This is a genomic window from Streptomyces sp. NPDC045287 (assembly GCF_056432325.1).
Genome location: NZ_JBWKJG010000003.1, coordinates 454776 through 506429 on the forward strand (window position 1 = coordinate 454776; position 51654 = coordinate 506429).

Annotated in this window: 47 protein-coding genes (1 of these 47 cut by a window edge); 29 read left to right on the forward strand and 18 right to left on the reverse strand. The window is 73.7% G+C overall.

Annotated features, from left to right (window positions below; genetic code table 11):
* The 3 genes in view from AC07D6_RS07930 to AC07D6_RS07940 are tightly spaced (each overlapping or abutting the next) and all read left to right on the forward strand, a layout consistent with a single transcriptional unit that may run on beyond the window.
* Positions 1-40, forward strand: the 3' end of a protein-coding gene (locus AC07D6_RS07930) for a sugar kinase (RefSeq protein WP_479042978.1). The gene continues 962 nt to the left of window position 1, outside the view; only the last 40 of its 1002 coding nucleotides appear in the window; its start codon lies off the left edge, out of view; it ends in the stop codon at positions 38-40.
* The gene (locus AC07D6_RS07935) at positions 37-798 is read left to right on the forward strand and encodes an IclR family transcriptional regulator (protein WP_479042893.1); all 762 of its coding nucleotides are present in this window, start codon (positions 37-39) and stop codon (positions 796-798) included. The genes AC07D6_RS07930 and AC07D6_RS07935 overlap by 4 nt, the downstream gene beginning before the upstream one ends.
* Positions 795-1196, forward strand: a complete 402-nt coding sequence (locus AC07D6_RS07940) for a RidA family protein (RefSeq protein WP_315879772.1) — start codon at positions 795-797, stop codon at positions 1194-1196. Before AC07D6_RS07935 ends, AC07D6_RS07940 begins: the two co-directional genes overlap by 4 nt.
* Before the next feature lie 7 nt (positions 1197-1203).
* Here AC07D6_RS07940 and AC07D6_RS07945 read toward each other — a convergent pair whose 3' ends face one another.
* Together AC07D6_RS07945 and AC07D6_RS07950 are read right to left on the reverse strand one after the other, a co-directional pair.
* On the reverse strand, positions 1204-3063 hold the full coding sequence (locus tag AC07D6_RS07945) for a serine/threonine-protein kinase (RefSeq protein WP_479042896.1): 1860 nt from the start codon (positions 3061-3063) through the stop codon (positions 1204-1206).
* Between the two features lie 142 nt (positions 3064-3205).
* Positions 3206-4552: a M14 family metallopeptidase gene (locus AC07D6_RS07950; protein WP_479042898.1), complete on the reverse strand. Its 1347-nt coding sequence runs from the start codon at positions 4550-4552 to the stop codon at positions 3206-3208.
* 191 nt (positions 4553-4743) lie between these two features.
* Between AC07D6_RS07950 and AC07D6_RS07955 the strand changes: the two genes are divergently transcribed.
* Positions 4744-6075, forward strand: a complete 1332-nt coding sequence (locus AC07D6_RS07955; protein WP_391653887.1) for an Nramp family divalent metal transporter — start codon at positions 4744-4746, stop codon at positions 6073-6075.
* 43 nt (positions 6076-6118) lie between these two features.
* Here the strand turns inward: AC07D6_RS07955 and AC07D6_RS07960 are convergent, their stop codons facing one another.
* Positions 6119-7807, reverse strand: coding sequence for a chitinase (locus AC07D6_RS07960; protein WP_315879769.1), 1689 nt, complete (start codon positions 7805-7807; stop codon positions 6119-6121).
* 366 nt (positions 7808-8173) lie between these two features.
* On the opposite strand from AC07D6_RS07960, the gene AC07D6_RS07965 reads away from it, so the two are divergent.
* The 13 genes from AC07D6_RS07965 to AC07D6_RS08025 all read left to right on the forward strand — a co-directional run bounded on the left by AC07D6_RS07965 (position 8174) and on the right by AC07D6_RS08025 (position 19337).
* Positions 8174-9073: a hypothetical protein gene (locus tag AC07D6_RS07965; RefSeq protein WP_315879768.1), complete on the forward strand. Its 900-nt coding sequence runs from the start codon at positions 8174-8176 to the stop codon at positions 9071-9073.
* Between the two features lie 70 nt (positions 9074-9143).
* Positions 9144-9869, forward strand: coding sequence for a Flp pilus assembly protein CpaB (cpaB, locus tag AC07D6_RS07970; protein ID WP_315879767.1), 726 nt, complete (start codon positions 9144-9146; stop codon positions 9867-9869).
* A 16-nt stretch (positions 9870-9885) separates the two neighbouring features.
* Complete coding sequence (locus tag AC07D6_RS07975) at positions 9886-11115, forward strand: CpaE/TadZ family protein (protein ID WP_315879766.1); 1230 nt, start codon at positions 9886-9888, stop codon at positions 11113-11115.
* Between the two features lie 21 nt (positions 11116-11136).
* Positions 11137-11520, forward strand: coding sequence for a TadE/TadG family type IV pilus assembly protein (locus tag AC07D6_RS07980; protein WP_315879765.1), 384 nt, complete (start codon positions 11137-11139; stop codon positions 11518-11520).
* A 5-nt stretch (positions 11521-11525) separates the two neighbouring features.
* Positions 11526-11924 (forward strand): TadE/TadG family type IV pilus assembly protein, encoded by a 399-nt coding sequence (locus AC07D6_RS07985; RefSeq protein WP_315879764.1) that lies wholly within the window; start codon positions 11526-11528, stop codon positions 11922-11924.
* Positions 11921-13264, forward strand: a complete 1344-nt coding sequence (locus AC07D6_RS07990) for a CpaF family protein (RefSeq protein WP_479042904.1) — start codon at positions 11921-11923, stop codon at positions 13262-13264. Before AC07D6_RS07985 ends, AC07D6_RS07990 begins: the two co-directional genes overlap by 4 nt.
* A gap of 43 nt (positions 13265-13307) precedes the next feature.
* A complete protein-coding gene (locus AC07D6_RS07995) occupies positions 13308-14246 on the forward strand; it encodes a type II secretion system F family protein (RefSeq protein ID WP_315879762.1) in 939 nt (312 codons plus the stop codon).
* A 34-nt stretch (positions 14247-14280) separates the two neighbouring features.
* Complete coding sequence (locus AC07D6_RS08000) at positions 14281-15171, forward strand: DUF5936 domain-containing protein (protein WP_479042906.1); 891 nt, start codon at positions 14281-14283, stop codon at positions 15169-15171.
* A gap of 403 nt (positions 15172-15574) precedes the next feature.
* Positions 15575-15808 (forward strand): hypothetical protein, encoded by a 234-nt coding sequence (locus tag AC07D6_RS08005; RefSeq protein WP_255139295.1) that lies wholly within the window; start codon positions 15575-15577, stop codon positions 15806-15808.
* Complete coding sequence (locus tag AC07D6_RS08010; RefSeq protein WP_479042979.1) at positions 15805-16476, forward strand: pilus assembly protein TadG-related protein; 672 nt, start codon at positions 15805-15807, stop codon at positions 16474-16476. Before AC07D6_RS08005 ends, AC07D6_RS08010 begins: the two co-directional genes overlap by 4 nt.
* Positions 16477-16505: 29 nt before the next feature.
* Positions 16506-17108, forward strand: a complete 603-nt coding sequence (locus AC07D6_RS08015; protein WP_479042908.1) for a hypothetical protein — start codon at positions 16506-16508, stop codon at positions 17106-17108.
* Positions 17108-17740, forward strand: a complete 633-nt coding sequence (locus tag AC07D6_RS08020) for an OmpA family protein (protein WP_479042981.1) — start codon at positions 17108-17110, stop codon at positions 17738-17740. Before AC07D6_RS08015 ends, AC07D6_RS08020 begins: the two co-directional genes overlap by 1 nt.
* A 397-nt stretch (positions 17741-18137) precedes the next feature.
* The gene (locus AC07D6_RS08025; RefSeq protein WP_479042910.1) at positions 18138-19337 is read left to right on the forward strand and encodes a hypothetical protein; all 1200 of its coding nucleotides are present in this window, start codon (positions 18138-18140) and stop codon (positions 19335-19337) included.
* Here AC07D6_RS08025 and AC07D6_RS08030 read toward each other — a convergent pair.
* Positions 19309-19689 (reverse strand): DUF192 domain-containing protein, encoded by a 381-nt coding sequence (locus AC07D6_RS08030; protein WP_479042912.1) that lies wholly within the window; start codon positions 19687-19689, stop codon positions 19309-19311. The genes AC07D6_RS08025 and AC07D6_RS08030 overlap by 29 nt on opposite strands.
* 489 nt (positions 19690-20178) lie before the next feature.
* Here AC07D6_RS08030 and AC07D6_RS08035 point away from each other — a divergent pair, with 489 nt between their 5' ends.
* Complete coding sequence (locus tag AC07D6_RS08035) at positions 20179-20976, forward strand: prepilin peptidase (RefSeq protein ID WP_315879758.1); 798 nt, start codon at positions 20179-20181, stop codon at positions 20974-20976.
* Between the two features lie 333 nt (positions 20977-21309).
* On the opposite strand, the gene mgrA is transcribed toward AC07D6_RS08035, so the two are convergent.
* Positions 21310-22347, reverse strand: coding sequence for an L-glyceraldehyde 3-phosphate reductase (gene mgrA / locus AC07D6_RS08040; protein ID WP_479042915.1), 1038 nt, complete (start codon positions 22345-22347; stop codon positions 21310-21312).
* A gap of 116 nt (positions 22348-22463) precedes the next feature.
* Between mgrA and AC07D6_RS08045 the strand changes: the two genes are divergently transcribed.
* The 5 genes from AC07D6_RS08045 to AC07D6_RS08065 all read left to right on the forward strand — a co-directional run bounded on the left by AC07D6_RS08045 (position 22464) and on the right by AC07D6_RS08065 (position 28350).
* Positions 22464-23225, forward strand: a complete 762-nt coding sequence (locus AC07D6_RS08045) for an isoprenyl transferase (protein WP_315879756.1) — start codon at positions 22464-22466, stop codon at positions 23223-23225.
* A gap of 343 nt (positions 23226-23568) precedes the next feature.
* On the forward strand, positions 23569-24891 hold the full coding sequence (locus AC07D6_RS08050) for a PhoH family protein (protein ID WP_315879755.1): 1323 nt from the start codon (positions 23569-23571) through the stop codon (positions 24889-24891).
* 454 nt (positions 24892-25345) lie between these two features.
* Complete coding sequence (locus AC07D6_RS08055; protein ID WP_315879754.1) at positions 25346-26065, forward strand: aggregation-promoting factor C-terminal-like domain-containing protein; 720 nt, start codon at positions 25346-25348, stop codon at positions 26063-26065.
* A gap of 99 nt (positions 26066-26164) precedes the next feature.
* Entirely contained in the window at positions 26165-27559 is a 1395-nt protein-coding gene (locus AC07D6_RS08060; RefSeq protein WP_479042919.1) for an AI-2E family transporter, read from the forward strand.
* Positions 27556-28350, forward strand: a complete 795-nt coding sequence (locus AC07D6_RS08065; RefSeq protein ID WP_479042921.1) for a hypothetical protein — start codon at positions 27556-27558, stop codon at positions 28348-28350. The genes AC07D6_RS08060 and AC07D6_RS08065 overlap by 4 nt, the downstream gene beginning before the upstream one ends.
* A gap of 283 nt (positions 28351-28633) precedes the next feature.
* Here AC07D6_RS08065 and AC07D6_RS08070 read toward each other — a convergent pair whose 3' ends face one another.
* Positions 28634-29173, reverse strand: coding sequence for an alkyl hydroperoxide reductase (locus AC07D6_RS08070; RefSeq protein ID WP_315879751.1), 540 nt, complete (start codon positions 29171-29173; stop codon positions 28634-28636).
* 23 nt (positions 29174-29196) lie between these two features.
* Complete coding sequence (locus AC07D6_RS08075; RefSeq protein ID WP_479042924.1) at positions 29197-29751, reverse strand: peroxiredoxin; 555 nt, start codon at positions 29749-29751, stop codon at positions 29197-29199.
* 130 nt (positions 29752-29881) lie between these two features.
* On the opposite strand from AC07D6_RS08075, the gene AC07D6_RS08080 reads away from it, so the two are divergent.
* Positions 29882-30850 carry a hydrogen peroxide-inducible genes activator gene (locus AC07D6_RS08080; protein ID WP_391653880.1) on the forward strand — a complete coding sequence of 323 codons (969 nt, stop codon included), beginning with the start codon at positions 29882-29884 and terminating at the stop codon, positions 30848-30850.
* A 160-nt stretch (positions 30851-31010) separates the two neighbouring features.
* Here the strand turns inward: AC07D6_RS08080 and AC07D6_RS08085 are convergent, their stop codons facing one another.
* The 6 genes from AC07D6_RS08085 to AC07D6_RS08110 all read right to left on the reverse strand — a co-directional run bounded on the left by AC07D6_RS08085 (position 31011) and on the right by AC07D6_RS08110 (position 37434).
* Positions 31011-33362 carry an FtsX-like permease family protein gene (locus tag AC07D6_RS08085; protein WP_479042926.1) on the reverse strand — a complete coding sequence of 784 codons (2352 nt, stop codon included), beginning with the start codon at positions 33360-33362 and terminating at the stop codon, positions 31011-31013.
* Positions 33363-33544: 182 nt separating this feature from the next.
* Positions 33545-34261, reverse strand: a complete 717-nt coding sequence (locus AC07D6_RS08090) for an ABC transporter ATP-binding protein (RefSeq protein ID WP_479042928.1) — start codon at positions 34259-34261, stop codon at positions 33545-33547.
* Positions 34258-34791: a PadR family transcriptional regulator gene (locus AC07D6_RS08095; RefSeq protein ID WP_315879747.1), complete on the reverse strand. Its 534-nt coding sequence runs from the start codon at positions 34789-34791 to the stop codon at positions 34258-34260. The genes AC07D6_RS08090 and AC07D6_RS08095 overlap by 4 nt, the downstream gene beginning before the upstream one ends.
* An 85-nt stretch (positions 34792-34876) precedes the next feature.
* On the reverse strand, positions 34877-35839 hold the full coding sequence (locus tag AC07D6_RS08100) for an endonuclease/exonuclease/phosphatase family protein (RefSeq protein ID WP_479042982.1): 963 nt from the start codon (positions 35837-35839) through the stop codon (positions 34877-34879).
* A 279-nt stretch (positions 35840-36118) separates the two neighbouring features.
* Complete coding sequence (locus tag AC07D6_RS08105; RefSeq protein WP_479042929.1) at positions 36119-36472, reverse strand: type II toxin-antitoxin system antitoxin; 354 nt, start codon at positions 36470-36472, stop codon at positions 36119-36121.
* Positions 36469-37434, reverse strand: a complete 966-nt coding sequence (locus AC07D6_RS08110; RefSeq protein ID WP_479042931.1) for an SPFH domain-containing protein — start codon at positions 37432-37434, stop codon at positions 36469-36471. The genes AC07D6_RS08105 and AC07D6_RS08110 overlap by 4 nt, the downstream gene beginning before the upstream one ends.
* A gap of 239 nt (positions 37435-37673) precedes the next feature.
* Between AC07D6_RS08110 and AC07D6_RS08115 the strand changes: the two genes are divergently transcribed.
* Positions 37674-39926: a transglycosylase domain-containing protein gene (locus AC07D6_RS08115; protein ID WP_479042932.1), complete on the forward strand. Its 2253-nt coding sequence runs from the start codon at positions 37674-37676 to the stop codon at positions 39924-39926.
* A gap of 77 nt (positions 39927-40003) precedes the next feature.
* On the opposite strand, the gene AC07D6_RS08120 is transcribed toward AC07D6_RS08115, so the two are convergent.
* The 3 genes from AC07D6_RS08120 to AC07D6_RS08130 form a co-directional block, all read right to left on the reverse strand.
* Positions 40004-42259 carry a SpoIIE family protein phosphatase gene (locus AC07D6_RS08120; protein ID WP_479042934.1) on the reverse strand — a complete coding sequence of 752 codons (2256 nt, stop codon included), beginning with the start codon at positions 42257-42259 and terminating at the stop codon, positions 40004-40006.
* Between the two features lie 246 nt (positions 42260-42505).
* The gene (gene fomD, locus AC07D6_RS08125; protein WP_479042935.1) at positions 42506-43249 is read right to left on the reverse strand and encodes a cytidylyl-2-hydroxypropylphosphonate hydrolase; all 744 of its coding nucleotides are present in this window, start codon (positions 43247-43249) and stop codon (positions 42506-42508) included.
* Between the two features lie 127 nt (positions 43250-43376).
* On the reverse strand, positions 43377-44813 hold the full coding sequence (locus tag AC07D6_RS08130; RefSeq protein WP_479042936.1) for a class II fumarate hydratase: 1437 nt from the start codon (positions 44811-44813) through the stop codon (positions 43377-43379).
* Between the two features lie 105 nt (positions 44814-44918).
* On the opposite strand from AC07D6_RS08130, the gene AC07D6_RS08135 reads away from it, so the two are divergent.
* Positions 44919-46451 carry a ricin-type beta-trefoil lectin domain protein gene (locus AC07D6_RS08135; protein WP_479042937.1) on the forward strand — a complete coding sequence of 511 codons (1533 nt, stop codon included), beginning with the start codon at positions 44919-44921 and terminating at the stop codon, positions 46449-46451.
* A gap of 131 nt (positions 46452-46582) precedes the next feature.
* Here the strand turns inward: AC07D6_RS08135 and AC07D6_RS08140 are convergent, their stop codons facing one another.
* Positions 46583-48247: a fumarate hydratase gene (locus AC07D6_RS08140; RefSeq protein WP_315879740.1), complete on the reverse strand. Its 1665-nt coding sequence runs from the start codon at positions 48245-48247 to the stop codon at positions 46583-46585.
* Positions 48248-48385: 138 nt separating this feature from the next.
* Between AC07D6_RS08140 and AC07D6_RS08145 the strand changes: the two genes are divergently transcribed.
* Both AC07D6_RS08145 and AC07D6_RS08150 read left to right on the forward strand, forming a co-directional pair.
* Positions 48386-49063, forward strand: coding sequence for a DUF1707 SHOCT-like domain-containing protein (locus tag AC07D6_RS08145; RefSeq protein ID WP_315879739.1), 678 nt, complete (start codon positions 48386-48388; stop codon positions 49061-49063).
* Between the two features lie 162 nt (positions 49064-49225).
* The gene (locus AC07D6_RS08150) at positions 49226-49600 is read left to right on the forward strand and encodes a WhiB family transcriptional regulator (protein ID WP_315879738.1); all 375 of its coding nucleotides are present in this window, start codon (positions 49226-49228) and stop codon (positions 49598-49600) included.
* Positions 49601-49796: 196 nt separating this feature from the next.
* Here AC07D6_RS08150 and glpX read toward each other — a convergent pair whose 3' ends face one another.
* Positions 49797-50828, reverse strand: a complete 1032-nt coding sequence (gene glpX / locus AC07D6_RS08155; protein WP_315879737.1) for a class II fructose-bisphosphatase — start codon at positions 50826-50828, stop codon at positions 49797-49799.
* 135 nt (positions 50829-50963) lie between these two features.
* Between glpX and AC07D6_RS08160 the strand changes: the two genes are divergently transcribed.
* The gene (locus AC07D6_RS08160; protein ID WP_315879782.1) at positions 50964-51479 is read left to right on the forward strand and encodes a DUF4245 domain-containing protein; all 516 of its coding nucleotides are present in this window, start codon (positions 50964-50966) and stop codon (positions 51477-51479) included.
* The last annotated feature ends 175 nt before the right edge of the window (positions 51480-51654 follow it).

A 51654-nucleotide genomic window follows, 5' to 3' on the forward strand; every position in this document is an offset into this window, starting at 1 on the left:
GCCGGGGCCGGACGACGACGAGGAGGTACGCACGCGATGAGCCAGACCGTCGACCGGGCGCTCAGCATCCTGCCGCTGCTCGCCCAGGGCCCCGCCGACCTGGGGCAGGTCGCCGAGCGGCTCGGTGTCCACAAGTCGACCGCCCTGCGCCTGCTGCGCACCCTGCACGAGCACGGCCTCGTCCACCGGCAGCGGGACCAGCGCTACCGGCTCGGTGCCCGTCTCTTCGCGCTCGCCCAGGAGGCCGCCGAGAACCTCGACGTGCGGGAGATCGCCCACCCCCACCTCGTCCGCCTCAACGAGGAGACCGGTCACACCGTGCACCTCGCCGTCCGCGAGGGCGACGAGGTGCTGTACGTCGACAAGGTCGACAGCCGCTACCCGGTGCGGATGTACTCGCGGGTCGGCCGTCCCGTCGCCGTCACCGTCGCCGCCGTCGCGAAGGTCCTCCTCGCCGACCTGCCCGAGGCGGAGCGCCACGCGCTGACCGCCCGCCTCGACTACCCCCCGTACACGCCCCGTTCGACGCCGAATGCCGCCGCCTTCCGCACGGAGCTGGCGGCCGTGCGCGAACAGGGCTGGGCCGCCGATCTCGGCGGTCACGAGGAGTCCATCAACTGCGTCGCCGCCCCGGTGCGCGGCGCGGACGGCCGCGTGGCCGCCGCCCTGTCGGTGTCCGCGCCCAACGTCGTCGTCACCGCCGACGAACTCCTCGCCCTGCTCCCGCTGGTCCGCCGCACCGCGCGGGCCGTCAGCGACGACTACTCCGGCACCACCCCACCGAAGGACACGCCATGAGCGAGAAGACCGCCGTCACGCCGCCCACCCACGCGGCCCCGCCCGCCCGGTTCTCCCACGGCGTGCGCAAGGGGAACGTCCTCCAGGTCGCCGGGCAGGTCGGCTTCCTCCCCGCCGTGCCGGGGCAGCCGCCCGTCGTGGCCGGGCCGACCCTGCGCGAGCAGGTCCTGCAGACCCTCGCCAACGTCGAGTCGGTCCTCACGGAGGCGGGCGCGGGCTGGGACGACGTGGTGATGACGCGCGTGTACCTGACGGACGTGGCCCACTTCGCCGAGATGAACGCCCTCTACGACGCGCACCTGAAGGACGTGGCCGTGCCGCCCGCGCGCACCACCGTGTACGTCGGGCTGCCGGCGGGGCTGCTCGTCGAGATCGACGCGCTGGCGGTGCTGGACTGACGCGCGGTCAGGCGACGCGGGTGCAGACGTAGCCGCGGCCCTCGTTCACCTTCCAGGTCCAGTAGCGGTTGTTCTCGTCGGGGCAGCGGGTCCGCCCGTCCGACGGCATCCGGTAGTAGCCGGTGATCTGGAGGATGTGCGTCTGGCCCTTCGGCACCCGGTCGGAGGCGCAGTTCCAGATCTCCATCAGGTTGGCGGAGGCGTCGCCGTCGCCGTCGATCTTCGCGGTGAAGCACTGGCCGGTGCGGAACTGGCGGGAGAGGCACAGCACGGTCCGCATCCCGTCGTCCGCGTGGTTCGACCACTGGTCCCGGCCCGGTCCCGAGTCGCACGGGCCGGCCGGGCCGACGCGGGTGACGTGGACGTACGCGCTCGCCGAGTCGCAGTCCACGCGGACCGGGGCGGGCTTGCTCCACTCGCCGTACCCCGTGTCGTACACGTCGAGGCAGTTTCCGGCGCGTACGGCGCGGAACGCCAGGTCCTGGAGGCTGGGCGTCGGCTTGCGGGGCGTGTACGCGTACCCGGGCGTCGGGCGGGTGAGCGAGCCGCCGCTCCCGGCCGTCGAGGACGAGGTGGTCCGGGCGGCGTCGTCGAAGTACCAGGCGGCGAAGAGGAGGGCCAGGACGACGAGCAGGGCCGTGGAGCACCCGCCGGACGACTTCTTCTCCTCCGGGGGCGGCGACGGGGCCGGCAGCGGGACCGGTGCCGGCCTTCTCGCCCGCGCGCCCGCCGACGTGCGGGCGCGCGCCCGGGACGCCACCCGCTGCCGGGCCCGTTCGTGCTCGCGTTCCCGCTCCTGTTCGCGCGCCCGCGCCCGTTCGCGCTCCTGTTCGCGGGCGCGGGCGCGGGCCCGTTCCCGCTCCTCGGTGTACATCCGCGTCGGGTCGGGCGGCGGTACGGCGCGGGTGCGGTCGTCGACCGTGAGGGCCTCCGGGTCGACGGGCGCCGGCCGCCTCCACTCCTCGCCCTGCCGCTCGTACGCGCGGATCAGCTCCGTCCAGCGCGGCGGCAGCCAGCGGCTCCCGTCGGCGGTGGCCGGCAGCCCGCGCATCTCCTCCAGGAACCGGTCGAGCACGTCCGCGGGGCGCGGCCGGTCGGCGGGCTCCACGGCCAGGCAGGGGCGGACCAGCGGGACGAGTTCCTTCGGCAGCCCCGCCAGGTCCAGGTCGCCCCGCGACACGCGGGCCAGCAGCCGCAGGGTGTCCTCGCCCTCCGGGTAGGGGGGCCGGCCCACGGCCAGGTGGAACAGGGTGGCGCCCAGCGAGTACACGTCGGACCGCTCCGTGGACGGCTCGCCGCGCGCCTGTTCGGGGGAGGTGAACGCGATCGTGCCGAGCGTGAGCGTCGTCCGGGTGATGTCCTGGGCGTGCGAGATGCCGAAGTCGATCAGCCGGGGTCCGTCCAGCGGCAGCAGGACGTTCTGCGGCTTCACGTCGCGGTGGACGATGCCCTGCCCGTGCAGGGCGAGCAGCGCCTGTGCCGTGCCCGCGGCGATCCAGCGGATGGCGGACGCCGGCAGCCGCCCCGCGGTGCGGACGAGTTCGGCGAGGGACGGAGCGGCGATGTACTCGATCGCCATCCACGGTGTCGGCGCTTCCGGGTCCGTGTCGAGCACGCGCGCCGTGTACCGGTTGTCGACGCGCCGCGCGAGCGTCACCTCGCGGGTGAAGCGGCGCCGGTCGTGGGCGCTGACCTCGCCCTCGGCGAGGAGCGTCTTCACGGCGACGAGCGGCCCGTCCGGCCCCGTCCGCGCCAGGTAGATCCGCCCCATGCCGCCCGAACCGAGCCGCCCCAGCAGCCGGTACGGGCCGAGCGCGCCCGGATCGTCCCCGCCCAGCGGCAGCAGCCGCGTTCCGGCCCCCGTCATCCCCCGCTCCCTCCTGCGGTGCCCCCGCCAGCAGGGTAGCCGCCAACTCCCCCCGCAGCAGCCGCCCTTGGACGTCCGCGCGGTGGCACGGGTCCCGTGCCACCGCGGGGGGTCCGGCTCCCCGCCGGGGGCGCCCGGTGCCTCAGGAGGTCGCGCAGTACTGCTGCTGCTTGCCGATCGACCGGTACATGCAGTCGGCGTTCTCCAGCAGCTGGAGCACCGCGTCGCGGTTGCGGGCGGTCTCGCGCTCGATCACCTCGTCGGGCGGGTAGAAGCCGCCGCCGGAGGAGCCGCTCGGGTACATCTCGAAGGTGTAGCCGAAGATGCGCTGGTCGCCCCAGAGCCAGTCGTCGATCGACCCGTCGGTGACGTAGAGGTCACTGGACTGCTCGGCGGTGTAGCCGTTGCTGGCGGCCATCTTGCGGCCGACCGCGGCGAAGGCGTCCCGGTCGTCCTGGGTCATGCCGGGGGCGGTGTCGGCGTAGGTCCAGCCGAACGGCCAGAGGACCAGCTCGCTGTAGGTGTGGAAGTCGATGGCCGCCCTGATCTGCTGCTTCCCGCCGACGACCCGGGAGCGGACGAAGTCGGCGACGACCTTCACCTCGGGGGCGGACTCGGGCGCCGAGCCGCGGTAGGTCTCGGAGCCCGCGGAGCCGGAGGAGCCGCCGCAGCAGCCCCACTTGTAGTTCCAGTTGCGGTTCATGTCGGTGCCGACGGCGGTGGAGCCGGAGTTGGGCTGCCGGTTCTTGCGCCAGCTGCGGTACGTGCCGGAGGCGATGTCGTACTCGCCGCCGTCCGGGTTGAGGTCGGGCACGATCCATATCTCGCGGCCGTTGACGGCGTTGGTGACGCGGGTGTCGGAGCCGTAGCCGGCGCCGAGTTCGCGCAGCAGGTACAGGGCCATCTCGACGGTGAGGTGCTCGCGGGCGTGCTGGTGGTGGGTGAACAGCACCTCGGGCTCGTTCTCGTCCGTCGCCACGTTGTCGCTGATCTTGATGGCGATGATGTCGCGGCCCTGGTAGGACTTGCCGATCACGCGCTTGCTCATGATGTTCGGGTACTGCTGGAGCCGCTGGTTGATCTCCGCCGTCATCTCCGCGTAGGTGTGGTAGCGGGAGTCGGCGGAGGGGAAGTCCATCGGCGTGACGACGCCGCCGGTACGGTCCGGGGGCCCGGGCAGCGGTTCCAGCCGGTGGCCCAGCGCGCGCAGGAGGCGGGCCTGCCCGGCGTCGGCGCTGACGACGACCGTGTGGCCGTCCACCTCGTCGACGGAGACGCCGGTGGCGGTGAGGGCGGCGCGTTCGGCGGGGGTGGACGGGCCGTGGATCTCGTACTGGCGGGTGGCCTCGTCGGCGGTGGCCGCCGGGGCGGGGGAGGGGGCGGAGGGCGCGCCGGGGGTGCTCGCGGCGGCGGTGAGCGGCGCCGCGACGGCGAGGGCGAGGGCGGCCGCGAGGGTGGCGGACCGTCCGCCGGTGATGCGTAGTCGCATGCTGACTCCTGGATGGGGGTCGGGGTGTGTCCCCGTGCGACGCAGGATGGAGTCATGGCATGAGCGCGTCAAGAAGGAGCTTCGGATCACGGCCGGAAAGGCTCGTTCCGCCGTGTGCCCTTGCGCGCCCGCCCGCCGGGCGCTTGGGTGACGTGCGCACCCCTGGAGAGACGAGGAAAGGCGGACGGCTCATGGCGGACACCGCGGACACCGCTCACGGCACGGCACACGACGGGGGCGGACCGCGCACCCCCGCGATGCGCAGGGCGAGCTGGCGGCACGTCGGACCCGGCATCGTGGTCGCCGCGACCGGCGTCGGCGCCGGCGACCTGGTCGCCACGCTCGTCGCCGGCGGCAAGTACGGCTACACGCTGCTCTGGGCGGCCGTCCTGGGCTGTCTGATCAAGATCTCCCTCGCCGAGGCCGCCGGCCGCTGGCACCTCGCCACCGGCCGCACCCTGCTCGACGGCTGGCGCTCCCTGGGCCCGTGGACGACGGTCTACTTCACCGGGTACGTCGCCGTGTGGGGCTTCGTCTACGGCGCCGCCGCGATGTCCTCCACCGCGCTGCCGCTGGCCGCGCTGTTCCCCGGCGTCATGGGGCTGAAGTGGTGGGCGGTCCTGTGCGGGGTGGGCGGGCTGCTGTTCGTCTGGTTCAACCGGTACGCCGTCTTCGAGAAGGTCATGACGGCCCTCGTCGGCGTGATGTTCCTGGTCACCGTCTACCTGGCCGTGCGGGTCGTCCCGGACCTCGGCGGCCTCCTCGCCGGCCTCGTCCCGGTCCTCCCGGACGGCTCGCTCCTCTACACCCTGGGCCTGGTCGGCGGCGTCGGCGGCACGATCACCCTCGCCGCGTACGGCTACTGGGTGAACGCCAAGGGCTGGCGGGACACGGGGTGGATGCGGGTGATGCGCCTGGACAACCGGGTCGCGTACCTGACGACCGGCGTCTTCGTGGTGGCCATGCTGATCGTGGGCGCCGAGCTGCTGCACTCCTCGGGCATCGCCATCGCCAAGGGCGACAAGGGCCTCGTCGACCTCGGCGGGGTCCTGGAAGAGAAGTACGGGGTGGCCACGGCGAAGCTGTTCCTCGTCGGGTTCTTCGCCACGTCCGTCACCTCGCTGATCGGCGTGTGGCAGGGCGTGAGCCTGCTGTTCGCGGACTTCGTGGCCCGCCTCCGCGGGCGGGGCGCCGACTCCGCGGGGCCGCAGGCGGCGCCGGGGCCGGAGGCGGGCGGGGTGCCGGTGGAGCGGTCGGTGCCGTTCCGCGCGTACCTGCTGTGGTTGACCTTCCCGCCGATGGCGCTGCTCTTCCTGGACCAGCCGTTCGTGCTGGTCGTCGTCTACGGGGTGATCGGCGCCTTCTTCATGCCGTTCCTCGCCCTGACGCTGCTGTGGCTGCTCAACTCCTCCCGCACGCCCGGGGAGTGGCGCAACGGGTGGCTCAGCAACACGGTGCTGGGCGCGGCGGGGCTGCTGTTCCTGGTGCTGTGCGTCGAGCAGGTGCGCGACCTGCCGTGGTGAGGAGGGGGCGCCGCGCCCCGGCGCGGCGCCCCTCGCACACCGCCTACGGCAGGTTGTGGACGTGCGGGCCGACCGCGTTCGACCAGGCGTTGCCCGCCGTGGCGTCCCAGTTCGTCGACCAGGTCATCGCGCCGCGCAGCGACGGCCACGTCTTGGACGGCTTGAACGAGCCGCAGCCCGTGCCCCGCGTCAGGCAGTCCAGGGCGTTCTTCACCACGGACGGGTCGACGTAGCCGCTGCCCGCGCCGCGCGGCGAGGCCGGCACGCCGAGGCCGACCTGCGACGGGTCGAGGCCGCCCTCCAACTGGATGCAGGCGAGCGCGGTGAGGAAGTCCACCGATCCCTGCGAGTAGACCTTGCCGTCGCAGCCCAGCATGGAGCCGCTGTTGTAGTACTGCATGTTGACGACCGTGAGGATGTCCTTCACGGCGAGCGCCAGCTTGAAGTACTCGGTGCCCGTGCTCTGCATGTCGATCGTCTGCGGGGCCATCGTCAGGACCATCCCCGGACCGGCCTTCGCCGAGAGCTGGCGCAGCGCCTTCGTCAGGTACGTCGCGTTGATGCCGTGCTCCAGGTCGATGTCGACCCCGTTGAAGCCGTACTCCTGCATCAGCGCGTACGCGCTGTTCGCGAACGCCGTCGCGGAGGCGTCGCTGTTGATCGTGACGTTGCCCTTCTCACCGCCGACCGACAGGATGACCGACTTGCCCGCGGCCTTCTTCGCGGCGATGTCCGCCTTGAAGTCCGCCACCGAGGCGTACCCGACGGCCGGGTCGAGGTTGAAGGTGATCTGGCCGGGCGTCGTCGTGGAGTCCGCGAACGACACGGCGATGATGTCGTACTGGGCCTGGACGTCGCGCAGCTTCTGCACCGTCGCGCCGTTGTTGAAGTTCTGCCAGTAGCCGGTCACCGCGTGCTTGGGCACGTTCGGGTTCGGGTTGGTGCCGCCCGGCGCGGTGCGGGCGGTGACGGTCGCGGACCGGGCGGACTCGCCGGCGGCGTTGGTGGCCGACACCTGGAAGCCGTACGCCGTGTCGGCGGCGAGGCCGGTCACGGTCGCGGACGTGCCGGACACGGACTGGACGCGCGCCCCGTCCCGGTACACGTGGTAGCCGGTCGCGCCGCTCACCGGGCTCCAGGAGAGCGACACGGACGACGAGGTCACCGTCCCCGCGGCCAGCCCCGCCGGGGGCGCGGGCACGACCGGGTCGGGCTCGCCGGCCCCGCCGCCGTCCGGGCCGAAGACCGACACGTCGTCGACGTGGTAGGCGGCCTGCCCGTACCAGCCGTGGGTGTAGACGGTGACCGAGGTGGTGGCGGACCCCGTGGTGAAGCTGGTGGTGAGCTGCTGCCAGCCGGAGGAGCCGGGCGACCACGTCGCCACGTCGGTCGTGCCGGTGCCGGTCGCGCCCAGGTAGGCGTACCCGCCCTGCACCCACGCGCTCAGCCGGTACGTGGAGTTCGGCTGCACCTTCACGGTCTGGGAGCAGCGGGCGTTGTCATGCCCGGCGGGCGTCGCCTTCAGGGCGGCGGTGCCGGCGCGGACGGGCGAGGCGACGGCCGTGCCGCTGTTGGCGGAGCAGGTCCAGTCGGCGAGGCCGGACTCGAACCCGGCGTTCCTGGCGACGTTGCGGTCCTCCGCCTGCGCGGTGCCGGCGCCGCCGGCCAGGACGAGCCCGGACGCGACGGCGAGCGCGAGGGCGCCGCCGACGAGCGGTCTGGTGCGGTCCACTTGCTTCCTCCGGTGGGGAGTGGGGGTGGGGGAGTGGGGATCGGGAGAAGGCGTGCGAGTCGGTGGCCACCGCGCTCCGTGCCCGTACAAGTTGGTCCAGACCAATCGCGTTGTCAAGGTTCCGGGGCGGCGTCGGGGGTGCCGTCCCCGCCCGGATGTGGGGCACCGGGCAACTCATGTCCCCTTCGCCCGATTTGACGGGGCGTGCGGAACGCGTGATCCACCACGAGGAGTCCGAAAGCGGTTCTCCAGCCCCGTTCCCGCCGATAAAGTGCGGGATCAGGAGCACACACGGAGCGAACAGGTGTCGCAGACGACTGCGACACGCCGGAAACACCGGTGGCCGGAGCCGAACGGGGAACCAGCGTGCCGACCGCGATTGCCGTCACCAGTGCCGACCTGGTGCTACCACCGACCGACCACCACACCCCCGGCGCCGCCGTGCTCCCCCCGCCCGACACCCAGCCCCTGGACGCCGCCCTCGCCGACACGCGGACCCTCGTCGAGCAGTACGGGCACGTCGTCGCCCTCTACCCGGCCTCCACCCCCACCGCCCACGTACGCCGCCTGCACACCGTGCGCGCCCTCCTGGAGAGCGACCGCGTCGCCCTGCTGCCGCTGGACCTGCCGCCGCTCGGCGTCGCCGTCCTCGTCCGTCAGCTCCGCCAGCTCTCCGTCTGCGACTTCGGCCCCGGCGTCCTCGCCACCGCCGCCCGGCTGCTCGCCCACTACGTCCACACCGGCGCCGTACTCAACTCCGTCGCCCGCCTCGACCGGGTCCCCGTCACCCTCAAGGCGCACGCCAAGTCCTGGATGCCCGGCTCCCAGTTCGCCGTCCTCGCCAACCCGGAGCCCCGCCTCCTCCGCCTCGGCTCCCAGGGCGGCGACCCGTTCCCCGGGCCCGACTTCGCCACCCGCATGGCCGTCGCCCGCGGCCAGCTCACCACCGACTGGGTCACCGACACCCTCGGCCCCGCCTGGCGCGTCCAGGGCGTCGACGAGGTCCCGGTGCCCGCCGCCTCCGCCGACTGGTGGGGCACCGCCCGGCTCGTCGAGTTCGCCGCGTACCTGCCCGACCTACCCGTCCTGCACCAGCTCGTGTCGTCCGTGCGCCGCGAGACCTGCGCCTGGTGCGGCATCGAGCTCCTCGGCGACCGCTGCGGATTCTGCGCCGCCCCGCTCACCCCGCCCCACCCGCCCGAGCCCCGCGCCCCCGGCGGCCCCGCCGCCCTGCCCCCGGGCACGTCGGCACGGCACGCGCCATGACCCGCCCCGGCGCCCCGCCCGTGCCTCCCCGCCCGTCCCCCGCCCGCCACCTCACGAGGTTCTCCCGCCCATGAACGCACGTCAGCGCCGCGGCGTCATCCTGCTCGTCCTGTCCGCCCTGTGCGCCCTCGGCGCGTTCGCCGGCGTCGTCGTCATCGTCAGCGACGTCCAGGCGAAGGTCGGACCGGAGGTCGCGGCGTACCGCGTCAAGGCGGACGTACCGGCCTACGAACCCCTCAGGCCCGGCCACTTCCAGAAGATCACCATGCCGGAGCGGTGGCTGTCCGCCAACGCCGTCAGGGACCTCTCCGCCGTCCAGGGCAAGATCGCCGTCACGGACCTCAGGAAGGGCTCCCTGCTCCAGAAGGACATGGTCGCCGACCGGCCCGCCCTCGCGAGCGGCGAGCAGGAGATCGCCATCATGATCGACGCCTCCACCGGCGTCGCCGGCAAGATCACCGCCGGGGCGCGGGTGAACATCTTCGCCACCTTCGACGACGAGGGGCGCGGCAAGAACGCCGTCGCCGAGTCCCGGCTCATCGTCGCCGGTGCCCGCGTCCTCGACGTCGGCAGGCTCACCCCCCTCGACCAGCGCAGGAGCGACGGCGGCACGGCCGGCGGCGCCCGCGAGGCCGTACCGATCACCTTCGCCCTCACCACCGCCGACGCCCAGCGCGTCGCCTACGCCGAGTCGTTCGCCGAGCACGTGCGCCTCGCCCTGCTGCCGAAGGACGGCTCCGCCGCCCCGAAGCCCGGCGAGTCGACGTACACGCTCGACGAAGACAAGAACAAGTGAGGGGACAGGCAGCAGGATGACCATTCGCGTCCTCCCCGCCGTCGGCGACCCCGACGCCGCCCGCGCCATCACCACCCTGCTCGGCCAGCTCCCCGACACCGAGCAGGCCGCCCCCGCCCCGGTCGGTGACTCCACCACCCTCGTCGACACCCTCGCCCGGGCGGCCGCCGACTCCGTCGACGACCTCCCCGAGGTCGTCCTCGTCCACGAGCGGATCGGCCCCGTCCCCGCCCTCGACCTGATCCGCGAGGTCGCCCTCCGCTTCCCCGCCGTCGGCGTCGTCCTCGTAACCGCCGACACGAGCCCCGGCCTGTACTCGGCCGCCATGGACTCCGGCGCCCGCGGCCTGGTCGGCGTCCCCCTCTCGTACGAGGAGCTCGCCCAGCGCGTCCAGTCCGCCGCCGCCTGGGCCGCCGGCGTCCGCCGCCACCTCGGCCAGACCGGGGACGCCCCCACCGGGCCGGGCGGCACCGTCGTCACCGTCAGCGGCGCGAAGGGCGGCGTCGGCACCACCGTCACCGCCGTCCAGCTCGCCCTCGCCGCCCGCGCCTCCGGCCGCAGCGTCGCCCTCGCCGACCTCGACCTCCAGTCCGGCGACGTCGCCTCCTACCTGGACGTGCAGTTCCGCCGCTCCGCCGCCGACCTCGCCGCCATCCAGGACATCACCCCCCGCGTCCTCCAGGACGCCCTCTACACCCACCCGACCGGCCTGTCCCTGCTCCTCGCCCCCGCCGACGGCGAACGCGGCGAGGAGGTCACCGACCGGTCCGCCCGCCAGATCGTCAGCGCCCTGCGCCACCGCTACGAGGTCGTCGTCGTCGACTGCGGCACGCAGATGGACTCCGCGAACGCCGCCGCCGTCGAGATGGCCGACACGGCCCTCCTCGTCGTCACCCCCGACGTCGTCGCGGTCCGCGCCGCCAAGCGCATGATCCGCCTCTGGGACCGGCTCCAGATCCGCAAGGCCGAGGACACGACGACCGTCGTCAACCGGCACACCCGCCACACGGAGATCCAACCCGCCCTCGTCGAGAAGATCACCGGCACGCGCGTCGCCCGCACCGCCGTCCCCGCCGCCTTCAAGGAACTCCAGCCGTGCGTCGACGCGGGCCGCATGCACGAGCTGGACCCCAAGTCGACCGTCAAGCAGGCCCTGTGGGCGCTCGCCGGCGAACTCGGCCTCGTGAAGGCCCCGGAGTCGACCGGCGACCGGCCGGGCAGGCTGCTCAAGGCACGCAGGAAGTAGCGGAGAGGGGAGGGGCGGCCCATGGGAGGCACACGGACCGGAACGGCACGCGGCGACCGCCGCCGCGGCGACCGGGGGCAGGTGGCCGTGGAGTTCACCGGCATGGTGCCGCTCGTGCTCGGCGTGCTGCTCCTGCTCTGGCAGGCGGCGCTCATCGGCTACACGTACTCCCTCGCCGGCAACGCCGCCGACGAGGCGGCCCGCGCGGGCGCGGTCGGCGGCGACTGCCCCGGCGCGGCCGGGAGGACGCTGTCCGGCGCGTGGTCGGCGAGCGCGGACTGCGGCGTCGCGGGCGACCTGTACACCGCCGACGTCAGCATCCGCGTCCCCGTCCTCTTCCCCGGCGCGAACCTGCCCTTCACCGTCCGGGCCCACGCGGCGGCGGCCGACGAGCGGGGGGAGTGAGGACCGTGACCGGCCACCACAGCGGCGCCCCGCACCACCGGAGGGGGCGCTCCGACCGGGGCCAGGCGGCGATCGAGTTCGCGGGCTGGATCGGCATCCTCCTGATCGCCGCCCTCGCCGCCGTCCAGCTCGGCATCGTCGCCTACGCCGCCCAGCAGGCCGGCACCGCCGCCCGCGCCGCCGCCCGCGTCGCCTCCCAGGGCGGCGACGGCGCCGCCGCCGGACGGGGCGCCATGAGCGCCTGGCTCGCGGACGGCGCGGAGGTCAGCGCCCCGTCCGGCGCCGAGGAGGTCACGGCGACCGTGACCGTCGACATCCCCGCCGTCCTGCCCCTCCTCCGCTTCGACCCGGTCACCCGGACCACCACCATGCCCGTCACGACCAGCGAGGGAGGGACCCCATGAGCCTGCGGGCCCGCATCACCAGCTCCGAGCCGGCCGGCGGGAGGGACGGCGAGGAGGACCACCTCGTCGGCGTCTACCGCGGCAAGCTCCTGGAGGAGATCGACCTCGCGGAGATGTCCGCCCTCCCGGCGGCCGACCGCCGCGTACGCCTGGAACGGGTCCTCGGCCACATCATCAGCCGCGAGGGCCCCGTCCTGTCGTCCGCGGAGCGCTCCCACCTCATCCGCCGCGTCGTCGACGAGGCGCTCGGCCTCGGCATCCTCGAACCGCTCCTGGAGGACGCCTCCATCAGCGAGATCATGGTCAACGGCCCCGATCAGGTGTACGTGGAGCGGCACGGCCGCCTCGAACGGCTCCCGATGCGCTTCTCCTCCACCGACCAGTTGATGCAGACCATCGAACGCATCGTCTCCACCGTCAACCGCCGCGTCGACGAGTCCAATCCGATGGTCGACGCCCGCCTCCCCTCCGGCGAGCGCGTCAACGTCATCATCCCGCCGCTCTCCCTCAGCGGCCCCGTCCTCACCATCCGCCGCTTCCCCCGCGCCTTCACGCTCCACGAGATGGTCGCCCTCGGATCGCTGGACGAGCACATGGTGATGCTGCTCTCGGGACTGGTCCGCGCCAAGTTCAACGTGATCGTCTCCGGCGCCACCGGCACCGGGAAGACCACCCTGCTCAACGCCCTGTCCGGCCTCGTCCCGGACGGCGAGCGCATCGTCACCATCGAGGACTCCGCCGAGCTGCGGCTCCAGCAGTCCCACGTCATCACCCTGGAGTCCCGTCCCGCCAACGTCGAGGGCAAGGGCCGCATCACCATCCGCGACCTCGTCCGCAACTCCCTGCGCATGCGCCCCGACCGCATCATCGTCGGCGAGGTCCGCGGCGGCGAGACCCTCGACATGCTCCAGGCCATGTCCACCGGCCACGACGGCTCCCTCGCCACCGTCCACGCCAACAGCGCCGAGGACGCCCTGACCCGCCTCCAGACCCTCGCCTCCATGTCCGAGGTGGAGGTGCCGTTCGCGGCCATCAGGGACCAGATCAACAGCGCCGTCGACGTGATCGTCCAGCTCACCCGGCACGCCGACGGCGCCCGCAAGATCACCGAGATCGCGATCGTCGACTCGCACGGCCGGGAGGAGTACCGCATCGTGTCGGTCTGCCGGTTCGAGGCCCGACCGATGACCCCGGACGGCCGCGTCCACGGCAGGTTCACCCACCACCCGCTGCCCCGGCGGGTCGCCGAACGGCTGTACATGCACAACGAGCCGACCCCCGCCGCGTTCGGCGTCGCCCACAGCGACGCCGAACTGGCCCTGCGCGGAACAGCCGCGTGACCCCCGCAGCCCCCTCCCCCGGAATCGACGGACAGACGACACGATGGACAACCTCCCGCTCCTGACGCTCGGCGCCACCCTCCTGGCCGGCTTCCTCGCCGTCCTGGGCGTGCACGCCCACGCCGCGGGCAGGGCGCAGCAGAAGGCGCTCGTGGCGCGGATGGCCCAGACGGGCCCCGCCCCCGCCGCCGGCCGCGGCCGCCGGTTCCCCGGCCTGGACCGCCGGCTGCGCCGGACGGGGCTGGGCCGCCGCCTGGAACGGAAACTGGCCGTCACCGGCCTCGCCGTCACCCCCGCCGAGTACACGGTGTACGCCCTGGCGGGCCTCCTCGCCCTGTACGTCACGGCCGCCGCCGTGTTCGCCCCGTTCTTCGGGGCCCTCGCCGTCCTGGCCGGGCTGTGGGGCGCCGACGCGTTCCTCACCTGGCAGCGCCAGCGCCGCACCGAGGCGTTCATCAACCAACTGCCCGAGCTGACCCGCGTCCTCGCCAACGCCACCCAGGCCGGCCTCGCCCTGCGCACCGCCATCTCCATGGCCGCCGACGAACTGGACGACCCGGCCGGCGAGGAACTCCGCAGGGTCGCCGACCAACTCGCCGTCGGCCACAGCCTCGACGACGCCCTCGGCGACCTCGCCGACCGGCTGCCCTCCCGCGAACTCGTCGTCCTCGTCACCACCCTGGTCCTCTCCAACCGGGCCGGCGGCCAGGTCGTCGGCTCGCTGCGCAACCTCACCGGCACGCTCGACGAGCGCAAGGAGACCCGCCGCGAGGTCACCACCCTGCTCTCGCAGGTCAAGGTCACCGCGTTCGCCCTCCCCCTCCTCGGCCTCGGCTTCCTCCTCATGATCAACGGCATGAACCCGGGGGCGCTGGACGAGATGACGGGGTCGTTCGCCGGACAGGCCGGCTCGGTCGTCGCGTTCGCGCTGTACACCGCCGGGTTCGTGATGATCCGCCGACTGTCCAGGGTCCGGGTCTGAGGCACCGGGAAGAGGAAGAGGAGGGGAACGGGACATGGTCCTCCTGCTGGCCGCGCTGACGGCGCTCGCCGTGTACGGGATCTTCCACGGCGTGCGCCTGTACCGCGCCGAGGCCGAACTGCCCGGCGACCTGGCCGTCGCCCTGGAGGTCGGCGCCACGCGCACGACCGCCGTCGGCTCCGGCGTCGACCGGCTCGGCATGCGCTGGGCCCCGTCCGTGCTGCGCCTCATGGGCCCCAGGCGCGTCGACGCCCTGCGCCGCCGCCTCGACATGGCGGGCAACCCCGGCGGCCTCACCGTCGACCGGTACGCCGCCCGGCGCGCCGTGTACGGCGCCCTCGGCGTGGCCGCCGCGCTGGCGATGCTGCTGCGCGGCCAGCCCGTCGTCGCGGCGGCCGTCCTCGCGTACGGGCTGACCTGGACGGACGTACTGCTGCGCATGGCGATCCGGCGCCGCAGGGACGACATCGAACGCACCCTGCCCGACTTCCTCGACGTCCTCGCCGTCGTCGTCTCCGCCGGACTCGGCTTCCGCCAGGCGCTGGAACGGGTCGCGGAGAAGTACTCCGGCCCCTGGGCCGACGAACTGCGCATCACCCTGCGTCAGATGGACATGGGCGTCAGCCGCCGCGACGCCTTCGACCAACTGCGCAGGCGCAACGCCTCCGAACAGGTGTCGATGTTCGTCACCGCCCTCCAGCAGGGCGAGGAACTGGGCGCGCCCATCGTCGACACGCTCATCCAGATCGCCAACGACATGCGCCGCACCGACGCCCAGAACGCCCGCCGCGCGGCGGCGAAGGCCGTCCCGAAGACCACCCTCGTGGTGACGCTGGTGATGCTGCCCGCCACGATGATCCTCATCACGCTGAGCTTCTACTACGGCTCCGGCGTCGACCTGGCGGACCTGCTGGGCGGTCGGTGACGGGCGGAAGGACGCGGGCACGGCGGCGAAGAACGTCTGCAACCGCATACGCCCCGGCGGCGGACACCCGTGTCACACCGTCAACAACCCGGCCGCACCGGAGGGGAGGGGGTGGTGACCGCTCGGCCGAATGTGTGGAAGACGCTTCGCTTCCGCAAGCGGATGTGGCACATTCGTTGCTGAGTCAACGGGAGACGACGGGGGGCGCGACAGACCATGACTGACCACCGTTTCCGGCCCCAGTCGCCGATTCGGGCCCATGGATGGGCTCCGAGCCCCATGATGAAGGGGGCCCACCCCGCGTACGGTCACGCCCCCACCCGCGTGGCCCCCGGGGCACACCCCGCACCACGCGCACACGGCACCGAAGACCCGCACCATCCCGACCCCGGAGGGGACCGCAATGTCGAACATCGCACTGAAGGCCCTGACTCAGGCCAAGGTGTACGTGGGCACCTGGGCGCACACCACGACGACCGCCCTGAAGCGCCGGGGGGACCGGGGCCAGGGGGCGGTGGAGTACGTGGGGATCATCATCTTGGTGGGGGTGATCATCGCCGCCGTGGTCGGCTCCGGCGTGGGCGCGACCATCGCGTCCAGCCTCGTCGCCCGCGTCAGCGCGATCGTCGGTGGCTGACGGGAGCGTCGGGCCGCGAGCGGGATGCGGGGCAGGCCTCACCGCTGTACATCTTCATGGTGGTGAGCCTGCTCTTTCTCGCGCTCGCGTTCTTCGCGGTCGGCCAGGCAGGCGCCACACGCAACGGCGCGCAGTCCGCGGCGGACGCCGCGGCGCTGGCGGCGGCCAAGGAGTCCAGGGACCGGTTCGTCCTCGGCGGCCTCGACATCCCGGGCTGGAGCGACCTGTTCGACGGTGACCTGGTGGGCGAGGACGGTTGCGGGGCGAGCCACACGTACGCCGCCCGCAACGGTGCGAGCGTGATCGAATGCTCCGAACTGGGCGACGGGCGCTGGGGCTTCCACGTGGCCGTCCGCTCGGTGAAGTCCGTGGGGGACACCATTCTGCCCGGTACCGAGGGCAAGCACGCGGTTGCCACCGCCACCGCCGTCGTCGTCCCGCGGTGCACCTTCGAAGCCGCCGACGACGGGACCTCTGACGACGGGGCTGCCGACGACGGGGCTGCCGACAGCGGATCCGCTGACGACGGGTCCGCTGACGAGGGAGTCGTCGACGCCGAGCCGCCGTCCCCCGGATCCCTGAACTGCGAGGGCACGCAGCTGGATCTGGACCCCGATGACCTCCCGGACATGTCCGACCTCTTCGAGGTGCGGCTGACCGAGGACTGACCGCGAAGGAACACAGAGGAATGACACGCATGGGTACGCAGTACGGAGAGACCGCACGCGCGGTTCGGGTCGCCGCCACGGCCGCCGCGCTGGCGGCTCTGCTCACGGCCTGCGGTGACGGCGGCAGTGACGACGCCGAGGGCAGAGGGCCGCAGAAGGCGGGAACGGTCAGCTCGGCACCCGCGGGACAGAGCACACCTCCCCGGGAAAGCGACCCGACCGGCCCGGACACGAGCACGACGCTGGCGACGATCAGCGGGGGCAACGGCCTCCAGATCGTGATCCACAGCGCCGTCCGCGAGGAGGGTGGCTTCCTCACCGTGAACGGAACGCTGAAGAACACCACGTCCAAACTGGTGGTCACCCCGCCCCAGTGGAGCGGCCAGGAGATCCAGGTGCAGAAGACGGGCCCGTCCCTGGCGGGAGTCACCCTCGTCGACAAGGTCGAGAAGAAGCGCTACTACGTCCTGCGGGACACGGAGGGCTACCCGCTGACGACCACGGGCATCAACTCCATGCAGGCCGACCAGGCGGTCTCCATCTTCGCCCAGTTCCCGGCCCCGCCGGCCACCGTGACGCGGGTCGACATCCAGTTCCCGCTCATGCCCACCGCGACCATCGAGATCTCATGATGCGTGCCCCCACCCGCCGTCCCGGCCCCAGTCTCCTCGCCGTTCTCGTCCTCCTCACCGGTGTTCATCTCGCCGCCCCCTCCGCCGCGCACGCCGACGAGACCCCGGGTGCCGTGCCGCCCGGGACCGAGGCGTCCGCGCCGGTCCCCGAGGTCGACCCGACCGCACCGGGGCTGAAGATGCGCGAGGGCGCCACCCTGGCGGCCGCGAAGGTGCTGCCGATCGTCTCCATCGTGGAGTCCGAGGACGGAGAGGAGCGCCGCGAGGAGACCAACACCAACCTGAAGTTCGCGCTCCAGGCCGAAGTCCTGTTCGGCAAGGACAGCGCCAAGCTGACGCCCGAGGCGAACTCCCGCATCGCGGCGATCGCCGAGGAGATCAAGAAGCGGAACGCCACGAAGATCCGCGTCTTCGGCTTCACCGACGACCTCGGCTCCGCCGCCCACGGTGACGTCCTGTCCAAGCAGCGCGCCGACGCCGTCCACGGCGTGCTGTCGCCGCTGCTGGCGGCGCAGAACATCACGTACGAGATCCGCGGTTACGGCGAGCAGTACCCGATCGCGGACAACAGCACGGAGGAGGGCCGCCGCAAGAACCGCCGCGTGGAGGTCTCCTTCCCGACCGGCGGCTGAACGGCAACCGGACCACCGGCACCCGGCGGCGGACGGCGGCCAACGGCAGGAGCGGCCGGGGGACGGCCGCGGGGTAGCGCCCCGCCACGCCACCCCGCTCCACCCCGCCCCGGGTGCCACCTGGGCACACCGGGCGACGCCGACGGCGCCCGGGTCCCGTCGGAAGCCCCCGCGCCTGCGGTGGCGCTCCCGGTGTCGGGTCGACCGGCCACTGTGCCTGCGGTGGCGCTCCCGGTGTCGGGTCGACCGGCCACTGTGCCTGCGGTGGCGCTCCCGGTGTCGGGTCGACCGGTCGCTGTGTCTGCGGTGGCGCTTTCGGGCTCACCGGGACGTACCTCACACTGCTTTCCCGGCATTCTCCGACCGGCCGCGTCCGGACGGCGGACATAATCGGCCGGTGCCCTTGGACCGAACGGCCCCACCCGCCCGGACAGCCGCGGCGGACGAAGACCCCCGCCCCGGCCACCCGAACCGCCCTGGCCACCCCGACGGTCCCGGTCGTCCGAACGCCGCCGCCCTCGCGCTGCTGGGCTACGCGGCGGCACGCCTCACCGGTCTCGCCGTCCTCTTCGGCGCGGCCACTGCGAGCGGGGAGGACGCGTGGCACCGGCTCATGGGCCGCTGGGACGCCGTCTGGTACACCCGCGTCGCCGAGCGCGGATACGGCCACGAGATCACCCTCCCGGACGGCACCGTCCACTCCGACCTGGCGTTCTTCCCGCTGTTCCCCGCCCTGGAGCGCGCCCTGTCCGCGGTGCTCCCGATCGGCGTCGCCCCCGCCGGGCTGGTCGTCGCCTGGACGGCGTCGCTCGCCGCCGCCTGGGGTGTCTACGCGGTCGGCGCGCACGTCGCCGGACGGCGCGCCGGCGTCGTCCTGGCGGTGCTGTGGGGCGTGTACCCGACGGCGTTCGTGCAGTCCATGGCGTACACGGAGACGCTGTTCACGGCGTTCGCCGCCTGGTCGCTGTACGCCGTGCTGCGCGGCCACTGGATCCGGGCGGGCGTCCTCGTGGTGCTGGCCGGGCTCACCCGGCCCTCCGCCGTCGCGCTGATCGCCGCGCTCGGCGTCACCGCGCTCGCCACCGTCGTCCGGGAGCGCCGCGTCACGCCCGGGCTCGCCGCCGGGGTGCTGCTGGCGCCGCTGGGCTGGTTGGGATACGTCGTGTACGTCGCCGTACGGACCGGCAGCCCCACCGCGTACTTCGACGTCCAGGCCGGCTGGGGCAACCGCATCGACGGGGGCGCCGCCCTCGCCCGGTTCGTCCTGGCGCAGCTGACCGGGCCGCAGCCGCTCGCCGGGGTGGGGCTCCTCGCGGCGTTCGCGGTGCTCGGCTGGGCGGTGTGGCTGTGCGTGCGGCAGCGCCACCCGCTGCCGGTCCTCGTCTACACCCTCGCCGTGGTCGCGGTGTCCCTCGTCGGCGCCGCGTACTTCGGCTCCCGACCGCGCCTGATCATGCCCGCGTTCCCGCTGCTGCTCCCGGCGGCCGTCGCCCTCGTCCGGCTGCGCCCCCGGTACGCGGGCGCGGTGCTGGCCGTGTCGGCGCTGGCCTCCGCCGTGTACGGGGCGTTCACGCTGCTCGGTCCGGGTCCGCCGTGACCGGCACGTCCACGGTGAGCCGGACGCCCGGCCGCACCCCCCAACGCTCCATCGCCCCGGCCTCCGCCTCCAGCACGTGACGGGCGCGCGGCCGGGGCAGCCCGAGCCGTCCCGGCCGCATCGCCGGGACGACGGCGAGGACCGTCAGGTCGCGGTCCAGGTACGCCACGTCGATCGCGAACCGCATCCGGAAGGTGTGCACGCTCCCGCACGGCGTCAGCAGCATCGCCCCGTCGATCCCGTCCCGCCCGAGCAGGCCCCGAGCCCGCGCCCGGTACGAGGCCGCGATCTCCACCGGCACCGCCCCGCCGCCACCGACCCGCAGGGTGCCCGTCCCGTTCCGCCATCCCATGTCCCGCACGGTAGGCCGCCGGACCGCCCCGCCGCAGGGTTTCGCCGCCGGCCCGCTCTTTTGCCGCGGGGTTTCGCCACCGTGCCGCCGTGCTGCCGTCCCCGTTACCGCCGGACCGCCCCGCCGCGGGGTTTCGCCGCCGGCCCGCTCTTTTGCCGCAGGCTTTCGCCCCCGCCCCGCCCTGCCACCGCCGGGTTTCGCCACCGCCCCGCCCTGCCACCGCCGGGTTTCGCCACCGTGCCGCCCTGCCACCGCAGGGTTCCGCCCTCGCGTCGCCCTGCCGCCATTCCCATCGCCCCCGTCACCCCCTCGCCTCACCTCCTCTCCCCTCATCCCTTCGTTCCCCCTTTCCTCGCCGCCCCCGGCGCCGCCCCGCTTCCCCCGGCTCCCTCACCACTCCGCCCGTCGCCCCGTCGCCCCGCCCGCCGGGAACATTCCGGCCGTCCCGCCCCGTGACCCGCCGGGCCGCGCCCTTCTAGGGTCGGCGCTGTGTACGCCACGCTGATCGCCGTCGCCGCCCTGTGGGGCGCCGCCGCCGGGCTGCTCGTGCGGCGCGCCGCGCACCGGCTCGCCGTCGAACCGGACGAGCCCTGGCGCGACGCCTGCCCCGCCGGGCACGGTTACGCCCCCGGGCCGCGCGGCTGGCTGGGCCCCGCGCACTGTGCCGGCTGCCCGCCGCCCGTACCCCGCACCCCGCGCCGGGCCTCCGCACCCCGTGCCCCGCGCCGGGTCCCGGCCGTCGCCGTGTCGCTCCTGGCGCCCGCGCCGCTCACCGGGGCCGTCGCGTGCGCGCTGCTCGCCGCGGCCACCGGGGGGCGGCCCGAACTGGTGGTGTGGCTCCTGCTGGCGCCGTTCGCGCTGCTCCTCGCGGCCGTCGACCGGCGCGTGCACCGGCTGCCCGACCACCTGACCCTGCCGCTCGCCGCCGCCGTCCCGCTCCTGCTGGGCGTCGCCGCGCTGCTCCCGGGCCGCGCCGGGTCGTGGCGGCTGTCCGTGCTGGGCGCGCTCGCGCTGGGCGGCGCCTACCTGGTGCTGTTCCTCGTCAACCCGAACGGCATGGGCTTCGGCGACGTGAAGCTCGCGTTCCCCCTGGGCGCCGCGCTCGGCTGGTACGGCTGGCCCGCGCTGCTGGCGGGCGCCTTCGCGGGGTTCCTCTTCGGCGCCGCGTACGGCCTGGGGCTCGTCGTGCGCCGCCGCGCGACCCGCAGGAGCGCCATCCCCTTCGGCCCCTTCATGATCGGCGGAGCCCTCCTGGGCCTCCTCCTCGGCGCCCTCGCCCACCCGTAGGTCCCCACCCCCGCGTGGCCCCCCAGCGCCTCGCCCCCGCCCCCGCGTGGCCCCCCAGCGCCTCGCCCCCGCCCCCGCGCGGGCGGCCCTCCGCACGCCCCGCCGCCCCGCCGCCCGGACGTCAACCGGGGGCCCGCGCCGCGGGGTCCCCCCTGCGGAGGACGGCCGGTGACGGGGCCCGCGCCCCTACCGCAGCCACGCGTTTCCGGAGCGTAGCGCCGGCATGTCGTGGCACCCACCACGCCTTATGAAGGGTTATGGTGGAAACCCCCCCTCGGGCCGGTCCGTATCCCCCCCCACGGACCGGCCCGTTTTTCATGTCCCGGTCCCGGGTCAGCTCCGGGCGGCCCAGATGTTGACCCCGGCCGTGTCGACGGCGAAGGAGTCGATCTCCGTCAGCTCCTCCCGCGTCAGCGGCGGCCCGTCCAGCGCGGCGACGTTCTGCTCCAGTTGCGCCACGCTCGACGCGCCGATCAGCGCGGACGTCATCCGCTCGTCGCGCAGCACCCAGGCGAGCGCGAGCTGTGCCAGCGTCTGGCCGCGGCGCCGGGCGATCCCGTCCAGGCCGCGCAGCCGCCGGACGACGTCCTCGGAGATCAGGCCCGGGTCCAGCGACTTGCCGAGCGAGGCCCGCGAGCCCTCCGGGATGCCCTCCAGGTACTTGTCGGTGAGCATGCCCTGGGCGAGCGGCGCGAAGGCGATGCAGCCCATGCCCTCCGCCTCCAGCGTGTCGAGGAGGCCGTCCTCCTCCGTCCACCGGTTGATCATGGAGTACGACGGCTGGTGGATCAGGGCCGGAACGCCCATCTCGCGCAGCAGCCGCGCGGCCTCGGCGGTCTGCTCGCTCGTGTACGAGGAGACGCCCGCGTAGAGCGCCTTGCCCTGCTGGACGGCGGAGGCCAGCGCGCCCATCGTCTCCTCGAGCGGGGTGTTCCGGTCGAAGCGGTGCGAGTAGAAGATGTCGACGTACTCCAGGCCCATCCGCTTCAGCGACGCGTCGAGCGAGGACAGCAGGTACTTGCGGGACCCCCATTCGCCGTACGGGCCCGGGTGCATCAGATACCCCGCCTTGGTGGAGATGACCAGTTCGTCCCGGTACGGCCGGAAGTCCTGGGCGAGGAGCCTGCCGAAGTTCAGCTCGGCGGAGCCGGGCGGCGGGCCGTAGTTGTTCGCCAGGTCGAAGTGGGTGACGCCGAGGTCGAACGCCCGGCGCAGGATGGCGCGCTGGGACTCCAGCGTGCGGTCGTCGCCGAAGTTGTGCCACAGGCCCAGGGAGACGGCGGGGAGCTTGAGGCCGCTGCGGCCGACGCGGCGGTACTCCATGGAGTCGTACCGGTCGTCGGCGGCGCGGTGGAGAGGGGAAGCGGACATGCGTTTTCCCTATCACGGACTTGTGACCCACCGGGTTGGGCCACCGCCCGGAGCGCCCAGTAAGGTGGCGGGCCTCGGGGACGGCCGCGGTGCCCCGTACGCGAGAGGTGAGATCGGTGAACTTGCGCGACCTGGTGTACAGGCTCTACGCGCGCCGGGTGGAGGGCCGCCTCGACCACGCCCAGGTGCCCAAGCACATCGGCGTCATCCTCGACGGGAACCGGCGCTGGGCGAAGGCGTCCGGCGGCACCCCCGAGCAGGGCCACAAGGCCGGGGCCAGCAAGATCATGGAGCTGCTCGGCTGGTGCACGGAGACGGACGTCGAGGTCGTCACGCTCTGGATGCTCTCCACCGACAACCTGAACCGCCCCGAGGAGCAGTTGGTGCCGCTCCTCGGCATCATCGAGGACGCGGTCCGCAGCATCGCGGCGGACGGCCGCTGGCGCGTCCACCACGTGGGCACGATGGACCTGCTGCCGTCGCGCACGCAGTCGGTCCTCAAGGAGGCCCAGGAGTCGACGCGGCACATCGACGGGATACTCGTCAACGTCGCCGTCGGCTACGGCGGGCGCCAGGAGATCGCCGACGCGGTGCGCTCCCTGCTGCTCGACCACGCCGAGAAGGGCACCTCCTTCGAGGAGCTCGCCGAGATCGTCGACATCGACATGATCGCCGAGCACCTCTACACGCGCGGCCAGCCCGACCCGGACCTGGTGATCCGCACCAGCGGCGAGCAGCGGCTGTCCGGCTTCATGCTCTGGCAGAGCGCGCACTCCGAGTACTACTTCTGCGAGGTCCACTGGCCGGCCTTCCGCAAGGTCGACTTCCTGCGGGCGCTGCGCGACTACGCCGCCCGCCACCGCCGCTACGGCACCTGACCCACCGGGGCGGACGCCCCGCGACCCCTTTCCGAGCCGGGCCGTCGAAGGACGCGGCCCGGCTCCGGCACGTCCCGCCGGACGGGGTGTCATATGCCAAGGGCGCCACGGGCATGGCCCGGTGGCAACAGGGGCATATCCCTTGCAGAGTGAGCGGTACGGAGCCCGCTCGCCCGGGAGGCCCCTTGCGCCAGGACAACCGCGCGGCACCGGTCCGCGGTCGGAGCGGAGGGCCGGAGACACGGCCCGTGCATCGTGGCCCGATCCCGGTCCGTCCCACCGCGACGCCGCAGCAGTCGCAACCCGACCTCATGCGCCTCTAAAAGAGGGGGTCTGTCCTTCCGTGGTGACCAGCACTAAGCGCCGTCCCGACGACCGGCGCACCTACGTCCTCGACACCAGCGTCCTGCTGGCCGACCCCAACGCCCTGACCCGCTTCGAGGAGCACGAGGTCGTGCTGCCCGTCGTCGTGGTGACGGAACTGGAGGCCAAGAGACACCACCCGGAGCTCGGCTACTTCGCCCGCCAGGCGCTGCGCCTCCTGGACGACCTGCGCGTACGGTACGGCCGCCTCGACGCCCCCATCCCCGTGGGCGACCTGGGCGGGACCCTGCGCGTGGAGCTCAACCACTCGGACCCGGGCCTCCTCCCGGCCGGTTACCGCCTCGGGGACAACGACTCGCGCGTCCTCGCCGTGGCGCGCAACCTCCAGGCGGAGGGGTACGACGTCACCGTCGTCTCCAAGGACCTGCCGCTCCGCATCAAGGCGTCCTCCGTGGGACTCCTCGCCGAGGAGTACCGCGCCGAGCTCGCCATCACCGACTCCGGCTGGACCGGCATGTGCGAGCTGCCGCTCTCCGCCGAACAGGTGGACCTCCTCTACACCCAGGAGACGCTGTACGTGCCCGACGCGGCCGACCTGCCCGTGCACACCGGTCTCGTCCTGCAGTCCGAGCGCGGCAAGGCGCTCGGCCGGGTCACGGCCGACGGCTCGGTACGGCTGGTGCGCGGCGACCGCGAGGCGTTCGGCATCCGGGGCCGCAGCGCCGAGCAGCGCATCGCCCTGGACCTGCTGCTCGACCCGGACGTCGGCATCGTGTCGCTCGGCGGCCGGGCCGGCACGGGCAAGTCCGCGCTCGCGCTGTGCGCCGGCCTCGAAGCCGTCCTGGAGCGCCGCCAGCACCAGAAGGTGATGGTCTTCCGCCCGCTGTACGCGGTGGGCGGGCAGGAACTGGGCTACCTGCCGGGCACCGAGGCCGAGAAGATGAACCCCTGGGCGCAGGCCGTCTTCGACACGCTGTCCGCGGTGACGTCGCGCGAGGTCATCGAGGAGATCACGGCCCGCGACATGCTGGAGGTCCTGCCGCTCACCCACATCCGCGGCCGCTCCCTGCACGACGCGTTCGTCATCGTGGACGAGGCGCAGTCCCTCGAACGCAACGTCCTGCTGACCGTGTTGTCCAGAATCGGGACGAATTCCCGTGTCGTCCTCACGCATGACGTCGCCCAGCGGGACAACCTGCGGGTGGGGCGGTACGACGGGGTCGTCGCCGTGGTCGAGAAGCTGAAGGGGCACCCGCTGTTCGCGCACGTCACGCTCGCCCGGTCCGAGCGCTCCCAGATCGCCGCACTGGTGACCGAAATGCTCGAAGACGTCCACGTCTGAGCACGAGGGGACGGGAGGGGTCACAGGGTGACCGCGAACTGATCGGCCGCCAGTCAAGAGGAACACAACGGAGTTGGATCCGTGGGCGCCGCCCGGTGAAGCGCGAGAGCGTAGCCGGGCGGCGCCGCGTTGCGCACCCCTTTCGGCGAAACTCCCATGACGGACCGGGTGTGAGCTTTCACACGCGGCGAAGAATTGCCTTGCGTCCGCGCCTTCCGGCAGAGTCTTGCTTCCGTCAGGCCCCGCATACGGCACAGCCACATCCCCAGGGACCCGTGGCAGCACAACTCAACAGCCGTCCGCCGTATGCCGCCCGAGCACCACGCGGCGCTCCCCCAGGGGAGTCGCCCACCGGGCCCGTGTCCCCCGTGACCCAGCGAGTGGGGGGACCAGTGCCAGGGGCACGATCGCGCCCGCGAGGTCACCTGTGCGGGCGATGCTGGAAGGAAACCGTGTGAGCCGGATCTCGGTCCGGGGATTCGCGGTGGCGTCGGCCACCGCGGTCACCACTGTCGGCGCCGTCGTCGGTGTCGCCGCGGGCGACCCGCAGGCGACGCAGCCGGAGAAGTTCGAGGCGACCGCCGCCGACGCGACCCTCCTCGCCGACATACCCGCCGGGCAGCAGGCGCAGGTCCAGGTCGCCTCGCTGACGCAGCAAGCCGAGGCGCAGGCCGCCGAGGCCGACACCGCCGCCCAGCAGTCCGCCTGGGAGGCCGCGCGCCTCCAGGCGGCCAAGGACGCCGAGGCGAAGAAGGCCGCCGCCGAGGAGAAGGCCGAGAAGGAGCGCAAGGAACGCGAGGACCGCGAAGCACGCGAGGCGCGCGAGCGGGCCAGCCGCGACGCGGTCCGCGACGCGTCGTCCTTCGCCGCCCAGTCCTCGTACTCCGTCGCCGAGGTGCAGGCCATCGCCCGTCAGATGGTGCCGGGCGGCCAGTTCCAGTGCTTCAGCAACATCGTGGACCACGAGTCGAGCTGGAACTACCGCGCCCAGAACCCCTCGTCCGGCGCGTACGGCCTGGTCCAGGCGCTCCCCGGGTCCAAGATGGCCTCCGCGGGCGCCGACTGGCGGACCAACCCCGCCACCCAGATCAAGTGGGGCCTCAACTACATGAACGACCGCTACGGCAGCCCCTGCGGCGCCTGGTCGTTCTGGCAGGCCAATCACTGGTACTGACAGCGGCGCCCGACTTTCCGAGCCCCTCGCCGTCCTACGGCGAGGGGCTCCGTGCGTGTACGGTCGGGAGACCGCAACCCCGGGGGAACAGGGAAGATCATGTCGAGAGTGCCAGGGTGGCTCGGCCGGCTGGGTGCCGGACTGAGCCGGGTGGGACAGCGGCTCGAGGAGCGCCGCGCGCGGGCCGAGGCGGAGGCCGACGCCCCCATCGGCGTGTCCCCGGCCGGGGACACGCCGGGGAGGCCGGGCGCCGGGGTCGCCCACGGAACGGGAGCGCCGGGCGACAGCCACGCGCCCGACATCGTCCCCGCGCCCCCCGCGTACGCGCCCGCCGTCGCCGCCCGGCCCGACCCCGCGGCCGCCGTCCCCTGGGGGGTGCGCGTCGCCGCCGAGGCCGGCTGGCGGCTGCTCGTCCTCGCGGGCACGCTGTGGGTGGTGATGAAGGTCATCAGCACGGTGCAGCTGGTGGTCCTCGCCTTCGTCGCCGCGCTGCTCATCACCGCACTGCTCCAGCCGACCGTGAGCCGGCTGCGGGGGATCGGGCTGCCGCGCGGGCTCGCCACGGCGGTCACCGCCATCCTCGGTTTCGTCGTCATGGGCCTCGTCGGCTGGTTCGTCGTGTGGCAGGTCATGGACAACCTCGGCAACGTCTCCGCGCGCGTGCGGGACGGCATCGAGGAGCTGAAGCGCTGGGCGCTGGACAGCCCGTTCCACGTGACCGAGAGTCAGATCAACGACATCGCCGAGAACCTCAGCGACACGATCGGCACCAACACCGAGGAGATCACCTCCGCGGGCCTCACCGGCGTCACCGTCATGGTCGAGGTGATGACCGGGATACTGCTCGCGATGTTCTCGACCCTCTTCCTGCTCTACGACGGGAAGAAGGTCTGGCAGTGGTTCCTCAAGCTGGTACCCGCCCAGGCCCGGCCGGGGGTCGCGGGCGCCGGGCCGCGCGCCTGGCGCACCCTCACCGCGTACGTGCGCGGCACGGTGATCGTCGCCCTCATCGACGCGATCTTCATCGGGCTGGGCATCTACTTCCTCGACGTGCCGCTCGCGGTCCCGCTGGGCGTGTTCATCTTCCTCTTCGCCTTCATTCCGCTGGTGGGCGCGGTGATCTCGGGCGCCCTCGCGGTCGTCGTCGCGCTCGTCACCAACGGCGTGTTCACGGCGCTGATGGTCCTCGTCGTCGTGCTGGCGGTGCAGCAGATCGAGGGACACGTCCTCCAGCCGTTCATCCTCGGCCGGGCCGTACGGGTGCACCCGCTGGCCGTCGTGCTGACCGTCTCGGCGGGTGGCCTCGTCGCGGGCATCGGCGGCGCGGTCGTCGCGGTCCCGCTGGTCGCCGTCACCAACACGGTCGTCGGGTACCTGCGCGCGTACAGCGAGGAGCAGGCCCTGCGCCGCCTCGCGGCCGCGCACGCCCCCACCCCCGCGCCCCCGCCGGGCGGTGGGGGCGGCGGCGGTCACGAGCGGCCGGAGACCGAGTGATATCCGAACCCGAACTGCTCGACGACGAAGGCGACCCGCCGCGCGGCGCGGCGCCGGCCCGCGGACCGGAGGGCGGCGCCCCGTACGGCGCCGGCGCGGGCGGGCCCGCAGACGGCGCCCCGGTGCCCGGGCGGGGCGGGGCGCGGTACCGCCGGCCCTGGCTGTGGGCGCTCGGCGGCGCGCTGGGCGCGTCCGCGCTGTGGGCGGCCGGCCTCACCGCGTACCAGACGCGCGGACCGGACCTCGGCGGCTACCGCGCGACCGAGGCCCTGTGCGCGGAGGCACCGCTGTCGGCGCTGGTCACCGCCCTGGGCAAGCGCGGCGCCACCACCGGCGCCGACACGTACGAGCACCCGGTGCTCGACCGGGCGTACTGCTCGGTGCAGTTGGGCGAGCCCCCGACCGGCTACGACGCGAGCCTCCGGTACCAACTGCACAAGGAGAGCGATCCGGGACCGGAATTCGAGGCGGTGCAGGGCCGGGCCGCCGTGCCGGGGGAGCCCGCCCCGGAGCCGGTGCCGGGGCTGGGCGACGAGGCGTACTTCAGTGTCAGCGGCGGGACGTACGCCGAGCTCGTCGTCCTGGACGGGCCCGCCGTGATCGGGCTCTCCGTCAGCACCGCGCTCCACGAGTACCTCGACGACACGGGCGATCCGCCCGCCGAGTCGACGCACGCGCCGCTCGACGGGGTGAAGGAGTTCATGGTCGAGGACGTGCGCGCGCTCATGGAGCGGCTCCGGTCCCCGGCGCCGTCCGACCTCGCCGGCACGCCCTCGCCCGACGCGGGTTGACGCTCCGCGCGGGACGGCGCCCTGCGCGGGACGGCGGAGGGTGCGGGACGGGCGGATGGCGCCTCGCGCGGGATGACGCCGCTCGGGGTGGGGTGGCGCCCGGCGTGGGAGGCGTCCGGTGTGGGATGGTGCCCGGCGCGGGACGACGGAGGGCGCCGGGCGGCGGGGGAGTGCCGTACGGCGGAAGCGCGCTGAACCGTCGGCGAAGGGCGCGGTACGGCGGAAGGGCCCCACCGGCCGATGCCGGTGGGGCCCTTCGCGCTTCGCGTACCGGGCCGGCCGATTACTCGGCGGCGGTCAGGACCGCTTCCGCGTCCAGCGTCGCGCCGACCGCCTGGATCACCGCGGCGATCTTGAACGCCTCCTGGATCGTGTCGCGCTCCACGCCCGCCTTGCGGAGCACCTGCTCGTGCGAGTCGAGGCACTGGCCGCAGCCGTTGATCGCGGAGACGGCGAGCGACCACAGCTCGAAGTCGACCTTCTCCACACCGGGGTTGCCGATGACGTTCATCCGCAGGCCGGCGCGCATCGTGCCGTACTCCGGGTCGGAGAGGAGGTGGCGCGTCCGGTAGAAGACGTTGTTCATCGCCATGATGGCGGCGGCGGACTTGGCCGCGTTGTACGCCTCCGGCTTGAGGTTCTCCCTCGCCTCCGGCTCCAGCTCCGCCAGCACCTTCGGGGAGCGCGAGGCGATCGCGCACGCCAGGACGGTGCCCCACAGCTGCTGCTGCGGGAGGTCGCTGTTGCCGATGACCGAGCCGAGGTTGAGCTTCAGGTCCTTCGCGTAGTCCGGTACGGCGGACTTCAGGGCGTCAAGAGACATGGTGATTCACTCGTTCCGGTTGGTCACTCGCCGGCCAGCAGCTTGACCGGGTCGAGGGTCTCGTCGCCCTTGCTCCAGTTGCACGGGCACAGCTCGTCGGTCTGCAGGGCGTCCAGGACCCGCAGGACCTCCTTGGGGTTACGGCCGACGGAGCCGGCGGTCACCATGGTGAACTGGATCTCGTTGTTCGGGTCGATGACGAAGACGGCGCGCTGCGCGAAGCCGTCCTCGCCCTGGACGCCGCACGCCTGCATCAGCTCGTGCTTGGAGTCGGCGAGCATCGGGAAGGGCAGGTCACGCAGGTCGTCGTGGTCCTTGCGCCAGGCGTGGTGGACGAACTCCGAGTCGCCGGAGACGCCGAGGATCTGGGCGTCGCGGTCCGCGAACTCGTCGTTCAGCTTGCCGAACGCGGCGATCTCGGTCGGGCACACGAAGGTGAAGTCCTTCGGCCAGAAGAACACCACGCGCCACTTGCCCTCGTAGGACTTGTGGGTGATCTGCTCGAACTCCTTGCCGCTCTCCAGCGACACGCAAGCGGTCAGGTCGTACGTGGGGAACTGGTCACCGACAGTGAGCACACGCTCTCCTAGTGGCGGGGATTGCCCTTGTGGGGGCATCCGTGGGGGCTGGACGATCGTCAGCATGGCACGGCGTGCATTGATCAGTGAAATAGCTAGACTGGGTCACGTTGATCGAAGGCGGTTATCAGTGATCTCCCCCGCGCATCCCGCGCAAAAAGGAAAACAGCCGAGTCTGGCGCAGCTCAGGGCCTTCGCGGCCGTGGCCGAGCATCTCCACTTCCGGGATGCCGCCGCCGCGATAGGGATGAGCCAGCCCGCGCTTTCGGGCGCGGTTTCGGCTCTCGAAGAGGCACTCGGTGTCCAGCTCCTTGAGCGTACGACGCGCAAGGTGCTGCTCTCGCCGGCGGGGGAGCGGCTCGCCGTCCGCGCCAAGGCGGTGCTGGACGCGGTGAGCGAGCTGATGGAGGAGGCCGAGGCCGTGCAGGCCCCGTTCACGGGCGTGCTGCGCCTCGGCGTGATCCCGACCGTCGCGCCCTACCTGCTCCCGACGGTCCTGCGGCTCGTCCACGACCGCTATCCGGACCTGGACCTCCAGGTCCACGAGGAGCAGACGTACTCCCTGCTGGAGGGGCTGGCCGCGGGGCGGCTGGACGTGCTGCTGCTCGCCGTGCCGCTGGGCGTGCCCGGCGTCACCGAGCTCCCGCTGTTCGACGAGGACTTCGTCCTGGTCACCCCCGAGGGCCACCGGTTGGGCGGCCGTACCGACATCCCGCGCGACGCGCTGCGCGACCTGCACCTGCTGCTGCTCGACGAGGGCCACTGCCTGCGCGACCAGGCCCTCGACATCTGCCGTGAGGCCGGGCGCACGGACGGCGCGGCGGTCACCACGACGGCGGCCGGGCTGTCGACGCTGGTGCAACTGGTCGCGGGCGGACTCGGGGTGACGCTGCTGCCGAGGACGGCGGTGAAGGTCGAGACCGGGCACAACCCGAGCCTGGTGACCGGCTGTTTCGCGGATCCGGCCCCGTCCCGCCGCATCGCCCTCGCGATGCGCACCGGCGCGGCGCGGGCCGCCGAGTTCGAGGAACTCGCCGAGGCGCTGCGGGGGGCCCTGGTGTCCCTGCCGGTACGGGTGCTCCCGGCCGGGGCCGGATAGGCCGGAGCGGGCGGGCCCGGGCCGGATAGATCGGTCGGGTCAGGGCCGGGGCCGGATGGGTCGGGCAGGAGGACTGGGCGGGAGGGCCGGGGCCGGATGGGCCGGGCGGGCGCCTGCCCCGGCCCGCCCGGCGGGCGCCCGCCGTTCGCCCCGGGCGCGCCTACTCGGTGCGCAACCCGTCCGCGCGCATCAGGCGCCACAGCGGCGGCAGGCTCAGCAGCGCGACCCCCAGCAGCAGTGCCGCGCCCAGGCCCGCGACCGGCAGGAACACCCACCAGTCCGCCACCGCTTTGCCCAGGCCCCGTACCAGCGCCAGGCCCAGCAGCAGCCCGCCGCCCACGGCGAGGCCCATCCCCAGCGCGACCGGCACCGCCGTCTGCCACAGCACCGACCACCCCAGCGTGGCGCGCCGGGTCCCGAACGCGACCAGCGTGGACAGCGATCGCCGCCGCTCGCGGAGCTGTTCCACCGTCGACACCAGCAGCGACAGCGCGATCAGCGCCATCGTGGCCGTCGCCGCCGCCAGCACGCCGGTTCGGACGCTGGTGTACTGCCGGTCCCGCTCGACGTCCTGGACGGTCACCACCCGGATCAACGGGTCGAACCGCGCGGCCGCGTTCCGCGCGTGCTCGGCCGCGTCCGGCACGGCCGGGTCGAGCCGTACCATCGCCGTCGCCTCCGGGTCCTCCAGCAGCCCGGCGTCCAGCGCGCCGTGCGTGGCGTAGATCCCGAACGGCATCCACCCCATCGGGTCGCGCCGCGCCTCCACCACCCGGGCCGACTCCGGGATGCGCCACAGGACGGGCCGCTCCCCCTCGTCGCGCAGGTCGACCACGGCGCCCGGCCGGGCCGTCTTGGCCAGGTAGTCGTCCGGCGGCCCGTCGAGCCCGTGCGCCCGGGCGATGAACACGTCGCCGTCCCGACACGACGGCAGCTCGCCCAACTCCCGCAGCGACGCGCAGTCCCCGACCTTCAGCGCGGTCGTCGGCGCGAAGTCCTCACCCGCGCGGGGCGGGCCCGGGCGCCGCGCGCCCCCCTCGATGGTGGCGATGACCCCGGCGACCCCCTCGGCGTCCTTCACCCCGTCGATCAGCGCGCCCGCCGCACGGCTGTCCTTCGCGGCGGTCCACATCTGGAGTTGGGCGCGCGCCCCGTCCATGGTGGTGGGCCTCATGAAGTCGCTCTGCACGGCGCCGAACACCATCTGCAGCGCGATCGCCCCGGCCGCCGCGACGACGATGCCGCTCACCGCGCGGGCCGCGGTGCCGCTGCCCGTCTGGAGCCGGCGGGTGGCGAGCTGCCAGGACGGCGGCCCCCCGCGCAGCCGCCGCACGGCCGCCTCGACCAGCCACGGCAGCAGCGCGGTGAGCCCGGTCAGCGCGAGGACGGCTCCGGCGGCGACCCGGTACGTGTCGAGCGGCGCGGACACGGCGTCCAGCCGCTCCCCGGGCACCAGCAGCAGGACGAGCCCGGCGGCCACCGGGACCATCCGCCACCACACCCGGCGCGGCCGGGGCGCCCCGCCCCGTACGACACCCAGTGGCTCCAACGCGATCCCGCGCAGCGCGAACAGCGCCACCGCGACCGCGCACAGCGGCACCGCCACCACGACGGCCGCCACCAGCGCCGGCTCCGGCACCAGGTCGCCCGGGAAGGCGTTGACGTCCCACACCGTGACGCGGCCCGCGAGCGGCCGGCCCAGCAGGAAGAACACCCCGCCCAGCAGCAGGCCGAGCACCGCCCCGGCCAGCGCCTCGCCCGCCGCGATCCGCCGCGTCATCGCGGTGTCGGCGCCCATCAGGCGCAGCGCGGCCAGCCGCCGGTCGCGCCGCTCCCCGCCGAAGCGGACCGCCACCGCCACGTACACCAGCACCGGCAGCAGCAGCACCACGCAGGCGACCGTCACGACGAGGACGAGCGTCGCGTCCAGCGGCCGCTTGCCCTCCCCGTGTCCGAAGTGGTCGGCGCGGGACACCCGGGGCGCGTCGGCGACGCCGGGATCGTGGACGTACAGGAAGAGCTCACTGGGTCCGGCGAGGCCCGCGTCGCCGATCGTGCCGGCGATCCGGTACGGGAAGCGATCCTTCAACAGTGCCCCGCCGGGGGAGGCGAGCAGCTCGGCGAGCGCCGGCGACACGACCATCTCACCCGGCCCCGGCAGTTTCGCGACACCGGGCGGCACGGGGGCACGGGGGCCGTCGGGGCGCAGGGCCACGCCGTGGACGGTGTCCGTACGGAAGAGCGTGGACACCTCCGTGTGGAGGAAGGAGCGGTCCGAGACGGGCGCCGTGTCGAAGGACGCCTGCCGCGCGTCGGTGCGGTCCTCCCGGCTCTGCAGCATCTGCGGGACGGACGCGGCGACGAACAGCAGCGCCACGCCCAGCCCGACGCCGATCGCGGTGAGGGCCGTACGGACCCGGGCGGCGCGACCGCCCGCGACGGCGAACCGCGCGCCGAACGCGAAGTCCCGCAGGACGCCGCGCACTTTGCGTCCGCTGCGTACTCCGCGCACACCGTGCCCGTTGAATCCGTCGTTCCCGTCGTTCCCGTCGCGTCCGCCGTGCCCGTCGCTTTCGTCACGTCCGCTGCGTACTCCGCGCACACCGTGCCCGTCACGTCCGTCATGCCCGCGTCCGTCACGCCCGTCGTGCTCGCCGTGTCCGTCGCGTATTCCGCGCCCTTCGGTCGCCGCGCTCATGCCGCGCCCGCCGTGTCCCGCACCCTGCCGTCGCGGACGACGACCTCGCGGTCCGCGTACGCGGCGACGCGCGCCTCGTGCGTGACGAGGACGACGGCCGCACCGGTGTCCCGGGCGGCGTCGGTCAGCAGCTCCAGCACCCGCTCGCCGTTGAGGGAGTCGAGGGCGCCGGTCGGCTCGTCGGCGAAGACCACGCGCGGCGCGGTGACCAGGGCGCGGGCGACGGCGACGCGCTGGCCCTGGCCGCCGGAGACCTCGCCGGGCCGCTTGCCACCCACGTCGGCGGCCTCCAGGCGCTCCAGCCACTCCAGCGCCCTGTGCTCGGCGGCCTTGCGGCGCTCACCGGCGAGGCGCAGCGGCAGGGCCACGTTCTCCACGCACGTCAACTCCGGCACGAGCTGCCCGAACTGGAACACGAACCCGAAGTCGCCGCGGCGCAGCGCGCTCCGCCCGGCATCCGACAGGGCGGTGAGCTCCCGCCCGTCGTACACGACGGTGCCCGCGTCGGGGCGGACGATCCCGGCGAGGCAGTGCAGCAGCGTCGACTTGCCGGAGCCGGACGGGCCCATGACGGCGACGACCTCCCCGGCGCGGGCCGTGAAGGACGCCCCGGCCAGCGCGGTGGTCGGCCCGTACGCCTTGTGGAGGTCCTCGGCGCGCAGCAGCGGCCCCGCCGCCCCGCGGACCGACCGGTTCGGTACGGGCGTCGTCATCCAGCCGTCCCCCGCACCGTCGCGGCGAGCTGGTCGAGGCGGGCCGCGGTCAGTTCCAGCCAGCGAAGATCGGCTTCCAGGTGGAACAGCGCGTGGTCGCAGATCAACTGGTCGGCCAGGTCGCCGCCCTTCTTGCGGCGGGTCAGCTCCCGCATCAGCCGCAGGTGCTCGGTGCGCTGGGCGTCCAGCAGGTCGGTGGCGCTGCGCCCGGTGAGCAGGGCGAGCACGACCTTCGTGTAGAGCGTCGACTGGAGGTACGGCTCGGGCTTCTCCGGGCTGGTCAGCCACTGTTCGACGTCGGTGACGCCGGCCTCGGTGATCGCGTAGCGCTTCCGTTCGGGGCCGTCGCCCGGCTCGACGGCGTCGACCTCCACGAGCCCGTTCCTCAACAGGCGGGACATGGTCGAGTAGACCTGGCCGTAGTGCAGCGGCCGGTCGTGGCCGAACTTCTCGTCGAAGGCGCGCTTGAGGTCGTAGCCGTGGCGCGGCCCGGACTCCAGGAGCCCGAGGAGGGTGTGACCGATGGACATGGCGCCACTATACATAGTGTGTATACGCAGGGTGCATAGCTGTCCTGTTCGGTACCCCCGCCTGCCCGGGGCTGCCCGGGCCGGGCTAGTACGCGAGGCGGGCGGCGACCGGCAGGTGGTCGGAACCGGTCGCGGGCAGCGTCCAGACGTGGACGACCTCGGCGCGGCGGGCCATGACCTGGTCGATGCGGGCGAGGGGCGCCGACGCCGGCCAACTGAACGCCAGCCCCGTGCCCGCCGTGTCGAGGCGCGAGGTCAGGGGGGAGAGGCCCCGGTCGTCGACGGTGCCGTTCAGGTCGCCCAGCAGGACCACCCGGTCCAGCCGCTCGGCGGCCAGGGCGGCCCCGAGCAGCTCCGCGCTCTCGTCCCGGCGGGCCGCGTCGAAGCCGCGCTCCGGGCTGAGCCGTACGGACGGCAGGTGCGCCACGTACACGGCGATGTCGCCGCGCGGGGTCGCCGCCGTGGCCCGCAGCCCGCGCCGCCACCCGGCGTCCACGCCTCGGGGCCGGATGTCCAGGGCCCGCGCGTCCGTCAGGGGGTGCGCCGACCAGAGGCCGACCGTGCCGCGCACCTCGTGGTGCGGGTACCGGGCCGAGAGCGCCGCCCGGTACGCGGGCAGCGCCGCCGGGGTGACCTCCTCCAGTGCGATCAGGTCCGGCCGGGGGGCCATCAGCGCCCGCGCCGTACCGGCCGGGTCGGGGTTCTCGTCGCCGACGTTGTGCTGCACCACCGTGAGGCCGTGCCGTACGTCGGGGCCGGGCGCCAGCAGCACCCCGAAGTGCCCGCCCCACGCCATGGCCGGCAGCAGCGCGGCGAGCAGCGCGGTCGCCGAACGGCGCACCAGGGCGGCGGCCACGAGCACCGGCACGGCCAGGCCGAGCCACGGGAGGAAGGTCTCCAGCAGGCTCCCCGGCCGGCCCGGCAGGTCCGGCACGGTCGCGTGGAACACGATCAGCCAGGCGACCAGCGCGGCGAGCCCCGCGATCACCCGCCCCCGGGACCAGGCCGAACGCCCCCGGCCGTCCCGCCCCCACCGCGCGCCCCGCACCGCCCGATCGCCCCCGTCGCCGCCCGTCTCCGCCCCCTTCACGCGTCCGTCCCCGCCGTACGGTGACGCGTCGGCCCCCTTCGCGTGTCCGCGCCCCGTCGTACGGTGACGCGTCCGCCCCTTAGCGTGTCCGCGCCCCGTCGTACGGTGACGCGTCGTCCCCCTTCGCGCGTCCGTCCCCGCCGTACGGTGACGCGTCCGACCCGCGCCCCGGTTCCCCGGCGCCGCCGGGGCGGTGGCCGGAGGGGCGCGGGCCCGGGGCGGCGGCCGGGATCGGCGCTACGCCCCGGGCCCGTCCGGTGGCCGCCCGGCCGGACCCTCGTCCCCGGTCCGGCCCTCCGGTGGCCGCCCGGCCGGGCCCTTGCCCCCGCCCCTGGCCCCGGCTCCGTCTTCGCCCTCGTCCCCGGCCCCGGCGCGGCCCTCCTCCGGCTGCTGCCTGGGCGGGCGGCCGCGGCGGGGGAGGGGGGCCGGGGAGGACGGCAGCCGGCCCGCCTCCGCCAGCGCCCTGCGCAGCAGGAACTCGATCTGCGAGTTCGCGCTGCGCAGTTCGTCCGACGCCCAGCGCGCCAGCGCCTCGTACACCGCCGGGTCGAGGCGGAGGAGCACCTGCTTGCGCTCGCGGCGGGCGGTCACTGGTAGAGCGTGCCCGCGTTGACGACCGGCTGGGCCGAGCGGTCACCGCACAGCACCACCATCAGGTTGGAGACCATCGCCGCCTTCCGCTCGGGGTCCAGTTCCACGATGTCGCGCTCCGCGATCCGGTCCAGCGCCGCCTCGACCATGCCGACCGCACCCTCCACGATCTTCTGGCGGGCCGCCACCATGGCTCCGGCCTGCTGCCGCTGGAGCATCGCCGAGGCGATCTCCGGAGCGTACGCGAGGTGCGTGAACCGCGACTCGATGATGCGGACGCCCGCCGCCGCCACGCGCGCGTGGAGCTCGGCCGCGAGCTTCTCGGTGATCTCCTCGGCGTCGCCGCGCAGCGACAGGCCCTCCTCGTCGTGCGCGTCGTACGGGTACTCGATCGCGATGTGCCGGACCGCCGCCTCCGTCTGCGTGGACACGAACTGCTCGAAGTCGTCCACCTCGAACATGGCCTGCGCCGTGTCCTCCACCCGCCACACGACGACCGCGGCCAGCTCGATCGGGTTGCCGTACGCGTCGTTGACCTTCAGGACCGCCGTCTCGTGGTTCCGCACGCGCGTCGAGATCGCCACCCGCGAGGTCAGCGGGTTCACCCAGCGCAGCCCGTCCGCGCGGACCGTGCCCCGGTAGCGGCCGAACAACTGGACGACGCGGGCCTCGCCGGGCGCCACCATGTTGAGCCCGCACATCGCGAGCAGCGCCCCCAGGCCCACCAGGACGCCGAGCGCGATCAGCCCGACCCGCGCGGCCGTCGACGTCTCCTCGGCGACCGCCGCCCCCGCGACGACGAGGCACACCCCCGCCGCGAGCCCGATCAGGCCCGACAGCAGCGCCAGCCCGCCGCCGACGCTGTACGCCGCGAACTCCCGCACCTGCGGCTGCGGCGTCCTCGGTGGCGTCGCGTCCCCCGCCGTACCGCCGGGCGCGGTCGTCTTCGTGGTCGTGGACATGGTCCCCCCGTTCTCGTGCTCTCTCCGGTGAAGCAAAGTGATATCACTTTAATGTTCTTCGCAACCTTGTCCACCCCCTGTGAGTCAGTTCCTCGCGGGACGGGTGCTGATTGTCACGTTCGGAAAAGACGGGATCCGTTGGTCTCTGTCGCCCGCGGCGGGTTAGCTTGCTGAGCTGATCCGGACGTGAACGACCGAAACGCGACGGACGAACACCGATCAACGGGAGCGACGGAGCCATGGGCCGAGCGGAAGCGCGACGGTCCCGGCAGCGCGGGGCGCGCCGGGAACAGGGGGGTCGCGGGGGCATACGCCGCTTCTTCGCGTGGCGGAGGCTGCTGGGCACGCTCTTCGTGTGCTGCCTGCTCGCCATGGGCGGCTTCTACGCCGTCTACCTGCTCGTCCCCGTCCCCACGGCCAACGCCGAGGCGGAACTGCAGAGCAACGTCTACAAGTACTCCGACGGCTCGATCCTCGCCCGCAGCGGCAAGATCAACCGGTCCATCGTCGGCCTCGACAAGATCCCCGACCCGGTCGAGAAGGCGTTCGTCGCCGCCGAGAACAAGACCTTCTACGAGGACCACGGCGTCGACTTCAAGGGCACCGCCCGGGGCCTCGTGAACTCCGTGACCGGCAAGGGCAAGCAGGGCGGCTCGACCATCACCCAGCAGTACGTCAAGAACTACTACCTGGACCAGAGCCAGACCGTCACCCGCAAGCTCAAGGAACTGGTGATCTCCCTCAAGGTCGACCAGCGCCAGAGCAAGGAGGAGATCCTCGCCGGGTACCTCAACACCAGCTACTACGGCCGCGGCGCGTACGGCATCCAGGCCGCGGCCCAGGCGTACTACGGCGTCGACGCCGGCAGGCTGACCGTCGAGCAGGGCGCCTACCTCGCCGCGCTCCTCCAGGCGCCCAGCCAGTACGACTGGACGTCCGCGACGGCGACCGGCCGCAAGCTCGCCACCGAGCGCTGGAACTACGTCCTGGACAACATGGTCGAGGAGAGCTGGCTCGACCCGGCCGAGCGCGCCGGGATGAAGTTCCCCGTCCCCCAGGAGCCCAGGCCCGCCCCCGGCATGGAGGGCCAGACCGGCTACCTGGTCGAGGCCGCCAACCAGGAGCTGGTGAACCAGGGCGTCAAGGAGGAGGACATCAAGGCCGGCGGCTGGACCATCACCCTCAACATCGACAAGAAGCGCCAGAAGGAGCTCGTCGAGGCGGTCGACGAGCAGTTGGAGAGCCGGCTCGACCGCGAGGGCAACGAGGTCGACGCGACCGTCCAGGCCGGCGCGACCTCCGTCGACCCGAAGACCGGACACGTCGTCGCCCTGTACGGCGGGGTCGGCGCCACCGAGCACTGGATGTCCAACGCCACCCGGCGCGACTACCAGCCCGCCTCCACGTTCAAGCCGCTCGTCTTCGCCGCCGCCCTGGAGAACGGCTCCCGGACGCAGGACGGCCGGCGGATCGGCGTCAACACGACCTACGACGGCACCAGCCGGCGCCCCGTCCAGGGCAGCGACACCCCGTTCGCCCCGGAGAACGAGGACGACATCAGCTACGGCCCGGTCACCGTCCAGCGCGCCATGAACAAGTCGATCAACTCGGTCTTCGCCCAGATGATCGTCGACGTCGGCCCCGACGAGGTGAAGAAGACCGCCCTCGGCCTCGGCATGAAGGACACCGACGGGTTCGTCGAGCAGCCCGCCATGTCGCTGGGCACCATGGGCGCCTCCACCTGGGACATGGCCGGCGTGTACGCCACCCTCGACAACCACGGCAGGAAGGTCACGCCGGCGATCGTGAAGTCCGCGGAGCACAAGGACCGCACGGTCGAGCTGCCCGACCCGATCGGCCCGCAGGCCGTCAGCCGCCAGACCGCCGACACGGTCACCTCGGTCCTGACCGGCGTCGTCAGGAACGGCTCCGGCCGCGCGGCCGACACCCCCGCGTACCAGGCGGCCGGCAAGACCGGTACGTCCGAGAACAACAAGTCCGCCTGGTTCGCCGGCTACACGCCCGAACTGGCCACCGTGGTCGCCCTGTTCGGCGAGGACACCGAGAAGGGCGAGCAGGTCACCCTGACCGGCACGGCCAACTCGGGCCGCGCCAACGGCGGCGGCTTCCCGGCCCGCATCTGGGCCGACTACACGCTGGACGCCCTGGGCGGCGGCTCCGACGCGCGGTTCGACCTGGACGTCATGGAGATCGCCGCCCCCGACCCGGCGCCCGTCCCGTCGCCGTCCGGGAGCCCGTCCCCGTCCCCGTCCCCGTCCTCCTCGCCGAGCGACGAACCGGTCGAGCCGTCGGACTCGCCGTCCTCCGGCACGCCGAGCGGCACCCCGTCCTCGCCGAGCCCGTCGACCGGTGAGCCGACGCCGCCCACGCAGTCCCCGCCGTCCCCGTCACCGAGCACCAGCGAGTCGGGCGACGACGAGGCCCCGGGCGCGGGCCCGGGGCCCGACAAGGACAAGCCCGTCCGCCCGTAGGGAGACGAAGGGAGGTGGCCGGGCCCCGCACCAGGGGCCCGGCCACCTCCCTTCCCCCTTCCGCCGTGCCGCGGCCCTCAGAGCCGCGTCGGCAGCTCGAACCAGACGACCTTGCCGGTCGACAGCCGCGTCGCACCCCACCGGCGCGCCAGTCGGTTGACCAGGAACAGGCCGCGCCCGCCCTCGTCGGTGTCCCGCGCCCGGCGCTGCCGCGGCAGTTGCGGCGAGTCGTCGCCGACCTCGCAGCGCAGCACTTCCGTCCGCAGCAGCCGCAGCGTCACCGGCCGTGACGCGTACCGCACGGCGTTCGTCACGACCTCGCTGACCAGCAGCTCCACCGAGTCCGTCAGCTCCTCCAGGCCCCAGCGGGCCAGTGCCCTGCGGGCCAGTCGGCGCGCCCGGCCCGGCGCCGCGTCCTCCGGCTCCAGGAACCAGTACGCCACGTCGCTGGGCGTTATCCCGTCGAACCGGGCCGCCAGCAGCGCGATGTCGTCGTCCCGGTCACCCGGCCCGAGCATGTCGAGCACGTCGTCGCAGAGGGCCTCCAGCGGCGGCGGGTGGTCCGGGCCCGTCAGTTGCGCCGTCGCTGCGAGCCGCTCGCGCAACTGCTCGATCCCGGTCCACACGTCCCGCAGCCGCGACTCGACGAGCCCGTCGGTGTACAGCAGCAGCGTCGCGCCCGCCGGGGCGTCGAGCTCCACGGCCTCGAAGTCCACGCCGCCCACGCCGATCGGCGCGCCCGGCGGGACCCGCAGCACCTCCGCCCGGCCGCCCAGGTGGAGGAGTATCGGCGGCGGGTGACCGGCGTTGGCGATGGTGATCCGGTGCGCCACCGGGTCGTACACCGCGTACAGGCAGGTCGCCATGCGGTTCTCGCCGAGCCGCTGCGCCTGCTCGTCGAGGTGGTGCAGCACCTCCTGCGGCGGCAGGTCGAGCCCGGCGAGCGTCTGCGCCGTCGTCCGCAGCTGCCCCATGATCGCGGCCGAGGTCATGGAGTGGCCCATGACGTCGCCCACGACGAGGGCGACCCGGCTGCCGGGCAGCGGGATCGCGTCGTACCAGTCGCCGCCGACCCGCGCCGTCTCGGCGGCCGGCAGGTAGCGGGACGCCAGCCGCACGCCGGTCGGCTGCGGCAGGTTCTCCGGGAGCATCGTCCGCTGGAGCTCGTCCGCGATGTACGCCTCGCGCCCGTACAGCACCGCCTTGTCGATGCCGAGCGCCGTGTGCGTCGCCAACTGCGCCGCCACCAGCAGGTCGTTGGGCTCGAACGGGGCGCGGTCCGGGCGGCGCAGGAACACCGCGGCGCCGATCACCCGGCGGCGGCCCCGCAGCGGCGCGAGGATCGCCCGGTGCCCGGCCGGTACGGTACGCCCCTCGCCCAGCAGTTCCGGCAGCGCCGCCCGCGCGGCCGCGGAGTCGCCGAACACCGGCCGCACCCCGCGCAGCACCTCCGCGAGGTGCCCGCCGGGGCGGACCCGGCACAGCTCGGCGGCCGGGCTCTGCTCGGCGTCCGGCGCCACGACGGGCCCGGCCGGGAGCAGGCCCAGGTCGCCGGGGTCGTCCTCCGTTAAACGCAACCGGTCCGTACGGCGCAGCCGCAGGACGAACGGGTCCACGGGCCGCTCGTCGCCGACCGGCAGCGGGTCCCGCAGGTACACGAGTATCGCGTCGGCGAACGTCGGCACGGTGGCCCGGCACAGGCCCAGCACGATCTCGTCCAGGTCGATGCCGCGCGCGATCCGCCGCGTCGCGGCGCCCACGAACCGCAGCCGGTCGCCCTCCCGGCGGGCCGTCCCCACCGGGTCCTGCGGCAGGCCGGCGACGGTCGCCGGAACGCCGCCCGCCGCGCCGTCCCCACCGCCGGGCGGACCACCGGCCACGGCGCCCGCCGCGGCGGCACCGCCCGGAGGCCGCACACCCTCCTGGGCCCGCGCCTGGCCGCCGTCACCGGTCCCTTCACCGCTCCCGGTACCGGTCCCGTCGCCGGGGTGGTCCGGCTCGGCGTCCGCGCGCACCCGCGCCTGCGCCCCGCCGCGCGCGGCCACGCCCCCGGGCCCCGCGACCGCCTCGCGGACCGCGGACGCGGCACGGGCCGTACGGGACGCCCCACGGGCCGCGTTGGCAGCGCGCGACCCGTCCGGGGCGTCCACCGGGACCGGCGGACCGGACGGGGAGGGGACGGGGGAGCCGCCGGGGTGCGACCGGTCCCGCGGGGGCGCGGCCACGGCGGGGCCCTCGGCGGGCTCCGGGGCCTCCTGCCGGGGCCGGGTGCGTTCCTGAGGCCGGGCAGCGAGCGGCTGCCGACCTTCATGGGAGGTGGGATGCTCCGTCACGCGTGGGATTCCGTCCGTCCGGGCCGGGTGGGCGATGCAATCGCTCTGACAGGCGCTATACCCGCTCTGAGCGCGGCGTCGACAAGGGACGACGGATCCGTGCACACCTCGGGCACGGCTCCACCCCCTCGTAGGTGACTTACGGTCAGTTCCTGTCCAGTGATCGGTCGTTACTGCTGCGGGGCCGGGTCGGCCGTCCGGCGGAGGACGATCCTACGGTTACCCCCCAGGGGCGTATCAAGGGTCTCACGGTGCCGTGCGGGCCGGGAGGCGATCCCAGTCGGCCGGCAGCTCCGGAACCGTCCAGCGCGGGTCCGGACGCCACTCCTCCCAGCCGTCCGCGAACGGCGCGCCCCACGCCCGGATCACCTCGACGGCGGCGTCACCCGCCTCCCGCACCCGCCGCGCCTGGGCGGCGTCCATGAGCCCGGCGCGCTGTGCCTGGGCGAACTCGTCCTCGTCCCGCCACAGCCAACTGCGGTCGGGGTAGACGGAGATGTCGAGGAAGTGGTCCTCGGAGTCGACGCCACCGGACCACCGTACGCGCGGCGACTCCAGGTTGACGTACCAACTGCGGAACTCCCAGCCCTCGCCCCAGAACAACCACACCGACCACGGGTCGGCCGGGCGGGCCAGCTTCAGCACGCCCATGCCGGACCAACGGGTGCGCGCGGTGGTGCGCGGCGCGGTGTAACGGGTGGCGAGCGGCTCCTCGTGCACGGGCGTGCCGTCCGCCAGTACGGGCTTGACGCACTCGGTGCCGGGCGCCATCCAGACGGCGAGCAGGTCGGGGGAGTCCCGGACGACGGTCACGGGACGGCAGATGTGGACGTGGCCGTCGCCGTTGTCCCGGTACCGCCACAGGATCCGGTCGCCCGGTGCCCAACGCGGGCCGCCCGGACCGCCGGAGCCCGGACCGCTTCCCGCCTCTCCTCCCGCCGCCGGCACCGCCCCGACCTCCGGCGCCGGGCCTGTCGTCTCCGCTGTCATGCGCAGATCTTAGGACCGCGCCGGGGCGGACGTCCGCGATCCAGGTCACGCGGGACGGCCGTCCCGGTCACCGACGCCGCAGGTCAGAAGCGGTACGGCCGGGGAGCGGCGGTTGGGGGAGCGGCGGTCAGGGGCGGGTCATCCGCAGGACGTCGAGCGCCTCGTCGAGCTGTTCGAGCGTGAGGTCACCCCGCTCCACGTACCCGGACTCCAGGACCACCTCGCGGATCGTCTTCCGCTCGGCCAGCGACCGCTTGGCGACCTTCGCCGCCTCCTCGTACCCGATGTACCGGTTGAGCGGCGTCACCACGGACGGGGACGACTCGGCGTACTCGCGGGCCCGTTCGACGTTGGCGGTGATCCCGTCGACCGTGCGGTCGGCGAGGAGCCGCGCCGCGTTGGCCAGGAGCCGGATCGACTCCAGCAGGTTCTTCGCCATGACCGGGAGCATCACGTTGAGTTCGAAGTTCCCGGCCGCGCCGGCCGCCGCGACCGTGGCGTCGTTGCCGACGACCTGCGCGGCGACCATCAGGACCGCCTCCGGGACCACCGGGTTCACCTTGCCCGGCATGATCGACGAGCCGGGCTGGAGGTCCGGCAGGTTGATCTCGGCCAGGCCGGTGCGCGGCCCGGACGCCATCCACCGCAGGTCGTTCGCGATCTTGGTGAGAGAGACGGCGACCGTACGGAGCTGGCCCGACGTCTCGACCAGCCCGTCCCGCGCCCCCTGCGCCTCGAAGTGGTCGCGCGCCTCGGTCAGCGGCAGCCCGGTGTCCCGCGCGACCTCCGCGATGACGGCGGCGGAGAAGCCGGGCGGCGTGTTGATGCCCGTACCGACCGCCGTCCCGCCCAGCGGCAGCTCCGCGAGGCGCGGCAGGGCGGCCCGCAGCCGCTCCACCCCGTACCGCACCTGCGCCGCGTAGCCGCCGAACTCCTGGCCGAGCGTCACCGGCGTGGCGTCCATCAGGTGCGTGCGGCCGGACTTGACGACCTCCGCGAATTCGGCTGATTTTCGCTCCAGGGCGGCGGCCAGGTGGTCGAGGGCGGGGACCAGGTCACCGGTCACGGCGGCGGTCGCCGCGATGTGGATGGACGACGGGAACACGTCGTTCGACGACTGGGACGCGTTGACGTGGTCGTTGGGGTGGACGGTCCGGCCGTCGCCGAGCCGCTCGGTCGCGAGGGTGGCGAGGACCTCGTTCATGTTCATGTTGGAGGAGGTGCCGGAACCGGTCTGGAAGACGTCGACCGGGAAGTGGTCGTCCCACCGGCCCTCCACGACCTCCGCCGCGGCCGCCCGCACCGCCTCCGCGATCTTCGGGTCCAGGGCGCCCAGCTCCGCGTTGACCTTGGCCGCCGCCGCCTTGACGCGGGCCAGGGCCGCGATGTGGGCCCGCTCCAGGCGCTGTCCCGAGACGGGGAAGTTCTCCACCGCCCGCTGCGTCTGCGCCCGCCACTTGGCGTGCGCGGGGACCCGCACCTCGCCCATGGAGTCGTGCTCGACCCGGTAGCCGCCGTCGCCGCCGGCCCCGCCGTCGCCGCGCTGTTCCCTCGTGTCCGTCATCGTCCCGACCTCCCGGAAGAGTTGAGCACCTGTCTCATTCGCTCTATTCCCAAGTGCTTTACCGACCAGTAAAAACCGTGGGTAACCCCACTTCCAGGAGGCGCAATGGCGCGCACCAGAAGGAAACTCGGACGCGCGGCGGCGGCCGTCGCGCTCACCGCCGCCCTCGGCGGCCTCGCCACCACCCCGCCCGCCGTTGCCGCCGGCCCCCCGCCGGCCGGCCAGCGGACCGTCACCTCGACGCCCCTCCCGGCCGCGTTGGAGCGCGTCCGCGCGGCCGAGGCCACCGCCCTCTACGGCAGCCCCGCCGAACGCCCCTTCGCCGAGCGCAAGACCGCCCTCGTCTCCCTCGGCGACAGCGAGATCTCCGGTGAGGGCGTCGGCGTCTACGAACCCGGCACGGACGGCCCCGACAACTGGTGCCACCGCTCGCCCGACGCGGCCGTCCACCGCACCGGCATCCCCGCCGACGTCACCTACAACGTCTCCTGCTCCGGTGCCGCCACCCCCCACATCCGCGCCGGCGGCACCCCGCAGTACGCCGACGAGCTGGTCCAGAGCGACAACCTCGCCGTCAAGGCCCGCAACACCCGCGTGAAGATGGTCCTCCTCGTGGCCGGAGCCAACGACGACCTCCAGTTCGGCCCCGTCATGACGGACTGCGTCACCCGCTACGTCCTCCTCCAGGGGCCCTGCGCGCCGAAGTACGCGCCCGGCTGGCAGGCCCGCGTCGACGGCCTCGTCCCCAAGGTCGAGCAGACCGTCCACGACCTGCGCGCCGTCATGCGCGGCGCCGGGTACGCCGACACCGACTACCGGCTCGTCGTGATGAGCTACCCCAGCCCCATCGGCCCCGACTTCCGCGACGACCCCGGCTTCCCCGGCAAGCTCGCCTGCGGCGGCCTCGGCTACGACTCCGACACCGCCTGGGGCCGCGACACCGCCGTCCCCGCGTTCGAGCGCGGCATCCGCACCGCCGCCGCGCGCACCGGCGCCGTCTACCTCGACGCCTCCCGCCTCTTCCACGGGCACGAGGTCTGCACGGACCAGGCGTGGGCGCGCGGACTCTTCGTCGACGTGACGAAGTTCCCCTGGGACGAGAACTCCGTCCGCCAGTCCTTCCACCCCAACCGGGCCGGCCACGCCGCCTTCGCGTCCTGCCTGACCCAGTTGTACGCGGCCGGCGTGCGCGAGGCGGGCTGCGCCGACCCCGCCTCCACCGGCGAGCCGGTCCTCGTCCCCGGCGCCTGGGACGACACGTTCGCCCCGCTCCGCGACGCCGCCACCGGAAGGTGCGTGGACGTCTCTGGCGCCACCACCCGCAACGGCACCGCCGTCATCGGCTGGGAGTGCCACGGCGGCCGCAACCAGGGCTGGTGGTACGACCCGGCGCGCGGCTCCGTCCACACCGAGCTCACCCACGACCGCTGCCTCGACGTGCCGGGCGCCCGCTACGAGCCGGGCGCGGCCCTGGTCGTCTGGAACTGCTCCGGCGCGGCCCACCAGAGGTTCGCCCGCGACGCGGGCACCCTCCGCCCGGCCGCCGCGCCGCACCTGTGCGCGACCCTCGCGTCGGCCGGGGACCCGCTGCGCCTCCAGCCCTGCGCCGCGGGCGCCGCGAACCAGCGCTTCGCGTGACGCGCGGGGCCCGACCGCCCCGCACGGCGCACGCCGGGGCGGCCGGGCCCCGTCCCGCACGACCGGCCCGGGCCGGGGCCGCGCGGCGGGGACGGCGCGGGCCGGTCCCCGGCCTCACGGCGACCGCCGGATCAGGAACGCACCGGGATCGACGTGAACGTCGGGGCGGGCGCCGGGTCCTTGAAGAAGTCGTTGCCCTTGTCGTCCACCACGATGAACGCCGGGAAGTCCTCGACCTCGATCCGCCAGACCGCCTCCATGCCGAGCTCCTCGTACTCGACGACCTCGACCTTCTTGATGCAGTCCTGCGCCAGCCGGGCCGCCGGGCCGCCGATGGAGCCCAGGTAGAAGCCGCCGTGCGCGGCGCACGCGTCGGTCACCTGCTGGGAGCGGTTGCCCTTGGCCAGCATCACCTTCGAGCCGCCCGCCGCCTGGAACTGCTCCACGTACGAGTCCATGCGCCCGGCCGTCGTCGGGCCGAACGACCCGGACGCGTACCCCTCGGGCGTCTTGGCCGGACCGGCGTAGTACACCGGGTGGTCCTTCAGGTACTGCGGCATCTCCTCGCCGGCGTCCAGCCGCTCCTTGATCTTGGCGTGCGCGATGTCGCGCGCCACGACCAGCGGGCCGGTCAGCGACAGCCGGGTCTTGACCGGGTACTTGGACAGCTCGGCGAGGATGGCGTCCATCGGCTGGTTCAGGTCGATCCTGACGACGTCGCCCGCCTCGTCGAGGTGCTCGTCCGTCGTGTCCGGCAGGAAGCGCGCCGGGTCGGTCTCCAGCTGCTCCAGGAAGACGCCCTCGGCGGTGATCTTCGCGACGGCCTGGCGGTCGGCGGAGCAGGACACCGCGATCGCGACCGGGCAGGACGCGCCGTGCCGCGGCAGGCGCACCACGCGCACGTCGTGGCAGAAGTACTTGCCGCCGAACTGCGCGCCGATGCCGATCCGCTGCGTCAGCTCGAAGACCTTCTCCTCCAGCTCCTTGTCGCGGAAGCCGTGGCCGAGGACCGAGCCCTCCTCCGGCAGCTCGTCCAGGTAGTGCGCGGAGGCGTACTTGGCGGTCTTCAGCGCGTACTCGGCCGACGTGCCGCCGACGACGATCGCCAGGTGGTACGGCGGGCAGGCGGCCGTACCGAGCGAGCGGATCTTCTCCTCCAGGAACTTCATCATGGAGGCTTCGTTCAGGACCGCCTTCGTCTCCTGGTACAGGAACGACTTGTTGGCCGAGCCGCCGCCCTTCGCCATGAAGAGGAACTTGTACGCACCGCCGTCCGTCGCGTACAGCTCGATCTGCGCGGGGAGGTTGGAGCCGGTGTTCTTCTCCTCCCACATCGTCAGCGGCGCCATCTGCGAGTACCGCAGGTTCAGCTTGGTGTACGCGTCGAAGATGCCGCGCGACAGGGCCTCCTCGTCGCGGCCCTCGGTCAGCACGTTCTGGCCGCGCTTGCCCATGACGATCGCGGTGCCCGTGTCCTGGCACATGGGCAGCACGCCGGCGGCGGCGATGTTGGCGTTCTTCAGCAGGTCCAGCGCCACGAACTTGTCGTTCGGCGACGCCTCCGGGTCGTCGATGATCTTCCGGAGCTGCGCGAGGTGCGCGGGCCGCAGGTAGTGCTGGATGTCGTGGATGGCCTCCTCCGCCAGCTTGCGCAGCGCCTCCGGCTCCACCTTGAGGAAGGTGCGCCCGTCGGCCTCGAAGGTGGACACACCCTCCGAGGTCACCAGGCGGTAGGGCGTGGTGTCCTCTCCCAGCGGGAGCAGATCGGAGTACGCAAACTCTGGCATGACGGCCATTCCTCACTCGGCAGACAGCGGCGCGGCCTCCCTTGGCAACGCGTCCACAAGCCTAGAACGCCGCCGGGCGCCCGGGTCTGTGAGGTAGGGCTCACCCCGCCCTGGTCGCGATCTATCGCGTTTCGCTACGCTGAGGGCGTGGACTCCGACAAGCAGCCCCAGAAGCAGCCCGCTCCCCGCGCTCCGCAGTCCGCCCCGGCGATGCGCGCGTCGGACGCCGACCGCGACCGGGTCGCCGACATCCTCCGGGAGGCGCTGGTCGAGGGGCGGCTCGACGCCGAGGAGCACGGCGAGCGCATCGACGCCGTGTACCGCGCGAAGACCCTCGCCGAGCTGGAGCCGATCGTCAGCGACCTGCCCGCCGCGCCCGCCGCGCCCCGCGCCGACGCGGCGTACGGCGGGTACGGCCCGGCGGGGGCGGACGGCGCGGAGGAGCGGCTGGTCGCGGTGTTCTCCAGCAACGTCCGCCGGGGCCGCTGGCGGATCGGGTCCCGCACCACCGTCTTCTCCCTCTTCGGGAACATCGAGATCGACCTCACCGAGGCGACCTTCACACAGCGCCTCGCCACCATCAACGCCACCTCCGTCTTCGGCAACGTCGAGGTCCGCGTCCCCGAGAACGTCTCCCTGCGCGGCAACGGCACGGGCGTCTTCGGCAACTTCGAGGTGCACACCCTGGAGGCCGCCGACCCGGAGGCCCCCGTGGTGGTCGTCAACGGCTGCGCGGTCTTCGGCAACGTCGAGGCCCGCCCCAAGCGCGGCAAGCGCATCGCGGACCTCCTCCACGACAAGCTCCGCAAGCACCTCGGGGGCTGACGGGGGCGAAGCCCCCGGTCCGTCCGTCGACCGTCGACTTTCGGCCGTCCCCCGGTCCACTCCCTGGAAGCCCGCGCCACGCAGTGCATAGGCCCGCGCACAGCGGGTAGGGCTTGCTGCATCGTCTCTCTCGCCCGCGTAAGCCGTCGTCAGGAGTAGACCGTGCTGCAACTGCCGCATCAGCCCCTCCAGGTCGCCGCCGTTCCGTCCCCGCGCGTTCCGGCACGGGAGGACGAGGCAGGCCCCTGGCACACGGAGGCGGTGTGCCGCCGCGACGAGGCGGGACTCTTCTTCGCCCCGTCGAAGGAGCCCACGGCCGCGCGGCTCGCCCGCGAGGAGGCCGCCAAGCGGGTCTGCGCCCGCTGCCCCGTGATGGTCGAGTGCCGCGAGCACGCCCTGCTCCAGCCCGAGCCGTACGGCGTGTGGGGCGGCCTGACCGCCGCCGAGCGCCGCGTGGTGCTGGCCCGCCGCCGGCGCCGCGAGGTGGAGCTGAAGAAGGCCGCGTCGACCGGCCAGCAGATCGCCGCCGCCGGCTGACGGGCCGGGCGGCGCGGACGGCAGGCGGACCGCGCGGCACGGCCCGCACGAAGAGGGGCGCTCCCACCGCACTGGGAGCGCCCCTCTTCGTATCGCCGTCCCGCGGGACCGGCGGCAACCGCCCGGCCGGGAACCGCCCGGAACCGCCCGGCGGCAGCCGCCCGGTCGGAGGCCGCCGTCGGGCGCGGTCCCCGGGCTACTTCGCCCGGTCGAAGTCGATCTGGCTGTACGCGCGCAGCTTGGACAGCCGGTGCGTCGAGTCGATCTGCCGGATCGTGCCGGACTTCGAGCGCATCACGAGCGACGAGGTCGTCGCCGTCTCGGAGCGGTAGCGGACCCCGCGCAGCAGCTCGCCGTCGGTGATGCCGGTCGCCACGAAGAAGACGTTGTCGCCGCGCACCAGGTCGTCCGTGGACAGCACCCGGTCCAGGTCGTGGCCCGCGTCGAGGGCGCGCCGCCGCTCCTCCTCGTCCTTGGGCCACAGCTTGCCCTGGATGACCCCGCCCAGGCACTTGATGGCGCAGGCGCTGATGATGCCCTCGGGCGTCCCGCCGATGCCCATCAGCAGGTCGACGCCGGTGCCCTCGCGGACCGCCATGATCGAACCGGCCACGTCGCCGTCCGAGATGAACTTGATCCGGGCGCCCGTCTCGCGGATCTCCTTGACGACGCCCTCGTGGCGCGGCCGGTCCAGGATGACGACGGTGACGTCCTCGGGCGCCGAGTCCTTCGCCTTGGCCACGCGGCGGATGTTCACCGACACGGGCGCGTTGATGTCGACGAAGTCGGCCGCCTCGGGGCCGGTGACCAGCTTGTCCATGTAGAACACCGCGGACGGGTCGAACATGGCGCCCCGGTCGGCGGCGGCCAGCACGGCGATCGCGTTGGGCATGCCCTTGGCGGTGAGCGTCGTCCCGTCGATCGGGTCCACGGCGATGTCGCACTCGGCGCCGGTGCCGTCGCCGATCCGCTCGCCGTTGAACAGCATCGGGGCCTCGTCCTTCTCGCCCTCGCCGATGACGACGACGCCGTTCATCGACACGGTGGAGACGAGGGTGCGCATGGCCCGCACGGCCGCGCCGTCGGCGCCGTTCTTGTCGCCGCGGCCGACCCAGCGGCCCGCCGCCATCGCGGCGGCCTCGGTGACCCGGACCAGTTCCAGGGCGAGGTTGCGGTCGGGGGCCTCGGGGGAGACCTCGAGTTCGGACGGCAGATGGTGCTCGGTCATCGGAGCGCACCTTTCTGTACGGCGACGGCCGGTGGTGAAGAGGGTGCTGTGACTCTATCGGTAAGCCGACAATATGAGCAGAGGGGCCCACGGATGAGCGGGACACACTGATGCGACCATAGGGGGGTGGCAGGTATGCGAGGCAAGCAGACGGTGCGCGGGATGTTCCAGTCGATGGCGGTGATCTGCGCCGCCGCCGGGGTGATCTACCTCTTCGTCCCGCACGACGACACGGCGGACCCGATCAAGCCGGTCGACTACCGCGTCGAACTGGTGACGGCCCAGCGCGCCGCGCCGTACCCGGTCGCGGCCCCCGAGGGCCTCGGGGCGGACTGGCGGCCGACGTCGGTCTCGTACGACCGGCAGGAGGGCGACGCCTGGCACCTGGGCTTCCTCACGCCGGAGCGCGAGTACGTCGCCGTCGAGCAGTCCACCGACTCCCCGGTGAGGTACGTCGTCAGGGTCACCCACGACGCGCGGGACACCGGCAGGACGCAGCAGGTCGCCGGGCGGGCCTGGCAGCGCTGGGAGGGCCCCAAGTACGACGCCCTGGTGCTGCGCGAGGAGGGCGTGACGACCGTGGTCACCGGCACGGCGTCCTTCGAGCGGCTGGGCCAGATGGCCGCGGCGCTCAAGGCCGAGCAGGGCTGAACCCGGGTCGAGTCGGGCTGAACCCGGGCCGAGTCGGGGTGAGCCGGGGTGAACCCGGGCCGAGCCGGGCCGAGCCGGGGGGGGGGGGGCCCCCCCCCCCGCCCCCCCCCCCCCCCGGGGGGGGGGGGCCGGGGGGGGGGGGGCCGCCCCCCCCGCCCCCGGGGGTGTTTGACAG

Coding starts and splice junctions, on each gene's coding strand:
- AC07D6_RS08110 (WP_479042931.1), bottom strand. CDS start 37,434: ATGTCCACGACCACGAAGACGACCGCGCCCGGCGGTACGGCGGGGGAC.
- AC07D6_RS08130 (WP_479042936.1), bottom strand. CDS start 44,813: ATGACGGACACGAGGGAACAGCGCGGCGACGGCGGGGCCGGCGGCGAC.
- AC07D6_RS08005 (WP_255139295.1), top strand. CDS start 15,575: ATGTCGAACATCGCACTGAAGGCCCTGACTCAGGCCAAGGTGTACGTG.
- cpaB (WP_315879767.1), top strand. CDS start 9,144: ATGAACGCACGTCAGCGCCGCGGCGTCATCCTGCTCGTCCTGTCCGCC.
- AC07D6_RS08135 (WP_479042937.1), top strand. CDS start 44,919: ATGGCGCGCACCAGAAGGAAACTCGGACGCGCGGCGGCGGCCGTCGCG.
- mgrA (WP_479042915.1), bottom strand. CDS start 22,347: ATGTCCGCTTCCCCTCTCCACCGCGCCGCCGACGACCGGTACGACTCC.
- glpX (WP_315879737.1), bottom strand. CDS start 50,828: ATGACCGAGCACCATCTGCCGTCCGAACTCGAGGTCTCCCCCGAGGCC.
- AC07D6_RS08140 (WP_315879740.1), bottom strand. CDS start 48,247: ATGGCCGTCATGCCAGAGTTTGCGTACTCCGATCTGCTCCCGCTGGGA.
- AC07D6_RS08015 (WP_479042908.1), top strand. CDS start 16,506: ATGGGTACGCAGTACGGAGAGACCGCACGCGCGGTTCGGGTCGCCGCC.
- AC07D6_RS07940 (WP_315879772.1), top strand. CDS start 795: ATGAGCGAGAAGACCGCCGTCACGCCGCCCACCCACGCGGCCCCGCCC.
- AC07D6_RS08160 (WP_315879782.1), top strand. CDS start 50,964: ATGCGAGGCAAGCAGACGGTGCGCGGGATGTTCCAGTCGATGGCGGTG.
- fomD (WP_479042935.1), bottom strand. CDS start 43,249: ATGACAGCGGAGACGACAGGCCCGGCGCCGGAGGTCGGGGCGGTGCCG.
- AC07D6_RS07935 (WP_479042893.1), top strand. CDS start 37: ATGAGCCAGACCGTCGACCGGGCGCTCAGCATCCTGCCGCTGCTCGCC.
- AC07D6_RS07955 (WP_391653887.1), top strand. CDS start 4,744: ATGGCGGACACCGCGGACACCGCTCACGGCACGGCACACGACGGGGGC.
- AC07D6_RS07990 (WP_479042904.1), top strand. CDS start 11,921: ATGAGCCTGCGGGCCCGCATCACCAGCTCCGAGCCGGCCGGCGGGAGG.
- AC07D6_RS08115 (WP_479042932.1), top strand. CDS start 37,674: ATGGGCCGAGCGGAAGCGCGACGGTCCCGGCAGCGCGGGGCGCGCCGG.
- AC07D6_RS08070 (WP_315879751.1), bottom strand. CDS start 29,173: ATGTCTCTTGACGCCCTGAAGTCCGCCGTACCGGACTACGCGAAGGAC.
- AC07D6_RS07950 (WP_479042898.1), bottom strand. CDS start 4,552: ATGCGACTACGCATCACCGGCGGACGGTCCGCCACCCTCGCGGCCGCC.
- AC07D6_RS08000 (WP_479042906.1), top strand. CDS start 14,281: ATGGTCCTCCTGCTGGCCGCGCTGACGGCGCTCGCCGTGTACGGGATC.
- AC07D6_RS08060 (WP_479042919.1), top strand. CDS start 26,165: ATGTCGAGAGTGCCAGGGTGGCTCGGCCGGCTGGGTGCCGGACTGAGC.
- AC07D6_RS08020 (WP_479042981.1), top strand. CDS start 17,108: ATGCGTGCCCCCACCCGCCGTCCCGGCCCCAGTCTCCTCGCCGTTCTC.
- AC07D6_RS08030 (WP_479042912.1), bottom strand. CDS start 19,689: ATGGGATGGCGGAACGGGACGGGCACCCTGCGGGTCGGTGGCGGCGGG.
- AC07D6_RS07975 (WP_315879766.1), top strand. CDS start 9,886: ATGACCATTCGCGTCCTCCCCGCCGTCGGCGACCCCGACGCCGCCCGC.
- AC07D6_RS07945 (WP_479042896.1), bottom strand. CDS start 3,063: ATGACGGGGGCCGGAACGCGGCTGCTGCCGCTGGGCGGGGACGATCCG.
- AC07D6_RS08095 (WP_315879747.1), bottom strand. CDS start 34,791: ATGTCCATCGGTCACACCCTCCTCGGGCTCCTGGAGTCCGGGCCGCGC.
- AC07D6_RS07995 (WP_315879762.1), top strand. CDS start 13,308: ATGGACAACCTCCCGCTCCTGACGCTCGGCGCCACCCTCCTGGCCGGC.
- AC07D6_RS08090 (WP_479042928.1), bottom strand. CDS start 34,261: ATGACGACGCCCGTACCGAACCGGTCGGTCCGCGGGGCGGCGGGGCCG.
- AC07D6_RS07980 (WP_315879765.1), top strand. CDS start 11,137: ATGGGAGGCACACGGACCGGAACGGCACGCGGCGACCGCCGCCGCGGC.